We start from the raw sequence: 57,671 nt of genomic DNA, 5'->3' as shown, positions 1-57,671 counted from the left end.
TGGTAGCAAAGTAGGCCAGTTCATCCCAGGGAAGCAGGTATCCGCTGAATCCCATTCCCATGGAAAGTCCGAGCAGTGCAAACCCGGTTATATACGTCAGTTCACGTGGTCTGCGGTAGGCCTTCATGAACAGGACCGAGAACATGTGAACAAACACGAAAAAGATCATCAGGTTCGCCGCATAACTGTGGATGGACCGTATCAGCCATCCGAAAGCAACCTGCTCATTGATGAATTTTACAGACTCATAAGCTTCCTTCCCCGGTGTGTAGTAGAACAGGAGAAGAATACCGGTGATAATCTGTACAGTAAAGAACATGAGCGAAAGACCGCCCATGTAGTACCAGAAGGAATGCCTGTAGGAAGGAACTTCCTTCTTTGCCAGGTAATCGATCAGTCCCTGGATCTGATACCGGTCGGCAAGCCAGCCCAGAATTCCGCCGGGGGTCTGCGTATTGGATGAAGAATTCGATTGATCTGCCATGGAATGATTCCGGAAAATTATGCTTTGGTTACAGTGATTTCACCATTATCAGCAACGGTGACCTTGAATTCCTGGATCGGTTTGGGAGGAGGCCCGGCAATGTTTTTTCCGGTGGCGTCATAGACACCCAGATGGCAGTTACAGAAAAACCCTTCTCCGGAATGACCGGGGGCCACTGTTGCCAGATCTTTCTGATAGACCACATTACAACCCAGATGGGTACAAACCGCTGTAAAACTTTTCAATTCCCCATTCAGGTTCTTAACCAGCAGGGCCGGTTTGGTTCCGAATACGAAGGATTCACTCGAACCTGGTTCAAGGGTTTTAACACCCAGATTAATTTCGCTCACATCCTTCACAACCTCTTTCTGATGAGGTCCCAGATACCGGAGGATCGGGTAAAAGATGGCAGCTGCCCAGATAGCAGCCAAAGTCCGCAGGGAATAAGTGACAAATTTCCTGCGGGCGGGTTGTGGTGTGGTTTCCTGAGACATGAGAGATACCGCTTTAGTTTGATTTCTTGAATTTGACGTATTGACCAGCCAGATGGGTTGCATACCAGATGCCCACCACGAGCAGGAAAACAAACAGGAACAGATTTCCATAGTCGGGTTGGACGGTTATCTGATCATGGTTAATCAGGCCAGGGATGAGAGCATCATCGGTGGCAATCATGGCCATCCATTGCTGCATGACAATGATAAAAAAGGCCGGGACCAGACCGGCCACAAATATGCCTTTTTCATGGATTTTATTTGCCAGAACAATAATGGGAACGGCAAACACAACCGAAGTGATGTAAATAAGGAAAATATGACCATCAATAATACGGTCATAGGATGTCTGTGGAAGCATCAGTAACCACCAGAACATTAAAAGAATGGCAAGAACGGCCGAAACGGTAAAACCGTAAAATCCATGTTCCATGACGGCATCCCGGTCTTCCGTCTGTTCATTAAACATGGCCACAGTGTTAATCAGCAGAAAACCGCCCATCAGTGAGTGACTGATGAACCAGAACCATGATGGAAGAAAGATAGACAGTCCGTGCGAATAGGGACCTGCGGCTTCACCCAGTAAAACGGATTGAACGGCTGACGGACTCAGCATCAGAGAACTGGTGTTGGTCACCAGCCAGGAGAACCATCCGGCAATAACCGTGGTGAGGGCAAGTGCAATCCAGATCGGTTGACCACTGGTATCCGAGCGGCCAGAGCAGATTCGCAGATACACATACAAGGCAAGAGCCAATACACCGGCAACCAGCCACTGAGTTCCATGAGCGATCACTGCAGGGTAGAGCGCCTGTCCGTAAACCACCTGGGTCAGAAACAGCGGCAACAAGGCGGTAACCACCGTGAAGGTGAAAAGCGCCGGGATCAGCCGGGTGGTGGAAACCACGATTTGTCGGCTGACTCCCCCACTGTTCTGGCGGAAGAAGTGAAACAGGCCGATCAGAGCAGCTCCGAACAGGAAATAAAAAAAGACAAGATGAGCTGAAGCAGTCACCATCATGAGAAATTTGAACAATCCCATGTCTGCGGGGACCGGGTAACCGGCCGGTCCGGCAAAAAAACGATCCAAGGAAACCTCCTGTTTTACCAGTTTGGTAACCGGGCCAGCAATGCTCAGGCCCGGATAAGTATCAATTTCAGTTTTTCTTTTCGGTTTTCTTTGTTTTATCCGAGGCAGTACCGGGTTTGGCAGCCTTTTTCACATCGTCCTGGATAAATGCAAGCAATTGTTTTGCTTCATCTTTGGTAACTTTCACCGGGGGCATGGCTGCAGGGTACTTTCCGCTTTTTACAGGTGCAGCCAGCATTTTCATCAGGGCATCGGCATCCTTGTATTTTCCGATCACATCCTTCATGGCCGGGGCAATGGCGGCTGCACTGTGGCAGGTCTGACAGTTGAGTTTGGCATAAAGAGCTTTGCCTTTTTCAACATCACCTGTGGCAGCTTTTGCAGCAGGTTTGGTCTGAGCCATCAGACCACTGACGGTCAGAAGGGAAAGGGAAAGTATCAGGAGCATTGGTTTCATGTGGACACCTTTTATAAAGAACGGCGAATTTAACGGTTAAACCGGTTAAAATACACTTTTGTTTTTCAGATAAACTGATCCATGATCAGGGAAACCATCACCAGCACAGCAAACAGATTGATTTTCAGGAAATAGGTTCCCGGATTCAAAGTCGTTCCGGCCGGCTTCAGAAGACCGACAAAGGCAAAAAACAACCAGAGACAGCCAAGCAGCAACAGGACCAGGGGGACCCATGAAGTGATCAGACCGAACAGAGGAATCATCAGTGCAGTTGCAATGGTTCCTGATGTCCAGATAAAGGTCATCCGCCTGATCTGAGAATCGGAGTAAAACCGGGTTACCGAAGGCAATCCGGCATTTTCATACTCACTTCCATATTTCAGCAAAAGAAGCCAGAAATGCGGAACCTGCCAGATAAAGAAGAAGAAGGCCACCAGAATAATTCTTGGATCAGAAACGGCGCCACCGCCTGCTACCCAGCCGACAGCCGGTGGAATAGCACCGATTAACGAACCGGGAATGACCGCAAAGGCAGTCCGTTTCTTAAGCGGTGTGTAAACCCCATTGTACCAAAGCAGGGCCAGCAAGCCCAACTGAAGCGCAACAAATCCGGCACACAGATATAAAATGACCGATCCGGTCAGTACCCAGATCATTCCGACAATCAGGGCACCACTCAGGCTGATCCTTCCGGAAGGGATGGGGCGATTCCTGGTCCGTTCCATGATGGCATCGGTAGCAGCTTCCTGATAGTGATTCAGGGCGGAAGATCCGCAGGCAAGTATAAATAAACCCAGTGTCGGAAGAACCACCGTCAGACTTAATCCGCCGGTTGCCAGAATAAAGCCGGTGATCGTGGTGAACGACACGGCAATGGTAATTCTGAATTTCCCGAGTTCGGGAAGGGTTTCTAACCAGAATGACCGGCTGGCAGGTTTCATTACTTAAGAGTTTTCAGGTAATCCACAATGTTCTGCAGATCCTGATCAGACAGTCTGCCTTCATAGGTTTGCATGATCCCTTTCGGATATCCCGACACGACTTCAGAATCGGGTTTCAGAATGGATCGGATCAGGTATTCTTCATCTGCCACCAGAGTCTGTTCCTTCCCATCGACCAGGACACGGGTCTCGCGACCCAGAATTCCCTTGAATGAGGGACCGACGCCCGGTGCACCATCCAGAGAATGGCAGGCAATACAGGCATTGTTCTGAAGGACCGTCAGTCCTGCATTTTGTTCTCCCGAGAGTTCAGTTCCTTCATACCAGGCCGTGAACTCCTCCTCGGTCAGCACTTCCACCTTCGTGATCATGGCTGAATGAAGGGTTCCGCAATATTCGGCACAGAACAGATCATAGGAACCGGTTTTGTTCGCCGTGAACCAGACCCATTGGTCATTGTTTCCGGGAACCATGTCGTTTTTAACCCGGAAGGCCGGGATGTAAAAGGCGTGAAGAACGTCAACCGCTTCCAGCTGTACCCGGACCGGTTTATTTACCGGTACCACCAGTTTGGGTGAAGACTTTCCATTCTCATAGTTAAAGGTAAAACCCCACATTCTGGCCACAGAGGTGACTTTCATTGCATCGGCCGGAACTTCCCTCATGGGAACATAACTTTTCCAGCCGAACCAGAACATTAGAATGACCAGAATACCCGGGATAACCGTCCAGACGATTTCCAGCGTGGTGCTTCCTTCAATCTGAGCAGCTTCAGGGTGCTTATCCTTCCGGTACCGTACGATGAAATAAATCATCAGGAAGGTCAGCGAGATCAGTAGGATGAGTGAAATAACGATGATAAACAGAAACGTGTTATCGACGCCTTCCACAAAGGGAGATGTACCGTTAAACATAGTTGATTACCTGAATAAGTAGTCAAAAAAGGTGATGACCATGACCACTGTGTACACTGCAAAGACAATGGCGACAAGGGTCATGAAAAATTTGTCGTCATATTTCAGGTGCATGAAATACAACAAAACGATGGCTGCTTTTATGGTGGCAACAATCAGGGCCACTGCCACAGACAGCACTCCGAGATCGACCAGAATAACCGCAACGGTAACGGCCGTGAGGGCCAGCAGAATGGCAAGCACAATAATGTAGGTGCTGTAGGGCGTAATGTGCTGATGAGAATCGTGTGAATGGTTACTCATGATTGTACGTCCTTAGTGAATAAGATAGAACAACGGGAAGAGGTAAATCCAGATCAGATCCACCAGGTGCCAGTACAAACCGGCATTTTCGAGGCGGGCAAAATTATCATGGGTCAGTTCATCCCTCATTACCTGTCTCATAACAAAAATGATGAAGCCCATCCCAATGATAACGTGGGCGCCATGGAGTCCGGTCATGAAGTAATACAGAAAGAAAAAGAGGTTCTTCCCCTGACCAAGCGGATCGTTGGCAACCAGAGCCGCCATCTCATCGGATCCCGGATAAATGCCATGATGGAACTTGGCCGACCATTCAAAATACTTGTTCACCAGAAAGGACGAAGCAAGCACCAGCGTGATCACCATCAGCCAGATGGCCAGCTTTTTATGTTTCTGCTGAAGTGCCGAGATCGACATGGCAATGGTCATCGAACTGACCAGCAGAATAACCGTGTTTATCGTCCCGAATACCGTGCTCAGTTGCTGGCCTGCAGCAAAGAAGGCATCGGGATTTTTGAACCGGTAAATGGCATATACAATGAATAAGGCCCCGAAAAGCAGGATTTCGGTGAATATGAAAAACCACATTCCCAATTTTGAGCCGTAATCGTCCCGGTGCACATGTGCATGTGCGGCTGGAGCATGATCACTCATGTTGACTTCCTGTATCTCTGTTTATTTGAATTTATACGGACCGTCAGTAAAGACCGGATCCTTGTCGAAGTTTTCGTAAGTTGGGGGTGATTGGATTTTCCACTCCATGGTTACTCCACCCCAAGGATTGTCAGGCGCAGGTGCCCCATTTTTCAATCCCCTCCAGAGATTAACCAGCATGAGAATGATTCCGGCATACAGGAACCAGGATCCCATGGTTGAAATCAGGTTGGGAATATAGAAATCCGGAACATAATCATAGTACCGGCGGGGCATCCCCATGTAACCGGCGATAAACATCGGGAAGTACAGGAAGTTAAATCCGAAGAAAAACAATCCCCATGCAATATTGGCAAGTTTTATATTGTACATCCGACCCGACATTTTGGGGTACCAGTAATGCAGGGCGCCGAAGAAGGCGAATCCGGTACCGCCGAAAACAATGTAATGGAAGTGCCCGACCACGAAGGTGGTATCATGCAGGTGGATGTCCTGCGCCACCGACCCCAAAACCAGTCCTGTGAAACCGCCGACCATAAAGGTAAAAATGAAGGCCACAGCATACAGAAGCGGTGGTTGAACATCAATTGAACCCTTATACAGCGTGGCAATCCAGTTAAAAACCTTGATTGCAGAGGGAATGGCCACCAGAAAGGTCAGGAACGAGAATATCCATTTGGCGGTATCACTCATTCCGGAAGTATACATGTGGTGCCCCCAGACGAAATAACCAACGAAGGCAATGAGCATGGTAGAGGCAACAATGGCTTTATAACCAAAGATGGTCCGGCGTGCGAAAGTCGGAATGATATCCGAAATAGCACCCATGGCCGGAAGGATCATGATGTAAACAGCCGGGTGTGAGTAAATCCAGAACAGGTGCTGGAATAAAATAGGATCCCCGCCAAACTGCGGATCAAAAAATCCAAGGTTGAAAGCTCTTTCAAACACAATCAGGACCAGCGTGATACCCACAACCGGAGTGGCGAGAATCTGAATCCAGCCAGTGGCATAAAGAGCCCATACAAACAGGGGAAGGCGACCCCAGGTCATCCCCTCTGCCCGAAGACGATGGATGGTCACCAGGAAGTTCAGACCAGTCAGGATTGACGAAAAACCGAGTAAAAAGGCACCCATCGCTGCAAAGCCAATGTTATAAACTGACTTTACGCTGTAGGGGGCATAGAATGTCCAGCCTCCGTCGGGAGGACCTGAACCAATGAACTGAGAAATAAGAACGGTGAACGCACCCAGCAGATACAGGTACCAGCTAAGCAGATTTACCCGGGGGAAGGCCACGTCCTTGGCTCCGATCATGATCGGCATGACGAAGTTACCGAAGACAGCGGGCAAACCAGGAATCACAAACATGAAAATCATGATGATTCCATGAAGGGTGAAAAGCCCGTTGTAGGTTTGTGCTTCTATCAGGGTTTTTCCCGGAGCCATCAGTTCCAGACGGATGATTACCCCGAGCAAAGCGCCCAGAACAAACATGACCATCATGGAATAGAAGTACAACAGGGCAATCCGTTTGTGATCGGTCGCCAGTAACCAGGCCCAGATTCCCTTATGCCGGGTTTCCATCTCCAGATAGTTGGGAGGACGGTGTCCAGCCGAGAGAACGGTTTCACTCATACGCTTAATCCTTGTTCGCTTTTTTCTTGTTTCGCTTTGGCAAAAATATCAATGCAATAAAAAGGGTGGCCACACCCAGAAAAATCAGGGTACCGGTTACCCGGGTCACGTTCAGAACATACCGGCGGCCTTCCGGGTCATAATTAAAACAGTACTTGAGTACTTTGGCAATGGTCGGACTGGTTTTACCCTCATTGGCCTCGATCACAGCCATTTTCAGATCAAAGGGGAGAAAATAGGTACCAAACAGATATCGGGTAATCTTGGCCTGGGGACTTACCACAATGATGGCCGCCGAGTGAACAAAATCCCGGCCTTCCCGCCTGAATCCGAATCCGGTGGCCCGGGTGATTTCCTGAATCTCTGCTTCAGTCCCGGTAAGAAAGTGCCAACCGTCACTGACGTTGCCCTTGGTGATCCGGTCAGCAAAATTGTGCTTTTTCTGCAGGGCCTTTTCTGGTGTATCTGAAGAATCGATGCTGATGGTGATCACCTGATAGTCCTTGCCAACCAGAAGATCCGACTTTGAAACCACTGTCGATACCCCATCCAGCAACGGACTGCAGATTCCCGGGCAGTCAAAGTATACAAAGGCCAGAACCGTTGGCTTGTTCACCAGTGATTTCAGATTAACCACCTTCCCGTTCTCATCGGTCAGGTAAACCGAATCAGGGAGGAATTTCCCCAACTGTTCGGTAATCCCGATGGGAATAGCAGTCGTATCTGAACCAGCCGGATTGTTGGACAGAACTGGTGTTGCCAGCAATCCGAGAAGACATGAAAGGATAATGAAATGCTTCATAAATCATTAAAGTTAGATTATAAAAAAGCGGTAAGCAATACAGTCCGGAATAAAGAGAAAGTCGTCTTTTCGTCGATTTCAGGCCGGATATGCAGGTTTTTATCCTGAAAGCGTTTTTCGTTCTTTCCGGATTCCCTCAGGCAGTTCTTCTAATGAATTTCTAATTCCAACAAACGGTTGGTCAGTAGTCCGCCATCTGATAAATCTGAACCTCGGTGCCGGTATTGAGATTGGTTGGATTCAGACCATAAGGATGTTCCAGTTCCATGATGACCCGGTCCGTCAGGTAAATTCCCATCCGGTCCAGCATCCGCATAATCAGGTTAGCCTGTGTGCTGGCTGTCCCGAAGCAGGCAAAATCCTTCCGGTTTTCGCTTCCGATCTGGGCAGTGACCACATCACCGCAGTGGAGCAGAATTTTTAACTCGATATCCGCAGTCGGAAAGTCATCATACAGAGTCAGCAGTGAACGAAAACGATGGGTCATGGCAATGGCCGCCTGAACCGCACGCTCGGCATCATCCTTTTGTTTAAAGGGGATACCAAATACCACCTTCAGGCCGTGATCCCGGTATTTTTCAACAACCCCGACATGGTTAAACGCTTCAAGGGTCATGGATTCCTGAAAATCATTGACGAACTGAACAATCCGTCTCGGTTCAATCGAAGCATACAATTCATCCAGTCCCGTCAGATCGAGAAAAAGCAGCGTGGAGTGGCGCACCGAGCCACCCAGATCGATCAGATCGGGATTAAGTAAAAGGGTCGTGGCCATTTCATCCGACATGAACCGCTTATAAATGTTGTTCTGAATGCTTTCTCCTCCGGTGAAATCATTTTCAAGGACCGATTTCAGACTGAGGGCCACCATTCCCGATATAAACTTCAGAATTTCCAGATCCTGCTGACTGAACTGATTGGTTTCCTGCCGGTCAAACAGGCTGATCAATCCGATTTTATCATCCCCTACAAAAACCGGAACGGTCAGAATATTATGACACAGATTCTTATCCAGGTTATGATCCCTGAAAAACTTGATCTTGCTCAGGTCATTGATAATACTCTGATTGGTGATTTTGTTCAGTTGCTCAGTGATCAGCCACTCAACAAGAATGTCAAAAATGAGGGTGGATGACTCATCTCCCCATTTGCCAAAACTCTCCATCCGGAATTCGTTTCCGACCTTGCGCTTGATAATCAGACTGATTTTGGAGGACCGGATGATTTTCGGAATCTGACGGATCACCGTCTGGGTCATTTCCTCGAGATTGGAAACTTTACTGAGGCTGGCTGCAAACGCCTGCAGATCATGCAGGATTTCAACATTCAGTTCCAGCAAACGGACATTCAGGGTCTGACTGACATCATTGTACCGTTTCCAGATCAGCCAGTTATCGAGCAGTGTTGCAATGTGATTGGTCAGGATCGACAACGTTTCCACGATATCGGAATGCAGGGGTTCATCGCTGAAGTTTCCAACAGCCAGAATTCCCACCGGTTCCTGACGGCTTCTGAGCAGGTTATCCTGAAATTTAAGATTGTCCTTTTTTCCGTCAGACGCTTTTTTATCAGGCACCTGAAATTCACCCCGTTCGGTACGGGGGATCAGCTTCGTGGTCACCTTCGAAGCGTCCATGATCACTTCGGCATGGATGGCCGACTGAATGATCCGTGCCTGGAACTTATCAACCAGGTCCTGAGGAACCCCGCGTTGGGTTTGTATAAAAAGCTGAGCTCCGCCCAGTTCCCTGACCAGAATGGCCGAAAAGTCAAACTCCTCCATCTTTTCGATCAGCCCGAAAATCGAGTTGACCACCAGTTCAAAGCGGTCAAGATTGGCTGCCAGCCGGCCAACCTGATTGATAATGGTCGACTCAATCAGCTTCTTATCCAGAATGGAATTGATCGTTTCCATCACCGATACTTCGGTGACCTGTGCATTCCGGCCATCTTTCAGCATCGAACCGGTATTCTTTCTCCGGTTGATGTAATATTCAATGCGGTTCAGCAGCTGTTCATGATCATCATCCTTGATCATGTACTCGTCTGCACCGGTATAGACTCCCAGAAACCGCATTTTTTTCTGGGCATGAGAAGTCAGAATAATGACCGGAATTTGTTTCATATACCGGTCTTCTTTCAGGTAACGGCAAACCTGATAGCCGTTCATTTTCGGCATTTCCACATCAAGCAGGACCAGATCGGGGTCCTCCCGGAAGGCGGTTATAATCGCCTCGAGTCCGTTTGTAGCCGTTACAACCTCATAACCGGATGCTTCCAGCATGAATTTCATGATATCGACAATGGTCGGACTATCATCGGCTATCAGAATTTTTGGATTTTCTCTCGACATTCCTTCTCCTCGATCAGATCCACGGAGAGATCTGATTCATCTTCCCGCGCATCAGTTTTTCGGTCTCACGGGCATTTTTCATCACTTCTGAAAAGACACGGGTGGCATGACTGAGCAAGTCACCCCGCAATTTTGAATATTCCTGGAACAGAATGGCCTCATCCACCAGAATGGCCATCTGATCGGCAGACCGGCTGAGCAGATGCGATACCACATCGGGGAACATGCCATTCGAATAATGCGAATAACTGACCAATCCCTGTGTAACCCCTCTGATCTTCAGCGGAAAACTGACAGAGGACTGAATGTGATTATACTGTCCTCCGCGGTCCGTTCCGGTCTCCCATTGATTGATCATGACCTTCTGTGTATCAAAACGCATGTCGAAGTTCTGAGATTCCAGCATCACGAGCTCAACATGATTGAAAATGTAGGTCTCACTGGCCATTCCCGGATTTTCCAGAAACAACCGGCCCTGCCCCGCCTCAGTAATAAAAATACTGGCAACGGTAAAATCGCAGACGCGGTTCATCAGCGTCAGGACCTTGCTGATCTTCTCATCGAGTGTACCCGCACTGAGCGCCACCTGTGCAATCTCAAAGATAATGGTGGTTTCGAATAGTTTCTGATCCAATGCCTCGTTCACGTTCTCAATGATCTGCTCTTCGTTGATCTCCTTGGGAACGGGATGCTTGATTTCGGTGAGTTTTCCCCGGTTGCCGTAATGAAACCGGACACGCCCCACCAGCTGATCAATTTCAAAATCCTTGGTCAGATAATCATCTGCACCCGAGTATAAACCCCAGAACTTATTCTGCTTGTAGGACTTGCTGGTCAGGATTATGATGGGAATAAACGAAGTGGTCGGATCACTTTTCAGCAGGCGACACACCTGATACCCACTCATCTTTGGCATTTCCAGGTCCAGAATTACCAGATCGGGAAGATCGCGGTAGACCATCTGGACTGCCTCCACTCCGTTAATGGCCAGCCGTGTGTCCATGCCGTTTGTTTCCAGAATAAACTTAAGAATATCCAGAACGGTCGGACTGTCATCTGCAATCAGAATCAACGGTTTTTCACGCTGAACCGGGCCCTTTTTTGCCCGCGGTCCTGCAGCAGGTCTCGATAAATGAGAAGAAGATGGTTGAGATGCCACTAGGCTCTTTACTTCCTCGTAATGGATTGAAGTGTTCCGGCCAGTTGTTTCAATTCCTCAGACGTCTCACGGGTTGAGTTGATGGCGGTCGAAAAGCGTCGGACCCCATCCGAAATATCATGAAGAACCACGGCAACCTGCTCACTGGCAGTCAGCTGCTGCTGGGTAGCCAGTGATATTTGCTTGACCCAATCAAGGGTCTTATCCGCTTTGTCGAGAATCTCGGTCAGTTCCTTTACCATGGTTTGTGCAGTTTCGACCCCGTTCTGAATTTTCTTGGTTTCTTCCTCAGAAACGATAACCAGTTCGTTGGTGGTCTTTTGAATTTCCTTGATTTTATCCCGGATTTCGGCGGTTGAATTCGAAACTGTGTTTGCCAGTTTTCTGATTTCGGTTGCAACGGTTCCAAATCGTTTGCCTTCCTCACCAGATGATGCCGCTTCAATTCCTGCGTTAAAGGCGATGATTTTGGTGTTCGAAGCAATGTCATTGATGATATCCATGACTTTCTCGATTTCCTGGGCCTTTTTACCCAGAATCACAATCTCATGAATCCGGCGCTGGTTTTCATTCTGGATTTCACTCATCCGTTCCAGCATGTTGGCTATGGCCTGCGTACCCTTCTGAGCCGATTCCTGAGTCGCTTCTGCCAGCGTTACCACCGTGGTGGTCTCTTCCACAATCTTCTGCGCCGATGCAGCCAGTTCCTTGATGGTGGCGGTGGTCTGTGCAATCGAAGAACTCTGGGTTGAAGAAGCTTCTGCATTGTCAACCAACTGACGGTTCAGCGATTCCATCAGGTTTCTTATTCGCTCGTTGGCGCTGTTAATCTCATTGCGCATCGAGGCATTCCGGTCCAGCAAGTCATTCACCATCGCCGCAATGGTCCCGAGTTCATTCGACCCTTGTATCTGAATGCGCGCAGTGGGATCTGCCTGAAATTCCCTGAAAATATCCTCAACAATCACTGCCAGTGTCTGAAAAATCAGGTTGCTGATCCAGGCACAAAACAGTGCAGCCAGAAAGGTGGCCAGTATGGTCATCCAGTTCACTCCAAAAACTGCGAACAGGACCGAAACCGCCAGGGCCACCATGGCAAAGAAGACCAGGAAATAGTAAAACGAGGACACATTAAATGTGCCATATCGTTGGGTATTGATAATAAACTCGCGGATTTTCAGCATGATGCTCCTCAGGCTAACAAACTTTCGATGGTATCAATCAGACTGGTCTGATCGAAACTTCCTTTGATGATATAGGCGTTGGCACCGACTTCAATTCCGCGGCGCTTGTCATTTTCATTTTCGCGGCTGGTCACAATGATGATCGGAATGGTGGAGTACTTCGACTCGTGCCGTAATTTCTCGATCATACCAAATCCGTTCAGACGCGGCATCTCCAGATCCGAAACAATGATGTCATAAGAGCCTTCCATGGCTTTTTCATAGCCATCGACCCCATCGCGGGCTGTTTCAACCTGATAGCCATAGGCCTCGAGTATGGTCTTTTCGATTTCCCGGGTATTCAGTGAGTCATCCACCACCAGCACTCTATGAATGTTTTCACGTGTCTTGCTGATCATGACCGGCTCTTTAAGGCCTTCCTGTACCAGTTTTGCCGAATTAAGCAACTCGGGCATGAACAGAATTGGTATGATTTCACCATTCAGCGAAACAGTGACCGAGCTGATGTTTTTAACCTTCTTGATCAGAATGGGTATCGGTTTAATGACAATTTCGGTTTCCTCTGCAATGTCATCGACCACAAAGGCAATCTGCTCCTTGCCAAAATAGCCAACAATCACCATCAGTTTTTCCGGAAAATCATTTTCATCCTTCAGCTCGAGAGTTTTAGATAACCGGACCAATGGAATAATCTGGTTATCCAACCGGATGGCATCCCGATCGACCACTTCAATAACTTCAGATTTTCTGATCACCAATGTTCGTTTAATGGCAGAAATCGGAATGGCCCACTTCTGACTGCCAGCGGTACAGATGATGGCGCGCAGGGTCGTCAGAGTCAGTGGAAGCTTGATGGTAAAGGTGGTTCCGCGGCCAAAAATGGAATCCACCGAGATAAAGCCTTTCAGATCCTCAATGTTCTTTTTAACAATATCGAGCCCCACACCCCTGCCAGAGAGATCCGTGATAATTTTTGCGGTTGAAAAATTGGGCATGAAAATCAATTTCATCACCTCAACTTCATTCAGGGCATCGACTTCTGCTTTTGTATCGAATAGCTTTTTAGACAGCGCTTTTTCCCTGATCCGGTCAATGTCGATCCCCCGGCCATCATCCTGAATGAGGATGACAATGTTGCTTCCTTCGGCCGATGCCCTGATTCTGACCAGCCCACGCTGGGGTTTACCCATGCGCTCGCGTTCCTCCGGTGATTCAATTCCGTGATCAATGGCATTCCTCAGCAGATGAATCATGGGATCGGTGAGTTTCTCAATCATTTTCCGGTCCAGTTCAGTCTCGTCACCCTGAATGACCAGCTCAACCTGTTTGTTCAGCGCCTTTGCCATGTCACGGACGGCTCTGGGGAACGCATTAAAAATCACATTCAGCGGTTCCATCCGCATTTTGATGGTGTTGTTCTGAAGCTCATTAATGATGAGATCCTGAAAGGCCATATCCTCCCGCTGACGGTGAGCCTGACCTTCAAGCATGGAAAGAAACCGTTCGGCCTGCCGTACAATTTCACGGCTGGATTCATCCTCACTGCCCTGAACCATGGTGCTCAGCTGATAAACAAAATTTTTCATCAGTTTCCGCAGATGCTGCAATTCGGTCAGACGAATCTGCGAACGTTGCCGGTTGATCAGCAATTCACCCACCAGTTTGATGGTTTCATCCAGTTTATTTGTATTAACCCGGATGGTATCTCCAAACTTTCTGATGGTGACATCTTTCGATGGCGGACCTCCGGGTTCACCTGGCTCGGGTTCGATTTTGTATATTTTTTCCTTTGGTTCCTCAACCGGTTGAGGAGTGGGATCCACCATCCTCCGTTCCTGAACCTTTTCCTGCTGGGAAGCAACCTGTCGGGCTGTTTCCTGCCTGGCAGCTTCTTGTCTGGCTGCGTCCTCTGGTAATTCTGACAGATTGCGGTTGGCCACCACAGGAATGGTAAAGGTCTGGCGGCCTACTGCTGCATCCAGTGCCTCAGTCAGGGCCACAAGGGGTTGTATCTCTGTCTGCTCCCGTTTGATCGTCTGCAGGTTTTCCTTCAAATGATCACAAGCCACCAGCAGAAGCTCAACATGCGGGTCGGTCATGACCAGTCCGTTGTTCACGAACTCATTCAGCAGGTCTTCCATTTTATGAAGAACGGACCCCTGATATTTAAATCCGATCATGCGGGCCGACCCTTTAAGAATGTGAGCCAGTCGCATACATTCCCTGGTCAGATCCTGATCACCCTTTGTTTGTTCCAATTTGAGAAGGGTATCTCCCAGCAGGTCGATATTCTCGATGGACTCATCCACAAACTTTGAAATGAAAATGGACCGGTCGAATTTTTTGGCAGGCTGAGCGGCCGGTTGCTTCACTTCCTTCTGTTCAGGTTCTTTCGGTGCCGGCTTGTCGGCTGCAGGGGCAGGAGCAGGAAGTGGCTTTTCTGCAGGGAGTTCGGTCGTGGGGGCAATAATTTTTTCAACCGTTTCAGCCAGGGTCAGCTTAATCTCAGTCTCTGAATCCTCGCCGGAAATCCGCTTTAAAGCAGCCTGAAGGGTGAGAATGACCTGTTGAAAATCAGTCCGGAAATGGGCAGGGAGGGTCCGCCCTGTCTTGATGTTATCAATAAAGTAATCTTCGAGTTTTTCCAGACTGGAGGACAAATCATCAAAACCAAGCAATCGGGAAGATCCCTTGAATGCATGGGCCACGTTTTTAAGGTCGGTCTGCTTGCCGGCAAGATCAGCAGCCGATTGAACCGACTGAAGAATTCCTTCCAGTTCCCGGATGTAACCCGATGCTTCTTCAAGAAACTTTTTCAGAAACCGCTCTTTACTGAACCGTTTATCTTCCTCGGGTTTGTCAGCTTCTCGCACCGGTTCAGCAGTAAAATCTGCTCCGGCCGCAATACTTTTTAATTGGTCAAGAAACGGGTGCACGTGTTGTTCTGCGCGTGCATCTGCTTCAATCCGTGCCAGTTCCTCATCCACAATCGTCGCAAAACGGTCCACAAGCTGATGAATCCAGGTACGGGTTTCACGTTTTCCATCCACCAGAGATTTAAGTATCCCTTCAAACTCGGCCGCCAATTGACCTATGGTCGAAAATTTAAGCATGTTGGCCACACCATTGAGGCCATGAACATACTTCCGGACTGCATCCAGCGAATCAGGATGATCGCTCAGTGGTCCGGAGCCCAGCTGCTCTCTGATCCCGGCGAGCTTTTCGCGGCTCTCGGTCACAAACCTGGCAGCAAATTTCGAACTGTCAAATCCCGGCATATCCAGTCCTTACAATTGTTTGACCTTGGCTGTCAGAGAATCCCAATTCAGCGAATTTCCGTTGCCTGCTTTAATGGTTTCTATCGACTCGTCCAGCGCAGCCACCACTTCCATTACCCGGTAAAGGTAATCTGGGTCGGCTCCCCGTCCGGCAGTCGCATACTTTTCACTGGCCTGTTCCATGGCAGACATCAGCTGCCCCACAGCAGTGAATTTTAACATCAGGCTGAGCCCCTTCAGTGAATGACTCGACCGTTTTATCACCATGATCTCGTCGTTATTCGCCGGATTTTCCTGAAGGTTTGCCAGCGAAGCTTCCAGTTTTTCCTTGACCTGTATGGCTTCCGAACAAAATTTATCGATAAACATGGCCTGATTAAGCTGCATCAGGAGACCCTCCCTGAATAATCTTGCTGTATGGTTTTAAGTAGTCGCTGAACGACGTACTGGATATAATCGAGCGACACATCGGGTTTATTGAAAATGACCAGTTGCTTTTTGTTCTTATCAATCAGTCGCAGTGTCAATTCAAATTCATTGATGGCCATCGGCAGTTTTCCGGTCTGCTGATAAATGGTGCCCAGATGAAAGTGTGGGGTGGCAAAGTTGAGGTCCAGATAAATGGATCGCCGGAAGGCTGCAATCGCCAGATCTGTTTTACTCTGAAGTTTATGAATTAACCCTTCCATCAGATACCCGACCGGTGAAAATTCATACTGCTTTTTCATCCGGTCTGTTAACTCCATGGCTTCATCAAAACGGCTGAGCGATAAATTGGCATACGCCATGATGCTCAGATCATTCAGCGTGGGGTCCTTCTTCGAACGCAGCAAAGCCAGCGTTTCTTCAAACAGATCCTCGTGTAAACGAAGAACGGCCAGGTCGGTTAATTGTTCCTGGTTCTGACGGATCGCAGCAGTGACCGTTTCTGCCAGCTCGGATTCTGCCGGTTTTCGGGTAGGAGCGGTCTGAACAGACGGAGTTGCCTGTCGCCGGTCCATGACTCCCCTGATATGCTTCAGAAGCGCTTCATAACTTTGAGGAACGGCTGCCGGACTTTCCACGCGGTCGGTTTTCGGTGGTATCACCGATGCGGGCTGATACTTCACCGTCTCGGGTTGATTAGAGGACAGGGCCTTTTTGAAGACAAAGGCACCATGATGATCGGTAAGCTTCAGCAAACCAATATCATGCAGCATGGTCTCACAACTGGCAACGAATAAATATCCGTTCATGACCAGTTTGGATTGAATACGGGTATGCACCTTTTTAAGTGTTTCTGCCGTGAAATAGATGGACACATTCCGGAAAAAGACCAGATCGACCGGTTCCTGCAGTTCGGGTATTTTATCCATGTCCTCACAGACATTGTACCTGAAAAACCGGACCTGACTTTTTATCTTTTCCTCCAACTGATATTTACCGGTCGGAAGGTTCTCAAAGTGACTGAGAATGTAATTGTGTTCCTTCACTCTGAATGAATTACGGCCGTACAGCGCCGACCGGGCTGATTGCAATATCTTCTGATCAAGATCACTGGCCAGGATTTCGAACTGATCCCTTAAAACCGCCTCACCGTACTTGTCTCTCACCAGCATGGCAAGTGAATACGGTTCTTCCCCCGATGAACACCCACAGGACCACAACCGCACTTTTCGCTTGCCATTGGCCTGTTTCAATAACTCATCCAGAATCTGAGTATCCAGTATTCTGAAATGGTTGGGCTCTCTGAAAAAGTAGGTTTCATTGTTGGTGATCAGACTGATGTACTGTTCCCATTCGGTCTCGCTTGCCTTTCCCGACAGCCACGTCAGATAATCTTCGAAATACTGATACCCGAAATAGGACATCCTGCCGGGAACATACCGGGCCAGAATATCCTGCTGATCGCGGGTTATCACGATTCCATACCGGTCGGTAATGGTCTGACAGAACTTCTGAAACGCTGGTGAAGCGGTCTGCAAATCAGGCCACCCTTTCTTTCCGGTTCAGGAACCGGAGAACAAACGGAGCAATTTCCGGTAGGGGAAGAACTTCCGTGGCCGACCCTTTTTGAATGGCTTCCCTCGGCATTCCAAAAACCACACAGGTTTTTTCATCCTGTGCAATGGTCAATCCGCCTGCCTTTTTTATCTGACCAAGTGAAGTGGAACCATCTCCCCCCATCCCGGTAAGGATAATTCCGATGGCCCGGGCACCAAAGGCTTTGGCAACCGAGGCAAATAATTTTTCACCCGACGGCCGGTGTCCCTCAATCAGCGGATCGTCGGTCAGCCGGACTGTTTCTGCCATGGATATCTCAAGATGTTTTCCTGTGGGAGCAATGTAGATCGTCCCGGGCTGCAGGGACTCACCCTGCTCTGCAATTTTGACTTTTAGTGGAGTGGTTGTCTGCAGCCATTCCACCAACCCGGCCACGAAACCTTCATACATGTGCTGGGTCACCACAACCGGATACGGAAAATCGGATGGAAACTGACCAAATAACACAGACAATGCTTTGGGGCCCCCGGTGCTTGAACAGATGGCTACAATCCGCCTTCCGCTATCAGCAGGTTTAACATCAGCACGGGTTGCCCGGTTTTTACCGGCCAGATGGGTGACCACCGGAACCCTGGAAAGTGTCTTCAGCTTCGAAATCAGACTGTTTCGTTTACTTTCATCCTGTATATATTTGAAATCGGGTTTTTCAATGACCTCGAGTGCCCCTTTGCTCAGACATTGAAAGGCAATGGTAGATTCCTTTGCGGTCGTCACCACCAGAATCGGCGTCGCCCGGGTGGCCATTACCTGCTGAATGGCCTCTGGTCCATTCATGACCGGCATAAAGACATCCATGGTGATGATGGATGGCTTCAGTTTTTCAACCAACCGGATCGCCTCCTCACCGTTCGCCGCCTCCCCGACCACCTCAACAGACGGATCCGATTCAAAAATAGCTCGGAAAATATCGCGGACGGTTGCAGAATCATCCACAATCAGAACACTGGTTTTTTTGTCTGTCATCGCCAATCCCTCAGGCATTGATAATGGCCATTTCTACGAGCTTGACCGATAAATCATTCAGTTCATCTGCGGTGGCTGAAAGTTCACCACTCATGGCAGCCAGCTGATCCATCGTCCGGGTGATCAGATGAAGGGTGGAAACAATTTCCTCGCCAGCCACTTTTTGCTGAGTGGTCGACTGCTGAATCTGTCCGGCAGATTGGCTGGTTTCCTCTGCAGATCCGGCGAAATCCCGCATGGTCACCGACAAATCCCTCACCATTCCCACTCCCTGATAAATCGTCTTTCCTGCCTCTTCAGAGTTTTTAATCAGGTTCTGAACCGATTCCTGCATCTCTCTGATCATGGCCTTCACTTCATCGGTCGATTCCTGAACCGTATCTGCCAGTCTTCTGATCTCACCAGCCACGACCTCGAATCGTTTGCCGGTCTCACCCGCATTCGAAGCCTCGAGCGCAGCATTAAAGGCAATAATCTTGGTCTGTTCATTAATTCCACTGATAATGGAGATGATTTCAGTGATGCGGGATGCCTTTTTGCTTAAAGCAATAATATCCTGACTTCGCTGTTCATTCTGCCGACGGATTCCCTCCATCTGCCTGACCAGTTCATTAAAACTATCCTCTCCGTTCCGGGCACTGACCGAGGTACGGGTGGCCAGCCGGTTCACCTCACCCGCACTCTGACTGATCTGATCTCCCGTCGCGGCCATTTCTTCCATGGAGGAGGTGGTCTGGGCCACCGATGATGACAGGTGGACGGTCGACTCTCTGAACGTTCCCATCATACCATTGATCCGGTCACTCACCATCGAAAGCTGGATTCCTGCATCCTTGATTCGTTCAATCACAGCCGCCTGTGCTTTCGAAACCGATAAAATCGCCGATTGTAATTCCTGCATTTCCCGATCGGGAAGTGATGACCCGGTAAATTTAAACCCTCCACCCGACGCCACCTGACTCATCATTTGTGTCATGGCCTTGATTGGCCGGATGATCTTTCCTGAAAAAATCCATAAAAGAACCACAAGACCGGCCAGGGCCACAAGGTTGAAAAGGATCAGCATGTAGACAATCCGGGTAAGACCGGACCGGATTTCGGCCTGATCCAGTGTACCAATCAGGTACCAACCGGGTTGGGCCAGCCGTATTCCAAGCAGGTATCGGCCTGCCAGATCAGTCACCGAAACAGAGTCGGGATTCAATCCCGATGTCCAGACTGTAAACATTGAATCGGTCAAACCATCCGGCCAGACTGTGTCCTTCAGGGTCGCACCCGAAAACAACGTGTCTTCAACCGAAAGGATTCGCCCCGATTCATCGGCTACCTGTAACGTAAGTAAATGATCCTGTCCCGTGTAACGAAGCGTTTTTAATATCTGCTGAACGCTGATGTCTGCACCATAGGCACCAAGATACTCTCCATTTGCAGATGAGATCACAGGAGTGGCAATGGTTACCGCTGCCTTTTCCCGGTTGAAATCACCGTAGGATGCAATGGTTGTTTTCAGCGACTGACGGGTGGCGATGTACCAGGGGCGTTGGCGGCAATCATACCCTTTTCCGGCCGTGGACTGATTCAGATTACTGTAAAGCTGACCGTGATTTTCCGAACCGGCATACACCACCCGGATGGTATTTCCGGATTGAGATTTGTTCCGCTTCATGGCAGGTAAGACCCGGTTCCAGACCGGATCGGTTTCACGCTGCAGGTACTCCGCTGTTGTGCGTCTGGACAGAAGCAGTTCAAGATCGGGATTGTAAGTGGCGTAGCTCTCTACCTGTAGAACATAATTATCAATCTGCGATGTCAGCAGCATCCGCATGGCAAGCAATTGCTCAGAATAACTTTTCACAGTAGTGGTTCTGAGTAAATGATCAGCTACACGAAAGGAAATAACCGAAAAAACGATCATGACCAGCAGACCTGCGGAAAGGAAAAATAAAAAGGTCCGCGTTCGAATGCTGGTTTCAGCCATTCAGATCCCCTTTTTTGAATACGGCGGCAATGGATTCCAGTTCCTTCACAATCTGCCCGACCTCTCCGGACATGGCCACCACGTGACCGATGGCCTGGGAAAGATCATGGAGGGTTGCCACTATCTGCTCATTGGCGATTTTTTGCTGATTGGTTGCCAATTCGATCTGCTGGGTCGATGAAACCACAGTCTGGGTCGCACTGAAAATCGTATTGAATTGGTTTTCAACATCGCGGCTCGACTGCACCCCGGTGGTGATATATTGCGTATTTTCCTCGGTTCCTTTAATCAATTGCTGAGTCTGTGCCTGAATTTCATCGGTCATCAGACGGATTTCCTCCATCGACTCCTGAATGGTATCGGCCAGTCGCCTGATCTCATTCGCCACCACTGCAAACCGTTTACCGGTTTCTCCGGCACCCGAGGCCTCCAGAGCCGCATTAAAGGCAATCAGTTTGGTCTGTTCATTAATGGACCGGATCAGAGACATGATTTCGTTAATCCGGTTGACCTTTTTCTTCATCTGGATGACATCATGGGTCCGGTGCTGATTGTTTTTCTCGATATCCTCTATGCGTCTGACCAGTGCACGCATCAGATCCACACCCTGTCTGGACAGATTCTGATTGACACCAGCATTACGGGACACCGTACCGGCCGTTTCTGCAATGTTTACACTCGACTGATACATTTCTTCCACCGTGCTGGTGGTTTCCACGACGGCTGAAGATTGTTCAACCGTTGCAGAATTCAACTGAGTGACCGAATGTGCCAGCTGGTCGGCCAGTTCTGCGATCTGCTGCCCACGCTGTTCCAGCTGATCAAAAAGCTTCTGGTATTTATCGGCAAATTCGTTGAACCAATAGGCCAGTTCTGCAAACTCATCATTGCCCGTTATTTCCATTTTCTGTCCACGAAGCGAATTGCCCTGGGCAATGGCTTTCATGCGTTCAACCACTTTCACAAGCACCCTGATCATCCGCCTGACGATAAATCCGGCAGACAATACGATTAATAACAACACCAGTCCATCGATCAGAAGAATCGATTTTAACAGGTCATTGGTGGGTTCAAGAATGGCATCTTCCTTCACATCCAGTACGGCCATCCAGCCCATCGAACCGATGGGATGTGCGTAGAGGTAGTGGTTGGCACCGGTCAGAGATTCGTAAATGGACTTTTCAGCTTTTGTCTTTAGCAGGCTCTGAACAGATGAAACAAATTCAGGCGCAAAACTGATGGTTGTATCCGAAATGTGCTTTAATAAAAACTGGTTGTTGGGATGGTACAGTATTCTTCCAACCGAATCGATGACCATGGGCGTGGTGACCGAATCCGTCATGGCCCTGGCCAGTGCATTGATCAAACGATCTGTGGCCAGGTCAACACCGGCCACACCCAAAAGCCGCCCGGACTCATAGATTGGAGCGGAAATGGTGACATCGATGTTTTTCCGTGAATGAGCAAGGTAGCTGGTATAAGCCAGTCCATCCGACCGGACAGCCGATTGATACCAGACTCTGGTGCGGGCATCGTAAGTGGTGTAAGCAGTGTCGTTGTGACGGTAATTTTCGCCATGTTTCTGGCTCCCGACATACATCAGACGCACAGTTCCACCATAATTCTTCACCATGGCCTGCATATAGGTCGTGCGGAAGGTCTGCCAGTCCATATCTGACTTCCGTTGACGGAAATCAGCATAATCATGGTCCGTAAGAATCCGGCGGATGGTCGGCTGACCTGTGAGATAGACCACCATGGCCTCATATTGATGCAGAGCACTTTCGAGCTCACCGGACAGACCAGATGCTTTCGCCCGGTACAATTCATCCGAACGTAATAGAATCAATTCCCGGGCCGATTGATGGGCCATCCAGGAAACCACAGCAACAAGAACCAACGACAGGGCCAGAACGACCCATGTGAATTTTTGTTGGATACTGGTTGTCTTGATCATGCGAACACCTGTTACCTGTTTAGGTTTTTGAGGAATAATCCTGCAGTCGTTCCGGATTCACGACCGGTATAATGGCCTTATCATGCATAAAAAACAACCGGACCCAGGATAAGGTCCGGCCCATTCTGAAAAAGGAGGGAACGAGGGCCAGGGATTTCAGTTCCGGATCGTTGATCACCCGTTCCAGTTCAGTAACGGGAATACCCCGTATTTTACTTGCCGACCGGTAAAGTATCAGCCTCGAAAAGGTGTCAAGTGACGAGGGAACCACCTGGCCGGTTGTCAGCCAGTCCAGACTGACCACATAGTCTCCGACCCGGTAAAAAAGCGGCGATTCCTGACCGTATTCAACTGCAGCCGGATCGAACCGCTCAATCCGGTAAATCTGTTCACCGTTGATTCCGAACCGGTTTTCATTTACGCGGAAAAGCAAAAAGGAAATCACAGTGATCCGGTTTTTGTAAGATCGGTGATTTTCTGAAACACCTTCTGTGCATTCAGAAAGGCAACCTGTTGTTCCCTGTACTCAAATTCACCCAACACAAATTCTGCCTTATGCTCATCCAGTGTCTGAAGAGGAGCGTGAAGATTGCTCTTCGGAACGGCAATCACATCCTGTACATAATCAGCCAGGGCCCCCAGAATGTGATCATCGTACCGTAAAAACAGGATCCTTGTTCCGTAAACCGGTGAATCAAATGGAATATTCAGAATTTTTTTCAGATTGATGACCGCCTCTACCGTTCCCCTTAAGGTAACCAGTCCCGAGAAAAATGATGGAAGACCGGGAATCCGGGTAATCTGATCAAGTGTCGCGATTTCAAACACCGACCGGCCCGGAAAAGCCAGCAGATAATCATCCAGCCGAAAAATCACCATCTGCTCGGTTTCTTCATCGGCATAGATGATGGAGGCTTCCTTCTCCTTTTCCTCCAGCCTCGAAATCAGGTCATCAAGATTTTGTGATTTTGACATCGGTCACCCCGGAAAAACCATTACCAATAAATAGAGATAGACAATCGGTGCCACCAGAATAAGGCTGTCAAAGCGATCAAACATACCACCATGACCCGGAATGATTTTTGATGAATCCTTCACACCAAAATCCCGTTTGATCAGACTTTCAACCAAATCGCCAAGCGTACCCAGCGCACCAATTACCGAACCAATCATGACCAGTTCAAAGGTGGTGATTTGAAGGTTTCCAATCGGGGTCAGCCAACCGAATAGTACCATGGTAATCACCGCCGCAACAAATCCGGAAAGGGTTCCTTCCCAGGTCTTTTTCGGACTGATTCTGGGCATCAGCGGGGTACGCCCGAAATTGACCCCTCCGAAAAATGCAAACGTGTCACACATCCAGACCGAAAAAATAACCGCCAGACCCAACCACCCCAATGCTGGGTCCAGCACCGGGCTGTCAATAATCTGACGAATCCCCAGAAAGGATCCGATTCCAATTCCAACGTAAGAAGACCCGAAAATGGTAATGGCAATATTGATGGTGGGGTTCGGTTTGTTCCTGAAAAGTTCAACCAGCGGAATGACAAACAGGCTTCCGACCAGTATGTGGTAGTAAGAAACGTTGGGAATAACATTCATAAAACATACCGGATAGAGTACCGATAAACCGATGGAAAACCACAGATTCGGATGGAAATCCCGGGTTCGTGTCATGAGCAAAAGTTCCCAGGTGGCAACCACACTGATCAGCAGAATAATCGGGAAGAGCCACCACCCGCCTAAATAAATGCCGGCCAGTACCACCGGCCCAACCACCAATGAGGTAAGAACGCGAATAACAGTATTGGACATAAGATTAATCGTTTGGGGACTGATCCTCTCTGATGTGAGTCAATAATTCTGAGGCATCGGCAAGACGGTCTTTGGGGACCATTATTTTCAGCAGCGACAAATCTCCCGATGAAGTAATGTACGAGCTGTCCTTCTGGTTCAGCAATTGTACCGGAATTCCTGCGGACTCCAACTGGGTCTGATACATACCCGCCTCAAACTCAGCATTCAGGGTCAGGAGGACCACCCAGTCTTCATAAACCTGGTAGTGGTCATCACGGTCACAAAACCATCGATAACCATCCTGCTCTCCGGTACCTTCATGGATCCAGACACCGCAAATCACACACGCACCGGTGATATCCCGTTCCTGGGTGCGCAACGTAAACTGAAGTTTTCTTGCATCATTGACAAAATTCCCGCAATGGTCACAGAAAATCTGGTGATCACGCGTGTTTTCTCCGCAATGAAGGCAGGTGGTGAGGTCCTCAGTAATGAGTTCTGTATGGCAATCCGGACAGTCATCGACTTCCGGTTCATATTCATAACCGCATGATGGACAGTAATGCATATTGCCTCCTATTGTGTATCCGATTTGGGTTGCCGCACCAGCATCCATACACACCCGGAAAACAGGATGACAGAAAAGACCACACTTTGCCATGGAAGCTGATAATCCGGGTCATCCAATGGGATGTCCAGAGAGCCGTTCCCGGCCAGAAATACCATAGTCACGGCCAGACCGTTATTGACGAAATGAGCAAGGATTCCCGCCCAGAGAGAGCGGGTCCACCATACAATAAATGAAAAATACACTCCTAAAAGAAACAAACCAGTCAGTTGAAACGGATTAAAATGAAATAATCCAAACAACACCCCGGTCAGAAGAACAGGGGTGAGGCCAGAATAGCCTCTTGAAAAATTGCGCAGCAGGTATCCCCTGAAATAGAATTCCTCAATAAAGGCCGGAATAACTGCCACCACAATCAGGACCAGTCCAAACTCGGGAAGACTATCCGCAGTTACCATGGTTTTTAAAAGAGATTCCATCTGATCTCTGAAATCTGTCATTGCTGAGGGCCATGGAATCTGACGCTCCATATAGGCAATCCATTGGATGCAGGGTTGAATGGTAATCACCGAAAAAGGGATCAGAATAACCTGTTTCAGACTTAGCGGGCCATTTAAAAATGTATAGTCTGCCAATCGACGGGTCTGTAAAAGAATCAGAAGAAGAACCGGTATTCCAAGAAAAAAGACCTGAGATGCTCCCTGAATCAGTCGTGTCAGGTTTACATGGTCGGCCGGAGACTGGATCCCCGCCATCAGCATCAGGATAGCACCCATTCCCTGATAGAAAAGAAAGATGAGAGGCAGACTCAGAAATCCCAGCAGTACAGGACTGACTTTCTTTTGATCTGCCAGCCCTCCCCATTCTTCAGCAGGCACCTGAGCCCGCGTAACCGTTTCGTTTTCCATTATTTAACCCTGGCAGGAATTATTCTGCTGACCCCTTCAGCCTTTACTAGTTCCACATTGATTGATCCGATCAGAACCTTGGTTTCGACTTTGACAGGTATTTTATACTCGTCGTTCGTCAGCCACACCATGAGGGTGCCTTCATTTTTAAACAAGCCGCCAGCCTTGACCAATGGTTCAAGAACCACGCAATTAAAAGTTCCTGCAGGGACCGTGATACGTTGCCAGCCTCTGATAATGACATCAAGGGGAAACACTTTCCCTTTGGAATAGTTACTCAGCTTGATAACATCGCCTGCCTTCGCCGATTTAAGGTCCAGGTTTCTGAAGTAAAAAAAGGCACTGATGATATCGTGTGTGTAGGGTGGAATGCTGTATTGTTTGCTTTTTTCAAACGCCAACCCTCTTACCTGATCAAATTCAACCTCTATATCCCGTTTGTAGGAACCTTCCCGGGTCTTCTGAATGTACTTCCATGGATAAATCCCATATTTATCCAGATAGGAGATGTATTGATTCTGGACCTTGTAAATCCATGAAAAGGATGGGGTCGATTTGGCCTCGAAAAAGACTCGCTGGACTTCCCTGTTTTTATAATCGAATTCCTTATCAACCGACATGGTTCCGATACCCGCCACTATCAATCCATAACGGATATCAAAAGTCAGCTTTTCTCCCGTTCTGTAAGCATTCTTATTCAGATTACGGTAATTAAATTCCGGTTCCTTGGGCTTGACAGGTTCTGCCTTTACCGAACCACGGGATCCTGTTGAAGCCACTGGTCTGGAAGGTTTAACAGGAATGTCAGGAACAGGTTTATCACCGGGAACTTCAGGCTGAACGACCGGTATGGGTTCCGATGGAACAGGAACTTCCGCCACCAGAACGGCAACGGTATCTGTTGTATCAGAAGAAGCTCCGATCACAGGATCCTCTTCCAGGTAAAGAGCCGAATCCAATACAATCGCCGCGGTTGTGTCAAAAGGGCGCAAGGCCAGTGTATCATTCACAACAGGGTTATCGAACGCCAGGGTATCAGGGGTAACCGGATCAGGGGGACGTTCAAGGGTGATAGAGGGTGTCTGGGAACAACCCCAGAGGATGTTAATGAAAAGAATGAATGCCAGTTGTGGTAAAAAGCGAGACAAACGACCAGACTCCAGAAACTTTGGGGTAAGTTACAAAATTATATCAACTTACCCTAAATATTCAGAAATCCTTACGCTCCGGATGGTATTTTGGCATAAAATCAGATGCCAGATGGGTGTGTTTCCAGCGTTTATGGATCCAGTAATACTGATCCGGAAAGAGTCCGATGTACTTTTCTACCATCGCCAGGTACCGTCTGGTCAGTTGGTACCGGTTTTGGGGTGAAGGCTTGTCAAACAAGTCTTCAGACTGGATAAATTCATGGTAAATGGTAAATGTGCCGTCCTCATTTCTGATTGGGGCCAGAAAAATAATAGGAATCCGGTACCTGATTGAAAAAGTGGCCGGTCCCAGAAACACAGGAACTGGTTTGCCAAGAAAGAAATCCCAGTAACTGTCTGTCGGCGCAGATTGGTCGGCGGCCAATCCCAGACTCTCACCCCTCTCCAATTCCGGATACAGGATTTCACGGGCTTGTTCGGGCATGATCATCCGGTTCCCCGACTGTTGCCTGAGCTGATGCATAAACCGGTTAACCGAACGACTTTTGATTTTTTTACTGATGAAATAAACCGGATGTCCGGTCAGATGCCGGATGGTGCTCACAATAAATTCCCAATTCCCGATGTGTCCAAGTGCAAGAATGGCCGGTTGGCGCGATTGAAGGTATTTCCATGATTCACCATCGGGGTTGTCGATTGTAACCGAGCCGGTCAGTTGATCAGGCCGGACGCCCTTCATCCAGAAGTTCTCAACAAAGAGACAACCCATGTGTTCATAATTTTTCCTGATGATCTCCTCACTTACAGAAGAATCCAGATCGAAAAACCGGAAATAGTTTTCCAGATTTTTCCGTATAACCTTCCGACGGTAGGGAAACAGGTGATAAATAAACTGCCCGATCCTCTGGCCGGTGGCCAGCCGTTCCACGGCACTCATTCCGGAAAAGGCTGGGGAAATCAGATCAAAAAGCATGGTTCAGAATAGAACAGACTTATTGTTCGCGGTAATTGGAGGGATTAATACCAAGTCTGATCAGGTATTGAAGGTTATAGACTTCATCTCTGGCAGTGGAATGGATCAACTGATAATTTCCATATCCCGATAAATCCACGAAATAGAAATAAACACTCGACTGTCCCTTTACTTCAGGGTAGTACCATACCTCGAATGGTTTTACATTGACTTCAGAGGTCGAAACATAGATGTCATCACAGGAACCGTATTTCAGGTATACCTTTCCCCGGTCGGTCAGGTACCCTTCTTTTCCACCACCCCGGTACACTTTGTTCGCATAGGTAACCTTTTCGGTGTAACTGATCAGATTATTCGATGGATCGGTGGCACGGTTACTCCAGAAAGTCTCCATAAAGGCTTGTTTCTGACTCAGACTGGTAAGTCGTCTGTAAAGGGTAATTTCATCCGGCAGAGCAATATATTGTGCCTGGTCAAACAGCAAATCCAACTCATTTTCACTGTAGGAAGAAAACAAACTGCTCTGAGTGTTTACCCCGGGGTTTCGCCGGGCATAAGTAGTACTGTCCGAAGGCGACAAAAGAACAAAAAACGGCAGTGATGAAACCGCAGTAAATCCCACATTATTCCGGTACAATTGGGTCTGGATAACATGGCGCCCTGAACCAAACCTTAGCGCTGGTACCTGTCCGGAAATGGTCAAAAATCCACCCTCCTGCAAATGTTTAAATGTATGAACAATGGTATCTGCAAGTGAAGACTGAATCAGTAACTGATAGCCGTACCTGTCATTTTTTAAAGAATCGGGTAACCGGATAACATACTCAAATAAGACGGTATCCTCCTTGCTGAAATGATTGGACGGCAGTTTGCTGACGCGTAAGTCTGCTCTGAGCATTCTCATAGAAATGGGGACGGCCACATCACCGTATGGGTTTCTGCTGATGGGAACTTTGTAATAAAATAGTCTGATATTCCGGCCACTGGCAGAAGACACATGCAGACTATCTGTGTTTTTTAAAGTAATCAGACTTTTATAAGATGAAAATACTTTATCGGATTGAAGCGGAATCCTGTAAATAACCTGCGCAGCTATCCGGTCACTGCTTCCTGAAATAAATAAAGTATCAATCTGCTGGTAGGATTGGACGGTGACAATTAATTGATCAGTACGTGTTGAATCGGTCCAGGACTGTGGGATTCTGATCAGTTGTACATCATAGCTGGTAGCAGGTTGACTGAAGCACGGCAACGCGAAGGTAAAAAGTCCACTAAGTGTTAAAAGGATTAACCGTGAAGACCTAATTAACTCTTTGTTTTTCCCTTTTAAAATCTTCATCATAGTCGGGATTATAAACTTCCCCGTTTTTGGTACTGTGTACAAGTCTGAACTCTTTATTTCGGTTAATGTCAATAAAAATGAACTCAACACCATTTTCAATGGAATGGTATTGCCATAGTTCAATATCAACAGTTTTATATTCAAAGGGGACCTTTTCAATTTGATCAGGTATTCCATAAATCAACAGAATCCGGCCTCTGTCCGTTTGGTAAAAGGGGGTTCCGAGGTACTCAAACTTAGAGGTTCTGGCAATGCTGATCCGATCTCTCAGCTCATGAAAAGTAGGAAGCCATTGATCTTCTTTCTGTTCTCTGATGGTCCAGAATCTGTTCAAAAAGGCAAGCTGATCGGTTCTGTTGATCAGTCCTTTTCTGATTCTCCTCTCATCAGCGGTTTCGAACAAGGAGGAAACCTCCAGTAATTCCGATAGTTCTGTAGTCGAATAAGTGGTCAGGTAGAATGGATCTTCTGTATTCCGGAGAGTGGGTTCAGCGGAGACAGTTCCTTTAATAAAAATATCAGAGGATACACCACTGAACAGGACTTCCCGTTTTTCGTTATAAATATCAAAACTGATGGTGGCCCGGCCGCCATTCTTAAATGTTCCGGGCAATCGACCAATCGGCACATCAAAACCTGGTGACGTTGAAGATGGGGTAAACTGACTTCTCTTGCTTAGTGTTGCTTCCTCTGATAAATCCAGGCTCCAGCCAAGAGTCAGTTTGGTACCAATAAATTTTTTGGGCAGAAAGAGTTGTATAGTAAGAAGAATAGAATCTGAGGCCGTTTCGAAAAGAGGTTTATGGACTCTTATTATTCCACCCCGTGTATCTTTTATTGCGGCTACAGTGCTGTAGATTACGGTTCCAAGGTCCGATTGAACAGCTTTAAAAGACTGACCAGACTGAATTGTCTGGTCATTATAGGTAAGTAAGCGTTTGAATTCACCAGATGTGGATTGGTTTCCCTGATTAAAAACCTTGATGGTTTTTTTATTTGACACTTCAATCCAATCTTCGCCAGGGTTAAACTGAAGCGCCGTGGAAACCAACGGTTCCTCTGGACCTCCTCCGAGTACCACTCCCCATTGGTATTGAAGATTCACGATCTGTTTTACTGGAAAATAAATCAGATCAGTTGAAACAACATCGGCCGAATCACCCCTCAGTTCTACAAACTGATGAGAAGGAATTATCAGAGGATCCTGGGCATGTATGGTAAATGAGGAAAGGAGAAGGAAGGAGAGGATAAGTGTTTTCATAATAAAAAAGTTTCCTGCTCCCGCTGACCTTTCTTTCAGGTGTCTGATGAAAGGAAACTACGGAAACAGGAAACCAGATTTGAAGTTAAAATCAGATTCCGATCTTGACGGATACTAACTGATTGGCGTCACCGAAATACTCAACTGCCCGGTAACCATAATCAAAAGTGATATCAAAGCCTAGATTATAGTTGAGGCCAACTCCGAATGTCGCTCCAAAAGGAGTATCAGTTGCATCTACTGCATAACTGTATCCCCCGCGGATGTACACCAGGTTGTTGTAGCTGAGCTCACCACCAAAATTGTACAGATCATAGGAAATGTTTCTGTTCACATAATTGGATCCCATATTCAGACTCATCAGATCCGACATATCCAGTTTGTAGGATACACCGAACTCGAATGACGACGGAATGTCGAAGGGCTCGGAAGGCGTCACATACTTTTTCTTCCCTGCCGAGGGAGGAGCACCGTTTGCCCGCGAATCTGCGTTGGTAAGACCCTGGCCTTCAAATACCATCTTGGTCAGACCGATATCCTTTACAACGATTCCAAAATTCAATCCGGGTATAACCCCCGAACCTGAGTATTGAAACCCGACATCCACGCCAACACCGGTTGCAGATGCATTTGAAATGCTCTCATGAATAACCTTAACAGTGGTTCCGAACTGTATGTATTCAGTCAGTTCCTTTGCATAGGTTAGACCCAATGTGACAAATGTGGGCGAAAAGGTTTCACCGGTCCCATATGGGTTGGTGGTTGTGGTTTTTGTAATTTCACCGAAATCGAGACTTTTAATGGTGAAACCAAAATTTCCCACATCGCCGGCATTGATACCTGCACCGAAATAGTAGACGTTGATATCTGCAAGGTACTTCATATTACTGAAATACACCTCGTTTTTCGGCATCAGACCAACCGATGCAGGATTAAGGGTTACCCCATCAATTCCACTCAGATTAGCAGTGAATGAATTACTCAGAGCAAGATTCCGTGCACTGACGGGTATCATTATCTCTGTTGCTCCGGCTGTACCGACACGGTCTTTATTCCCTGCCTGAACCGGGAGGGAGGTTGCCATCCCAAGGACAGCAACCATTCCAACGATATAGATTGTCTTTTTCATGCGTTATTGTCTCCCGTCAATTAGAAGATTTCAATCCGCTCCTGGCGTTGAACCAGAGCAAACTTTAGTGTCTTGTTACCTACACCCGGTGCATCAATGTTAATCAGATAAACACCCGATGCAACGTTCAGACCAGTGGTATTCTTCAGATCCCAGCGGAGCATGGCAAACGGATCGTCCTTCTCAATTTTCCTGACCAGTTCCCCGGCAAGATTGTAGATACGGACGGTGGCCACTTTTGGCATCCCCAGCAAGGTAACAAATCGTGAATTGGCACTGATTTCCTGCGGATTATCGCCCATATAGGGATTCGGATAAATAGTCAGTTTGTCAAACGCATTTCCGCGATTCTCTGCATAGTACTTATCTGCAGAAGTAAATCCGGAAATTTCAAATTCATCTCCGGAAGTCCATGCAGATGTCTTCAGAGTGATTTTTTGACCATCCACCATTTGGAGGGTATCTCCGACCGGTTCCCAGGCAAGAATCCAGGGATTCTTGAATTCACCCTTTTGAACCAAGGTGAACATGTAAGGATCAAGCAACGTTGAATCCTTCACGTCAATCAGATTCGGATCATAATCCTCTCCCGATATCAGAATCGTCTCACGTGCAGAAGCGGTTCCGTTCCATCTGCCATTTACATGGAGATTAGAAGTAGCCGGATTTCCCGGGACTGGAATAAACGATTCCACAAGTGCAACCTTCAGCCGTCGATTCTGACCATATGACTTGTCCCATGCAATGATAGGCAAATCAATTACACCGACACCAGGTTTTCTGGTGGCCCGTATTCTTCCTGCTGAAGGCAGATCTGTGGTGTTCTGTGCCAGATAGCCGCCCCAGACAATGGAATCAGTGGTCGTGGAAAAATTGGAGGCCACATGTTTTGGCATATATGGTCTGGCAAAACTTCCTACAGGAGGTCTAACACCAGAGATATACCGATAGGCTTTTGAAGGGGCCGCTTTATTGAATTCAATTTCAATTTCACGAACCATGGAGGATTTGGCAGGAGAAAGAACCTGCTTATCCAACCCGGCCGTCAGAGGATCATCCTTGATAAATCCACCGGATACATTCTTTGAAGACAATGTGGTATGATCGGCACCATTCTTGGTTCTGATAGCCGACTTTCCAACCCAGGTTGCCCCTGAATTATCTACCTGTGTAACACTTGCTGTTGCTTCACCCACCCGGATTGACAATCCGTCTATAACAGGATTGATCAAATTGGTAGAGTACTGCAGCAAGGTATCAAGGTTTGCAGGTGCAACAGTGTCCGCTTTTCTCTTGATACGATAAGCCAGATCCGTTTTGTTTGGATAGAAGAATTCAACTTCGTAAGCTGCTCCATCGACAACAGCATTTTGATTAACCACATCAACCACAACTGGTCCATCACCCGATCCCTGGGTCTTCTTTACATATTTTCCGCCATAACTGGCAGCGCTCTGACTGGCACCAATGATATATGGTTCCCGGACAGTAGACCGGTAGGTTATTGGGATGAAACTGGCAATCGACTCGCTGATCGGATCTGGTCCGCTGTATCCAATCACAAGGCCATCCTTATTCAGCAAGGTGTCCATGTAATTTACTTCAATGTTGAAAGAGGAAACGCCAAAGAAATAATCTTCCCCATCAATAAACGGGAAGTTTGTAAACGCATCAACAGGAACGTTGTAGGTAAAATAAGATTCATCATTGCTGTAATCTGAATCATTATCAAATGTGGTCTTGGTTTCATAAACCAGGTTTTGGGTCAACCCATCAGCTGATTTTTTGTAAACCATGTTATATCCATCAGCACGGGAAATGCTGGCCAACAATTTTTTATTGGCCACACCGTCAATTTCGTCCGCTGTTGAATTGGTCAGATATTGATAAATGTTATATCCCTTAAACAATTTCTTGTTGTTCAGGTCATCCTTCTGTACATCGGTAAAGGATTCTTTGGACTTAAATGTAATATTAAGTCCGCCTTTATCATCCGTGCGGATCAAGCCTTCCTTTGGTGCAGGAGGAGGACCGGCAACCTTGAAATTGGCGTTAAATACCTTTTGAGCGAAATCATCAACCACACGGAGTTTGGCAACAGAATTGAAATTGTCTGATCCCTGACCAACCATGTAACCAACCACCACAATCTGCGTGTCACCAGGTGCAATGGTAAATTGTTTGGTATTGATCATCATCCGTTTGTCACCACCGTTAACATCGCGCCAGCCGGTTCCCAATTCTGGATACCCCGGGTGCACAATCCTCGGATTATCTGTAGCGGTTCCGCCAGCCCCTTCCGACAAAGGATTAAAGGGAGCACCATTGAATTTATATCCCTCCTGGTAGTAACGGGCTTCATCAATGGTACCTGGATCAGGCAGGGTGGGGTCACCCCGTACATATTTCACAAAGGAATCCATAACCAGTTCCTTGAACCCGACTTTAGGCCTTCCGAGAACAAAGGCAGTATCAGTCGAAACCCCGGTTTCAATCTGTGGACCAAGGAAAAAGTCATAGCCAGAGGCAGGAGGGGCCGCTCCGTAGGTTGCATCATTGTTCGACGCATTGTAACAGTAAGCAAGTGAACGTGGAATTCCGGTCAGGTTATTTGGTAGCCCCTTACGGTCTATACGGGTAGTATCTACACCAACCAGGTCATCCTCTGAGTCACCAAGATCCGGGTCTGACCAAACAGAGAAAATGGCACGCTCAATAGGAAAAGATCCCTTGTTGATAAATTTATAAATGACATAAGCCACATTACCCAATTCGTTCTGAACAGCAAAGGAAAAGGCATTTACCTGTGCTTCCAGGCCGAATTGCTTTGAACCCCGCAGACGATTGGCCGGAATGATCCCATCATTAATCACGTACCACAACATCTGATCACCCCGTAACAGAGGTAAATCTCCGTTGGCAGGATCATATGTTTTCGTTGGAGTGTTGCCATTCGGGTATTCGACACCATCCTTTGTTACAAAGGGGGCTCCCATATCAGCCGGCCAATTGATAATATCAGTATTGGCACTAGGGCTGTCACCTCGGGTGTATTTATACACTTTAAACCGTGGATTATTTGGGTCTGCAGGAACTCCGTTCACGATATTGCCGGGCTGCCATTCTTCAATCCGTGAAGCAGAAGCCATCCAGGCGGTGCTCAGATCTCCGTCAATGTACCCACTGAAGGTAAATCCGGCAGCGAAGATCGGGTGTTTTCCCGATCCCTTCGGATATTCAATGGACCAGTTTCCGGATGGATCCTGAATGTTTCCTGTATTCTCGAAATAGATAAGGATATTATTGATATCCAGATAGTTAAAATCAACAAAGGCAGATTGTTTTTTAATCCCCTTGGTTGTTTTTGTGTCGGGTTTAACCCCCGCAACCGAAGAACTGATTGCAAGAGCCAGTAACAACAGCCCTGCAGTCAGTTTTTTCATTGTCTGAAACGTTATCATCTAAAAACTCCTGTTTCTTCAAATTTGGATTAAAGATCGAAGCGCATACCGAGGCGGATCTGACGGGCTGCTCCATAATTTTCAGGATCCCGCTCCCAACGCCGGTAATCGGTTTCGTAATTCGGATTGTTTGCAACAGCAAGTCGACCTTCTGGTGTCTGGAGGAATCCTGTGTCCTCAGCCGATCCCGTTGCACGGTAAATGGTAACCGCATTTGCATTGTCCAACAGGTTGATTACCCAAACATAGAAGTTCAGATTTAACTTGTTGGTACCAATATCAAGACCGATTGTTTTATCGAATTTTGCATCGACCCTGAAGGTAGACGGACCCACTGCTGAGTTAACCGTTCCAAGTGTCCGGGTAATAGGTGCTCCTCCGCCATTGTAGACATCATAAGGCACAATGGGGGTGTAAGGACGTCCGGAACTGAAGGTGATCACCAGATTGGCTCCCAGTCTGGAGAGAGGATACATACCAGCAACTTCAGGACCATCGTTGTTCTTGGTACGGGCATCTACCGAAGCCGTAAAAGTATGACGCTGATCGAAATCAAGAAGGTTTACCTGCCTTGGAATGATATTGGAGCGGAACGCCGCAACGAAGTTCGAATTCGATGTGGAACCAGTTCCTTCTGCAATCTGATACAGGTAGTTTGCTGATAACTGGAAGTAGTCAGCGATCCGACGGGTATTGGTAGCAAGTGATATCCCACGAACAGTTGCAAAGTCAATGTTTGATGTCGAATAGTATTGACCCTTTGGAGAATTGAAAATGGTCTCATTCACCAGATCACGAACTTCCTTATAGAAGACCGTCATATCAATTGAAGCAAGTGTCCCGAAAGCATAGTTGATACCAGCTTCGTACTGAATGGTATTCTCAGGCTTGACATTTCCATTGTTTGCTTCAAGTGCCGCATCGTTTTCCAATAAGCGCAAACGGGATTCAAATGCATACACATCGAAGAATGGAGGTGAAGCAATGAACCGACCATATTGTGCGTGGAATTTCATAGACTCGGTCACAGGGAAGGCGATACCCAAACGCGGCGAGAAAAAGATGAAAACTTCCTGATCTTCAAGATCTCCTGCATCGAGCTTATTATCCGCTCCTAAAGGCAGATTGACATTTTTAACCTGCTTTCCGTTCGGATTAAAGTAATCCATCCGTAGTCCGGCATTAAAAATAAGATCCTTCAACTCAATCTTATCCTGAATATAGGCCGAGGCCATAATCGGATATAAGGGGTTGAAAGTGGTAACACCATCACCCTTATCGGAACGTGAACCCGCGATGTCATAACCCACGGCACGTCCAAACTGTTCGTAAAAACGTAATTCAGGGGATTTGGTATCCTTTTCAATGGCCAGTCCGGCAGGACCAACACCAAAGGTTCTGAAGGTATGCATCTGCCAGTCAAAACCAGCTTCCACAAGGTGATTGCTTAGCTGGGAAGTAATAGAAAAGGCAGTTCCCATGTAGTCATCAGAACTGAGTACATACCCGTTATTAATCCGACCACGCTCATTGAACACCAGGTTTTCATCCAGTCCATAATTTCCACCTTGTGCCGGATGGACACCAGTGGTCAGACGAGGATTGAGAAGGGCCATGGTGGTGTCACCGTAGGCATCCAGTTTATCAAACCAGACTCCATCTCCGCGGGCAGCTTCCTGAAAACGGTAGTGGAAATCCAGATTCATAAAGGTGTACTCATTCAGAGTGTAGGAAATCCGTTGATTGGCCAGCCACTGGTTCTCAACCACTCTGGGATTGTGTGAGGAATTATTCTTTGAATAAAGATGAACATAGTTGCGGTCCTGACGGTACGAACCGTGCATGGAGGTTGTAAAACGCCACGTGTTGCTCAAATTCCAATTCAGCTTTCCTGAATATTTATGTACCCCGCCTTCCATATCCTTGCGGGCCTCATCCGTGGAATACCGGGGGTTGGTGTCCTTCAGCCAGGTTCTTTCATAGGAAGTGAAAAACGACAGATTCGGGATCAATGGAATCGGACCGCTTGCATTCACAGCATAGAGATTATAGCCAAAGTTATCAGTGAATTCAGAGGTAATCACTTCACCGCCAAAATTGTACCGGTCTGTTCCGGTTTTTGTAACAGTGTTTACAATACCAGACATGGCTTTACCGTACTTGGCTTCGAATCCACCAACCTGTAGTGAAATCTGATCGATTGCACTCTGAGCCAATTGTCCGGAGGCACCACCACCTGCATTATCATTTACCATGACACCATCGATAATGTAGGCTGTTTCATTTCCACGACCACCACGGATGTTCAGTGTGGCGTTTCGGGTTTCCCCCCCAGAGTTATCGGTTTTAACAACACCTGCTGTTAAAGAAGCAATGTTTTGAACCCCCCGTGTGGGAAGATTGGCAATTTGCTCCTTTTCAATCACCCGAACAGAGTTGGTGGCACCTTTTTCAAACAAAGGTCTGGTTGCCTGAACCACGATTTCGTCGACTTCGAGATCAAGTTCCTGAAGCTGCATGTCAACCGTAACGGTGTTATCAGGAACAACCCGAACACCCTTGACTACAACCGGCTTGTAACCCAGATAGGCAAATTTGATGTCATATACACCAACAGGCACATTCAGGATATTGAATCGTCCCTGACGGTTTGTGGATGCACCAAACTGAGTCGAAACCAATACAACGTTGGCCAACTCAAGTGGTTCTCCTGTCTTTTTATCAGTCACCGTACCAGAAACTTTTCCGGTGACATCCGCGTATGAGGTTGCTGGCAGCAACATGGCCGCACTCACAACCATCAGCATAAGTCTTTTTAACATTGTGTAGTCCTCCACCTATTTTTTCAAATCAGGGATAAAAGCGTTTGTACTTCAGTTCAACATGCGCCTGCTTTTTATCAGCAGACCACCCGCGGATCTTCACAAAGACGTACAGATTATCCGAGGTCTTAACGATAAACGACTCTCCGGTGGTTGACGTATTCAGGGTCACAGAAGAAGTGGTTGAACTTGCGGACGTAAACAGTGAACGAAGGGAGGTACTTGTCGTCAGTTTTTCATACTCAGCTGCAGTGGTATCACTCACCACACCGATCGATGCAGTCAGGGCAGAGGTTATACTATCACCAGCAACAGAACTGGAGCGGGCAACCTCAGGTGAAAGCATCTGAACATCGGTTCCTGTTTTTGCAAACACCAGATGAACTGCAGAAGCCCGTTCCGCCTTGCGAAGATCAGAGGATCCGTAGACTTTCAGATTGCGGATGGCCAGGTAATGAGTCCCATTCTTAAAACCAGAGGACCAGATTCCTACTTTCGGGTAGGCTGCAGTGGTTGTATTGGATGCATTACCTGAAACCGTTACTGTCCTCTTTTGTTCAGCCTTCAAACCATGAACATCTGAGGAAATTACAACGAGGTCGTAGTTGCCGTTGACAATTTTTGCAGTTCCGACCCTGAAAATCAGATCGTAATTATATACCGGTTTGGCCAGACCGCTCCGTGGGGACCGGGGAACCCCATTGAGAGTATCTCTGGTGGTAAATGAATAACCGTACTCAAGACTGTTTTCCTCGTCCTTGTTGTACAGATAAACCCCAAGCCTGTTGATATACTTATCGTCGGTGGTTACGCCAGAGACCTGAATGGTATCGGCAAAATCATCACCATTATTGACGGTCGTCAGTGTGAGTGTGGGACCTGAGTTTGATATCTCAGGTGCACTGTATTCCTCACAACCTACCGCCATTATTCCTGCAAGCGCAAGAACAGGCAATAGCTTTTTCATGAACATGTTCCTCCTAAGTGTAGCAGTTAAACCTCAATCAACACTGATTTTTAATCAAATGTTAATGACAGTCAAATTATGGCGAAAACTCATTTTTATCAAGTAGGACCGGTAAAAATAATTGTTTTGACTCAATTATTACAAAGCTTTAACAACAAGGCGTATAAATTATTTTGCCTTAAAATATTACGAAAACCGATCAAATACCATTTATTTTTAAACCAAATTACGGAATCTCTCTCTCTGGCAATATGAGTACAGAGTTTAATTTATTATGACAAATCCATCGTAGGGTTGACAGTTTTACGGAAGGGAACCGCTTTCACTTTCTGGCGGCCACAATGCAGCCAGGCAACCCGCAATCCGGCAGAGGGCTGGCTTGCGGGTTGAATTGAAGGAAATTTTAAGAAATGAAACACGGAATCATCATACTCTGATCCCGGCCTGATTTAGTCATTTAACCGGATATAGGTAGCAGAAATTACCCCGTTAACCTGAATGATCCTGCTAAGAATGTCCTGACTGAGGGGAGAATCGACGGTAAGCACCGTCAGAGCCCTTTTGGTCTCTTTTTTCCGCCCAAGAACCAGGGAACCAATATTGACCTGATTTTCGGCCAGAATACCACCTACCTGGGCCAGCATTCCCGGGCGATCCTCGTTTTCGTAAAGAAGGAAATCTCCATCGAATTTGATTTCCATATCATAAGTATCCAGACGAATCAACCGGCCTTCCCTGTCATTGAAAACGGTTCCCACCACAGACCGCTGGTGTCCGTTCTGGTAATTCACCACCAGGGTAATTGTGTTCTGATACCCTCCTTCATCGGTCTGTAATTTTCTTTCGGTAATCTGTACACCCTGCTCGTCTGCAAAAAAGCGTGCATTGATGTAGTTAACTGGTTCCGATGTCTTTTGATGGAAAAATCCCTTAAGGGCGGCATTCAGAAGGATATCAGCATACTTTCCAACCGTTTTTCCTGCGGTTGTGAATTCAACCGAACGCAGGGGAATTGAATCCAGCTGACTGAGAAACAGGCCAAGCCTCTCAGCCAGAAGAATGTATGGCCGGCTATCCGGATCAAAGGCATATTGCAGGGCCGTCGAGTTGACAGCGCCCTTGATATCCTTTTCATTAAACGCATCGATCATTTGTTCGGCAATCTGAATAGCCACCTTTTCCTGTGCTTCTTCTGTGGATGCCCCCAGATGAGGTGTGACAATGACACGGTCATGGGCCAGTATAGGTTCGTTAAACGAAGGAGGCTCGTTCTCCAGAACATCAGCAGCATAGCCCCCGATTATTCCATTTTCGAGTCCCTTTAGAATTGCCGATTCTTCAACAATTCCACCCCGGGCACAATTGACCACCTTTACACCCTTTTTAATGAGGGCAAGAGAGGACTCATTGAATAAATAACGGGTTTCTGCGCTGAGGGGGGTATGGAAGGTAATGAAATCGGCCTGACGATAAATCGCCTCCACTGTCATTAACTCGATATTAAGATCCACTGCAGATTCTTTACTCAGGAACGGGTCGTAGCCGATGGTCTTCATCCCAAAAGCCTGCATCCGCCTGGCCACTTCCTTTCCAATTTTCCCAAGCCCGATCACACCCAGTGTCTTTCCATCCAGCTCGGTACCCACCCACTTCTTTCTTTCCCACTTTTTACTTTTGATATCAGCAAAACTGGAGGGTGTCCACCTGGCTACACTTAATATCAATGCACAGGTATGTTCCGCGGTAGAAATGGTATTTCCTCCCGGAGTGTTCATTACCAGAATTCCCTTGCGTGTGGAGGCAGGTACATCAATATTATCAACCCCTGCGCCCGCACGGCCAATGATTTTCAGGTTTTTGGCTGGCTCAAGTACATCTGCTGTCACTTTTGTGGCACTTCTGACAACCAACCCATGGTAATCACCAATGATGGTCTTTAATTCAGTTGCAGAAATACCGGCTTTGTAATCACAGTCGAAGCCGGCGTTTATAAAGAGGTCTTTGACCCGCGGATCAACCGAATCCGCTATTAATACTTTCATATTTTACCCCAAGGTTTCCATTAAATATTGATGGGTGGCAGCAACACCAGCACCTGTTGTAAACGGGTACTTGCAACTTTTCAGGGATCTTTCGATTCCTGCCATCACGGTAATCATATCAAAATCATCGTAATAGCCAAGATGAGAAATCCTGAAAATCTTACCAGTATAGGGTCCCTGACCACCAGCGATGGTAATCCCATCTTTCTTTTTCAGATTTCCATTAAATGACTTCCAGTCAACACCTTCAGGCAGATAAACCGGGGTCACCGCATTTGAAGGGGAGGTGGAGAAAAGCCGAAGACCAAGTGCGGTTACACCCCTTCTGACGCTTTCACCTAAACGGGAGTGTCTTTTCCAAACCGCTTCCATCCCTTCCTTTTCGATCAGTTCGAGTGCGTATTTCAAACCGATGATCAGACTGACGGCCGGGGTCCATGGGGTATCGTTGGCTTCCTGACTCTTCAAGGCATCCTGCAGGCTCAGATAAAACGACTTTGATTTCAGCGTTTTGATTTTTTCAATCATGGACTGCTGAACAGCTACAAGGGCCAGGCCAGGAGGAATCATTAGCCCCTTCTGAGATCCTGTCACCACTGCATCGATACCCCATTCATCCATCCGCAACTCATGAGATCCGACAGAAGTGATCCCATCGACAATCACTTTAATGTGAGGAAAGGCCGATTTAACCCCTGCTGTCACCGACTTAATATCGGTAAAGGTTCCGGTTGAGGTTTCCGAATGAGTAAGAAATACGGTCGTGATTTTTGGATTTGTTTTAATCACGGCAATGATTTCATCGGCGGTTACCGGCACACCCCAGGTTTTAGTAATTTCCACATGGGGAACCTGATAGTGCGCGAGTAACTCTCCCCATCTTTCACCAAACTTTCCGCCATTTACAAAGACAGCCTCTTCACCATCGGGCATTACTGAACTGACCAGTGATTCCATTCCGCTGGTTCCGCTCCCGCTCAGGATTACAACCGGAGAACTGGTTTGAAAAAGCAGTTTTAATTTATCGTGGCAAACCGTCAGATAGGCCTGAAAATCCTCGTTCCTGTGGTGAATCATCGGCTGCGCCATGGCCAGTTGAATGGATTCTGGAACTGGAGTAGGTCCGGGAGTAAATAAACGCGGTCTCATTATTAAATCCTTTCTCTGGTATTCTGTACAATGGTTATAATATGAGTAATCAACTCTTTTCTGCCTGTTCCCTTTTCGGAACTGGTCTGAAAAACCGGCCATTCAACATGCTTATCCTTCATCCAGTCCCGGACAGATTGCTTGCATTTGGCTATATCACTCTGACGGGAAGCATCGGTTTTGGTAAGGATAACACTTTTTGCTGCCGGAACGCCCGTTACCTGATTCCAGAATTCTTCGTCGGTTGGTTGCAATGGGTGCCGGCCATCGACCAGAAGAAACAAATGCAGGCGATCAGCGAATTGATTCAGGTAGGACAGAGTCATGGTACGCCATTTTTCCCTGCTGGATCTGGAAACCTTTGCAAATCCATACCCTGGCATATCCACAATGTAAAAGTCTTCGCCGGATGAATAAAAATTCAGGGTCTGTGTTTTACCTGGAGAGGCAGAAGTACGTGCGATGGTCTGACGGGTGGTAAGCAGGTTGATCAGGGAAGATTTCCCAACATTCGACCGACCGATAAACGCAACATGTGGCCAGGATGCGAGACTCAGGGAGGACGGATCTACCGTCATAAATTCCAACTTTAAGGTAAAACCTGTCATCAGTACCTTGAAAATACGGATTTATTCGGGGTAAAAAAAAGAACAGACCATCCGTTTTACTCATCGGAGGGTAAAAAAAAACCCCGGAGATCCGGGGTTTTCTTATCAGGCACCAGCGACTGCAGGTACCGCTTTTTCTGTTTTCTTTGGCTTGGGGGAGGCCGATTCGGTCATATTAAAATCAACCAGCTCAAGAACGGCCATTTCTGCCCCATCTCCTCTGCGCTGTCCGAGTTTAACTACACGGGTGTAACCACCCGGACGTTGACCGATTTTAGGAACCACCTCGGTAAAGAGAGCTTTAATAGCATCCTTATGACGGATAGATTTAAAGACTTCCCGATAGGCATTATGATCATTTCCACGAGCAGTGGTGATCAATTTTTCTGCGGCACGACGTGATTCCTTGGCTTTGGTCACCGTGGTGGTCACTCGTTTATGAAGAAACAATGCCGTACAAAGGCTTCCGATTGTGGATCGGCGGTGACTGGCCGACCGGCCTAGATTTTTACCTGCTACACGATGTCTCATGTTAATTAACCTGCCTTGTTTTCTTCATCTTCTTCTAGGTAACGGTCAACATCCATACCGAATGAAAGACCCTTGCTGTGAACCAGTTCGGTCAGTTCTGCCAATGATTTTCTTCCGAAGTTGCGGAATTTCAACATTTCGCTCTCGTCCTTGCGAACCAGATCGGCCAGTATCTTTACATTGGCCGCCTTCAGGCAATTATGGGAACGAACAGAAAGTTCAAGATCATCCACAGATGTTTTCAGAATCCGGCGGATATTGAGAAATTCTTCATCATACACCTTTTTCTCTTTCGTGGTCTCTTCGGTAGCCGATTCAAATCCGTGGAAAAGCTGGAGGTGATCTTTCATGATCTTGGCCGCCTGTGCAATGGCATCTTCCGGACGGATGGAGCCATCGGTTTCCACATCAAGGATCAGTTTCTCGTAATCGGTCCTTTGACCGACACGGGTATTTTCAACCGTGTAAGTAACCGTTTTAACAGGAGAAAAAAGAGCATCAACCGAAATCAGTCCGATGACAGGATCAGCTGGCTTGTTATCATCAGCCGGCACATAACCCTTACCGCGTGACAACCGGATCTCGATATCAATGGTCTTTTCAGTGTTCAGGTGAAAAAGAACAAATTCAGGATTCAGAACTTCGATTTCTTCGCTTGCTTTCTGAATGTCGCCGGCTTTAACAACGGACGGCCCCTTCACTTTCAGCAATATTTTGTTGAATTTCTGATGTTCGCTTCTGAACCGTACCTGTTTCAGGTTCAGAACAATATCAGTCACGTCTTCGGTCACACCAGGAATGGTTGTGAATTCATGTGGGGTCCCTTCGAACCGGACACCCGTAATGGCAACACCCTGCAGGGATGAAACCAGAATTCTTCTGAGACTGTTACCCAGGGTAACGCCATATCCACGCTCAAGCGGAGCAACCACCACCCGTGAGAAGCTTTGACTTCTGGTGGATTCCTCAATCTGAACGCCTTCAGGCATCTGTAAATAATTTTGACTCATACTAAGTTCTCCAGACAGCCGTTAAGATTATTTCGAGTACAATTCAACGACCATTTGCTCGTTGACTTCAACAGGAACCTCAGAGCGTGTTGGCAGACTGAGAACCTTCCCTGACAGTGAAGCCTTATCCAATTCGAGCCAGGCTGGTAATTGGCTGTCACGGGTTTTTGACATAGATTCGTGAATCTGAGTCATCTTCTTTGATTGTTCCTTAACGCGGATTGTATCACCGGCCTTAAGTTGGAAACTTGGAATATCCACCAGGTGGTCATTGACTTCAATATGTCTGTGACGAACAATCTGGCGGGCAGCTGACCGGGAAGAGGCCAGACCTAAACGATAAATCACGCTGTCCAGGCGGCACTCAAGATTGATAATCAGATTTTCACCGGTAATACCCTTTTGACGGTTTGCCTTTTCATAGTAGTTTCTGAACTGGGTTTCGAGCAAACCATAAATTCTTTTAAGCTTTTGTTTTTCGCGAAGCTGACGCGAATACTCCGAAGTTTTTCCACGGCGACTCTGGCCATGTTGTCCGGGAGCATAGTTCCGTTTTTCAATTGCACATTTAGCAGTAAAACAACGCGCACCCTTCAGAAAGAGTTTTTGCTTTTCGCGTCTGCAAAGTTTACATACCGCATCGGTATATCTTGCCATTCTTTTCTCCGTTAATTAATTCTTCATCCCTGTCATGGCTACAGACAGGTTTACGAATAGGTGATTTATACCCGACGTTTCTTCGGTGGCCGGCAGCCGTTGTGAGGAATCGGGGTGATGTCCTTAATCATGGTCACTTCCAGACCGGCTGTCTGCAGGCTGCGTACAGCTGCTTCACGTCCGGAACCTGGACCGTTGATCAGAACCTCTACTTTTCTGAGACCCAGTGAAAATGCTTCTTTCGCTGCATTTTCAGCTGAAACCTGGGCTGCAAACGGGGTGTTCTTCCGTGAACCACGAAATCCGTTCTTACCCGCGGATGACCAGGAAATGGTATTACCGTAACTGTCTGTCAGGGTAACGATGACATTGTTGAAGGTGGCCTGAATATGAGCCTGGCCGTTTGCCTCAACATTTTGTTTTTTCTTGACTTTTTTAACTTGCTTAGCCAATGGTTTTCTCCAGGTAACTCAACCGTTATTTCGTAGCTTTTTTCTTATTGGCAACCGTCTTCCGTTTGCCCTTACGGGTACGGGAATTGGTACGGGTTCTTTGCCCGCGAACCGGCAGGCCACGGCGATGACGCAGGCCACGGTAAGAGCCAATATCCATCAACCGTTTGATGCTGAGCTGCACTTCACTGCGGAGGGGCCCTTCAACCTTGTAATCACTGTTGATGATTTCTTTAATCTTATTAACATCATCGTCGTTCAGTTCGGAGACCCGTTTGTTCTCGTTGATACCAGCCTTTGCCAGAATTTCAGTTGAACGGGCTTTACCAATACCAAAAATGTAGGTCAGACCGATGATTACGCGTTTGTTTTTCGGGAGATCAACTCCTGCAATACGAGCCAAAGCACTACTCCTGTGTTTAATTATCCCTGACGCTGTTTATGTTTGGAGTTTTCGCAGATAACGAGAATGACCCCATGACGGCGGATCACTTTACACTTATCGCATCTTTTTTTAACCGAAGCACGGATTTTCATGTCAGTTCCTGTTATTTATATCGGTAAACAATTCGGCCTTTGGTAAGGTCATAAGGAGACAGTTCAACAGACACTTTATCGCCTGCAAGAATTTTTATAAAATGCATCCGCATTTTTCCGGATACATGTGCAAGAATCTCATGACCATTATCCAATTTCACCCGAAAGTTGGCATTGGGTAACGCTTCCTGAATCGTGCCGTCAACCTTGATGTGACCTTCTTTTGCCATTTGCTTATATCATCGTTAAAATTTCTGCTGATTGTTCACCCACAAGAACCGTATGTTCAAAATGGGCAGACATTGATTTGTCGGCAGTGACAATCGTCCAGCCGTCTCGCTGAACTTTGACCCGCCATCCTCCACGGTTGATCATTGGCTCGATTGCAAGAACCATTCCTGCTTTAAGCAGAGGTCCTGTGCCGGCCTTACCAAAATTGGGTACGGCCGGTTCCTCATGAAGCTGTTTTCCTACACCATGCCCGACAAGGTCTCTGACAACTGAATATCCCTTGTCTTCGATATAGGTCTGAACTGCATGGCCAATGTCATTCACACGATTACCAGCGACCGCTTTCGATAAACCAAGGTCAAGTGAGGCCTTGGTATGGAGGATTAGTTCCTGGTTTTCCGGACTGACCTCTCCGACTGCAAAGGTTTTGGCGTGATCACCATAAAACCCGTTTAACACATTTCCGCAGTCGATACCGACAATGTCTCCGTCTTTTAATACCCTGTCTCCGGGAATGCCGTGTACCACCTCTTCATTGATCGAAACACAGAGCGTGGCCGGATATGGATTTCTAGATCCGCCATACCCCTTAAAAGCTGGTATGGCCCCATGAGACCGGATAAAATCTTCAGCAATCTTATCAAGGAACAGGGTGTTAACACCCGGTTTTACATACGATTCCAACATGATCAGTGTTTTTGCAACCAACCGGCAGGATTCCCTGATAAGGGAAATATCTGCGGCGTTGTAAATATTGATCATGTCAACTTATCTGCGTCCTTTTATGCGACCGGATTTCATAAACCCATCATAATGACGCATCAGCAGATGGCTTTCCATTTGTTTGAGTGTATCCAGTGCCACTCCAACCATGATTAAAAGACTGGTTCCTCCGAAGAATTGTGCAAAGCCCGGCGTAATTCCAAACTGAAGCACAATGGAAGGTAGAACTGCAATGATTGCCAGCATCACCGACCCTGGAATGGTGATTCTTGTCAGAATATGGTCGATATATTCGCTGGTATGTTCTCCCGGGCGAATTCCCGGAATAAAGCCACCCTGCTTTTTCATATTGTCGGCAACATCCTTCGGATTGAAGGCAATGGCAGTATAGAAAAAGGTGAAAAAGATAATCAGCAGAGCAAACATGACTTCATAGGTCACGCTTCCGTATGAAAAATAAATTTGCCAGGACTGCAGCGACTCGTTAGCCGGGAAGAGTGACAGAATGGTCGCGGGAATGAACATGATGGACTGCGCAAAAATAATTGGCATCACCCCGGCGGTATTGATTTTCAGCGGGATATACTGAGTAACCCCGCCAACGGTTCTCTGACCGACCACCCGTTTCGCGTATTGAACCGGAATTTTCCTGGTACCCTGAGTAACGGCAATTGTACCAGCAGTGATAAACACCAGAAGAACGAGAACGATAATTTCGATCAGCAGGTTTTGGCCGCCGCTCTGAATTATGGAGAACTCATTAAAGAGGTCAACCGGAAGCCGGACCACGATCCCGACAAAAATCAGCAGTGAGATACCATTACCAATACCGCGGTCTGTGATTCGTTCACCGATCCACATTGCAAAAATGGTTCCGGCTGTCAGCATAACGATGGTGGAAAGAGTAAACAACGCACCCGGATCAACCACAATCGATTCTCCGCCGATTCCCTGACGGGAGGCAAGATTAACTGACATACCCCAAGCCTGGAGCGCGGCAATCAGTACAGTCAGATAACGTGTCCACTGATTGATTTTTTTACGGCCTTCCTCTCCCTCTTTCTGCATCTTCTGAATGGTGGGAACGACAGCTCCCATGAGTTGCAGAATGATGGATGCGGAAATGTAGGGCATGATTCCCAGTGCGAGCACTGAAGCCCGGGAGAAGGCGCCTCCCACAAACATATCAAACAGACCAAACAGGTCAGAAGCTGCCCGACTGGTCTGACTGGCGATGGCAGAAGCATCGATTCCCGGAAGTGTAATGTGCGACCCGATCCGGAAAACCAGAACCATGGCAAGCGTATAGAGAATGCGCGTGCGGAGTTCCGGTATTTTAAACGAGTTTACAAAACCGTCGGTGAACTTACTCATAATACGGTAACCTTACCGCCAGCTGATTCAATTTTAGATTTGGCTGTCTCGCTGAAAGCGTGTGCTGTTACCGAAATGGCAACGGTCACTTCTCCAAAACCAAGTACTTTAACCAGTGAGGATTTTTTACTGATGATTCCCATCTGATAGAGTACTTCAGGAGTAAATTCCTTAACCGTTTCAGCATGCTGAGCCAGTTTCTTCAGGTTAACCGGCTGATATTCAACCCGATCACGATTGGTAAATCCGAATTTCGGTAAACGGCGCTGAATAGGCATCTGCCCACCCTCGAACCAGGCGCGTTGAATATCACCGCTTCTGGACCGGGCACCTTTTACACCCTTAGATGCCGTTTCGCCATGTCCGGACCCTTGTCCGCGTCCAACCCGTTTCCGTTTCTTACGGGATCCTTCAGCATATTTTAGCGAGTGCAGTTTCATGAGTAAATCCGTTTAATAAGGTTAGTCTGCGTTTTCGACTTTAAGCAGATGGCTGACTTTTCTGATCATACCGCGAACGGCGGGATTGTCTTCCACCACGACAAAGTAATTGGTTCTGCCAAGGCCAAGTGCCTCAATCGTTCGTTTTTGATCCACTGGCTTATCAATGGCAGATTTTGTCTGAGTGATTTTAATTTTTGCCATGAGCATCAACCTTCGAAAACTTCTTTAAGTGTTTTACCACGTTTCCGAGCAAAAACAGAAGGATCGGAAAGTGACATCAGACCAGTCAGAGTAGCTTTAGTGACATTGTGCGGGTTGGAAGAGCCGAGGCATTTGGTCAGAATATCCTGAACCCCTACGCTTTCAAGCACGGCGCGGACCGCACCACCTGCAATAAGTCCTGTACCGGGAGTGGCCGGTTTAAGCAGTACTTTTGCAGCTCCGAATTTTGCAAACACTTCATGAGGAATGGTTCCCTTGTAGAGGGAAACATACACCAGGTTTTTCTTTGCGTCCTCGGTACCCTTAGCGACTGCATCGGTAACTTCATTCGCCTTTCCGAGGCCAATGCCAACGTGTCCGTTTCCATCACCGACCACAATGATGGCTGTAAAACTGAACCGACGTCCACCTTTGACAACCTTGGCTACCCGGTTAATGTAAACGAGTTTATCTTTCAGATTTAACTCGTTTGCTTTAATCTTTTTCAAAATCACTCTCCCTGAAAAACGTGATTAGAATTGAAGTCCGCCTTCACGGGCACCATCGGCAACAGCCTTGATGCGCCCATGATAGAGAAATCCGTTACGGTCAAAAACAACTGATTTGACGTTGGCTTCCAATGCCTTTTTGGCAATGGCCAGACCAACCAGTTTACTGACTTCAATTGGCTTTTTACCGGCGACCTGAGGAACCATATCCTTGGTCAGACTTGATGCTGAAACCAATGTCTTTCCGGATTGATCATCAATAATCTGAACATACATGTTCGAATTGCTCCGGAATACGCACAACCGGGGTCTTTCGGATGTTCCGCGAATTTTCTTGCGAACGGTTATTTTAACGCGTTCACGACGTTCTCTTCTGGTTAACTTAGACATGAACTGAGCTTCCTTACCTTGCCTGAATGGTACTTGTCATTCAGAATTTATTACCTTGAAGCTGTTTTACCGGCCTTGCGGCGGATTACTTCATTTTCATACTTGATTCCCTTACCCTTATACGGCTCGGGCTGACGGATCTGACGGATTTTTGCAGCAACCTGTCCTACCAATTGTTTGTCGATACCCGACACGATAATCTGCGTAGGAGTTGGGCACTCAACCTTTACCAGGTCCGGAGATTTGATGTAAACAGGATGTGAGTAGCCGACTGCAAGAAAAAGGTACTTTCCTTTTAATTCGGCACGGTAACCGACACCAACGATGTCCAGTTTCCGCGAATATCCGTCCGTTACACCCACCACTGCATTTTGCAGCAGGGCGCGATAAAGACCATGTTTGGCTTTAATGGACTTTTCCTCGGTGGAGCGGGAAAAAACGACCTCACTGCCTTCAATGGAAATTCCGATCTGAGGGTCGACAGGGATGGTCAGGGTTCCTTTGCTGCCCTTGACTTCAAGAACATGGTCCTTGGTGGTTACCGTCACACCCTTTGGAAGGGAAACTGGTTTTTTACCTATACGAGACATGAATCAACTCCTACCAGACATAACAGAGAACTTCGCCGCCGACATTCTGCAATTTTGCTTCCTTGTCGGTCAGAATTCCCTTCGATGTGGTTAATATGGCGATACCAAGACCGTTCATGACACGAGGAAGCGAATCGACTCCTGTGTACCGACGGATTCCAGGACGGCTGACCCGGTTAATTCCGGTAATGATACCTGCTTTCCGTCCTTCATACTTGAGGAAAAGACGGAGGGTTTTCCGGTTACCATCCTGAATGGTGATATACTTCGAAATGTATCCTTTTTCATAAAGGATCCGGGAGATTTCCTGCTTCATTTTTGAAGCTGGAATATCTACCGACCGGTGACGAGCCTTTTGGGCATTCCGGATTCGTGTAAGAAAATCTGAAATCGGATCAGACATTGACATGATTTGTGTCCTCTACTTTCGCGCTTACCAGCTGGCCTTTTTTACACCAGGAATTTTTCCATCCAGTGCCATATTCCGGAAACAGATACGGCAGATACCGAAATCTCTTAGGAAAGCCCTGGGACGACCACAGTTTCTGCAACGGTTGTATTCCCGGGTCGAGAATTTTTGCTTCCGGGCCGCTTTTACAATCATCGAACGTTTTGCCACTTGATACCTCTTCCAGAACCTTAGTTTTCTGAGCGTTTTCTGAACGGAAATCCGAATGCCTTTAACAGATCATAGGCTTCAGCATCTGTCTTAGCGGTGGTAACGATGGTGATATCCATACCTGTTACCCGATCAATCTGATCCACGTTGATTTCCGGGAAAATGATTTGCTCTTTTACTCCGAAAGTGTAGTTACCGAAACCATCGAAGCTTTTGTCAGAAACACCACGGAAGTCGCGGATCCGGGGCATGGCGAGATTGATGAGACGATCAAGAAACTCATACATGATTCTGCCGCGGAGGGTGACTCTTGCACCTACCGGCATGTTTTCACGCAGTTTAAAATTCGAGATGGATTTCTTGGCCTTAGTTGACACTGGTTTCTGACCAGTGATGATGCCAAGTTCCTTCAGTGCCCCTTCCATGATTTTCGCATCCTGTGTGGCAGCACCTAGTCCCATGTTGACCGAAATTTTTTCAATTTTCGGTACTTCCATTACATTCTTGTACCCGTTTTTCTTAACCAGTTCAGGTACAATCTTTTTCTTGTAAGTCTCTTCGAGACGTGGTTTACTCTGGGTACTCATCAGTCGATCACTTCCCCGCATTTTTTGCAAGCCCTGTGGCTTTTCAGTTTTCCGGTATTCTCTTCTTTAACCATTTTATGACCGATACGGGTTGAAGCACCGCATTTCGGACAAACCACCATCAGTTTTGAAACATGAACCGGGGCTTCTTTGGTAATCCGCCCACCCTGAGGGTAAGTTGCATTTGGTTTGGTATGCCGTGTCTGCAGGTTAATTCCCTCCACAATCGCAGTGGATTTTTCGGGAAACACCTTCAAAACTTTTCCGATCGATTTTTTATCTCTCCGGTCTTTATTATCCCCGGATAGAATTTTAACGATATCGTTCTTTTTTACATGGAGCTTTGCAATCATACTCTGCTTTTCCTTCAGATTACTTCCGGAGCAAGCGAAACAATTTTCATGAATTGCTTCTCTCGGAGTTCACGGGCCACCGGACCAAAAATCCGGGTTCCGCGGGGTTCGTTTTGATTATTGATCAAAACTGCAGCGTTCTCGTCGAACCGGATGTAAGATCCATCCTTACGCCGGAACTCCTTTTTTGTGCGAACGATTACAGCTTTACTTACATCGCCCTTTTTTACCGTACCACCGGGGATAGCCGATTTGACGGAAACAACAATCAGATCACCGACAGCCGCATAACGACGGTCACTTCCACCCAATACACGAATGCACTGGACTTTCTTGGCGCCGCTGTTATCCGCCACGGCCAGATTGGTTTCTTCCTGGATCATGACACCCTCAAAACGTAGTTATTTTGCTTTTTCAATTATTTCGACCAACCGCCACCGCTTATTCTTGCTCAGCGGGCGTGTTTCTACAATCCGAACCACATCACCAATGGTAGCCTCATTGTTCTCATCATGGGCCATCAACTTGGTGGTCTTGTAATAATATTTGCCATAGATCGGGTGTTTTACCCTGCGTTCGATAGCAACTGTCACCGATTTTTGCATTTTATTGCTGATGACTTTACCTGTCCGCTCTTTACGGTTATTTCTTTCGATCATAATAGTGTTCCGTTACCTGGCTTGACGTTCATTCAGCAGCGTTTTGATGCGTGCAATTTCCCGACGGAGATTCCTCATTCGAAGAGGATTCTCGAGAGGGGTAATGGTTTTATGGAATTTCAATTCCCGCAATTGTCCCTCAGCATCCGAGAGCTGGGCTTTCAGATCGGTATCGGTCAGTTTTTTTAATTCGTGAAGTTTCATTATTACTTAGTCTCCACTGCTTCAACGTAGTCTGGACGGACAACAAACTTGGTCTTGAGGGGCAACTTGGCCATTGCAAGAGCAAGGGCTTCCCGGGCCAGCTCTTCGCTGACGCCATCGATTTCGAACAGAATACGACCAGGACGGATGGTGGCAACCCAGAATTCTGGTGCACCTTTACCGGAACCCATCCGTACTTCGGCTGGTTTTTTGGTGACGGGTTTTTCGGGGAAGATTTTTATCCAGACTTTTCCATCCCGCTTCATCTTACGCGTCATGGCAACCCGTGCAGCTTCAATCTGACGAGCTGTGATCCAACCGGTTTCCACGGCCTTCACACCAAAGGAACCAAAGGCAATTTCTGTTCCGCGGGTTTCAACTCCTTTGAGTTTTCCCCGCATTGTTTTTCTGTATTTAACCCGTTTTGGTAATAACATGGGAGTAATCCTCTATACTATCAGCGGTCCTGCCGCGATCCAATGACTTCGCCCTTACAAATCCACACCTTCACTCCGATCGCTCCGTAAATGGTGAAGGCAGTCGAGCGTGCATAATCAATATCAGCCCGGAGTGTGTGAAGCGGAATGCGACCTTCTTTGTACTGTTCGGTACGGGCCATTTCAGCACCACCTAACCGCCCGGAGCAGATAATCCGGATTCCTTCAGCTCCCATTCGCATGGTCGAGCTGATCGACATCTTCATGGCGCGACGGAAAGCAACGCGGTTTTCGAGCTGAGCAGCAATGTTGTCAGCAACCAGAGTGGCATCCAGTTCGGGGCGCTTAATCTCGTTGATGGAAATATTAACTTCCTTGCCAGTCAGTTTTTTAACTTCTTCTTTCAGCTTATCAACTTCAGCACCCTGCTTGCCAATCACGACACCCGGCTTGGATGTATTGATTGTGAGCGCAATCCGTTTCGCTGTCCGCTCGATCTGGATACGGGCGATCCCTGCTTTTTTAAGGCGGGTTCTCACATATTTCCGGATCCGCTCATCTTCCTGAAGCTTATCAGCAAATTCTTTTTCATCATACCATTGGGATTCCCAGTTGCTGGTGATTCCCAATCTGATTCCGACGGTATTCGTTTTCTGACCCAAAGCCGGTTTTCCTTATTTTAAATCAGAGACAATGATAGTGACATGGTTTGAGCGTTTCCGCTTACGATAGGCGCGACCCTGAGGGGCCGGCTGAACACGTTTTACCATGGAGCCTGCATCCACAACAGCGGTGGTAACAATCAGGCCCTCGGTTTCCACACGTCCTCCCTCTGCCTTATTCACAAAATTTGAAATGGCCGAGCGAAGGGTTTTTTCAACAACAGTAGCACCATGCTTTGGATTAAAGTGAAGCAGGTTCAGTGCTTCATCGACCCGTTTTCCACGGATCTGATCAATCACCAACCGCATTTTACGTGGCGAACTGCCGATATTTCTGGTTATTGCTTTAGCTTCCATAGTCTGCTGATCCCGGATTAGCGATTACCAGCATGGCTTCTGAAGGTACGGGTGGGGGCAAATTCGCCCAGCTTATGCCCAACCATGTTTTCAGAAACATATACCGGAATAAATTTATTTCCATTATGGACTGCGAAGGTATGACCGACAAAATCGGGAGCAATCACACTTGCACGGCTCCAGGTTTTGATCACCTTTTTCTGGCCGGAAGCATTCATGTCGGCGACCTTTTTCATCAATTTAGCCTCGATGAACGGGCCTTTTTTAATTGAACGTGACATAGACTCAACCCGCCTTATTTACGTCTTCTGACAATGTACTGATTGGATTGATTTTTCCGCTTGCGGGTCTTGAGGCCCTTCGCCTTTTGTCCCCATGGAGAAACAGGATGTCCACCACCCGATGTTTTTCCTTCACCACCACCCATTGGGTGATCAACAGGGTTCATGGCGACACCGCGAACATGCGGACGCTTACCCAGCCAGCGGGAACGACCAGCCTTACCAAGGGAAATGTTGAAATGATCGGGATTACTGACCACACCGATGGTAGCCATGCATTCGATTCTTACCATCCGCATCTCACCGGAAGGAAGCTTCAGGGTGGCATAATCGCCTTCCTTAGCTGCCAGCTGGGCAGATGTCCCGGCACTGCGTGCCATCTGGCCACCTTTACCAGGACGCAACTCGATGTTGTGAACCATGGTACCGAGAGGGATGTTTTTAAGAGGAAGTGCGTTTCCGTTCTTGATTTCAGCCGATTCGCCGCTCAGCAGCTTTTCACCGACTTTAAGACCATCCGGAGCAAGAATATACCGCTTTTCGCCATCAGCATAATTCAGAAGCGCGATACGGGCCGACCGATTAGGGTCATACTCAATTGTTGCAACAGTGGCAACAATTCCGGTCTTGTTCCGTTTAAAATCAATAACACGATAATGTTGTTTATGGCCGCCCCCCATGAACCGGGAAGTGGTATGACCGGTATTATTCCGTCCGCCAGTTCTCTTTTTGGGAACCAGCAACGATTTTTCCGGCTTGTCTGTTGTGACTTCATCGAACGTAGCAACGTTTTTAAAACGAAGCGACGGAGTCACCGGCCTGAAACTTTTAATAGCCATTCAGAACTCCAGCAAATACTTTCTGCTATTGTGTGCAGTCCAGATAGGTTGCGCAGGGGTTGCTGCTTTGTCCTGGAACTGCGATTGAATTTTCAGCGAACAAGCTCTTTTTTTTGAAGAGCTACAAAGGTATGTTAGACCTAACTTTTTGTCAAGCGTTTTTAAGGAAATCGATCACTTCGCCCGACTTTAACGTAACGACTGCCTTTTTGACATCATCACGTTTTCCAACCATTAAGCCTCTTTTGGTATACTGTACTTTACGTTTTCCTTCTTTGAGAGAAGTATTCACAGCAATCACATTCACACCATAGCGGGCTTCAACAGCCTTTTTGATTTCAATTTTGTTTGCCGACCGGGTCACCTGGAAAGCATACTTGTTTTCCTTTTCCTGAAGGGCGGTGAGCTTTTCAGTCAGCAGCGGTTTTACCAATACATCTGCGGTCATGTTACTTTGCCAACCTTTCCAATCCACTTAAGGCCTTTTCCTGAAGAACGAGCACATCTGCATTCACAATATCATAGGTTGAAAAATCTTCAACCGACTTTACTGTGACTTTCTGCAGGTTCCGTCCAGAGAGGTACACATTTTTATCGGTGGAGCCGGTCAGCAAGAGCACTTTCTTGTCACCGCCAGACAGCTTGTTCATCACTGATACCATGCTGCGGGTTTTCGGTTTCTCGAATGTGAAATCCTCAACCACCACCACAGCATTTCCGGCTGCTTTGGCAGTCAGGGCTGATTTCTGGGCCAGCCGTTTCACCTTTTTGTTGATCCCCGTGTAATAATCATGAGGCACGGGTCCAAAAATGGAACCTCCGCCTACCCACACACCGGACCTGATGGTACCGGCACGGGCACCACCCCGTCCTTTTTGACGCCATGGCTTCTTACCGCCACCACGTACTTCGCTGCGTGCTTTTACTTTGTGCAGTCCAAGATGACTGTTGTCTCTGATGGAGCGTACGTCCATATAAACAGCATGCTCACTTGGAACGATACCGAAGATTGAATCGGGCAGGGTTACTGTCCGAGCAGTCTTGCTTCCGTCTGTTTTTAAAACTGTCAATTCCATTGATCGGACCAATTAGGTTATTTGGATTGTTTAATAATCTGTACGATGCCGTTGTTTGCACCGGGAACAGCACCACGAACCAGAATCAGGTTTGATTCAGGCATCACTTTAATGACCTGCAGGTTTTTGCTGGTCACCCGGGCATCACCGGTCTGACCGGCCATTTTCAAACCCTTGAACACGCGAGAGGGATACGATGAGGATCCGACGGAACCAGGTGCGCGTTCGCGGTCATGCTGACCATGGGAACGGGAACCGACACCGCCAAAGCCATGCCGTTTAACCACACCCTGAAAACCACGACCCTTGGATGTTCCGATGACATCGACCAATTCACCGGTCTGAAAAATATCAACATTCAGAACGGTACCAACCGGTGAAGGATCATCCACACGGAACTCACCGAGAACCGCATTGGAGGGAACACCGGCCTTTTTAAAATGTCCGAGAACCGGCTTGGTCATGTTCTTTTCTTTTCTCTTACCGAAACCAAGTTGCATGGCACTGTAGCCATCCTTCTCGGCGGTTTTCACCTGAACGACCGTACATGGACCCACTTCGAGGACGGTGCAGTTTTGCTGACGACCCTTGTCATCGAAAATGCTGGTCATCCCGACCTTTTTACCAATTAAACCTAACATGATGGCTTACCTGTTTCTTTTAAGATTTGATCTCAACATCCACACCAGCGGGCAACTCGATTTTCAAAAGCTGATCAATCGTCTTGCTGGTTGGGTTCAGAATGTCAATGATTCGCTTATGGCTACGCGTTTCGAACTGCTCCCGGGACTTTTTGTCGACGTGCGGAGACCGGAGTACGGTATAGAGAGCCCGTTTGGTCGGCAGCGGAACAGGCCCGGAAATGACGGCACCAGTCGACTTGGCTGTTTGAATAATCCGTTTTGCGGACTTATCAATCAGATTGTGATCGTAAGATTTTAATTTAATACGGATTTTCTGGGTTGACATCTTACAGCCTCTTATTCAATAATCTTACCAACGACACCAGCACCCACGGTACGTCCGCCTTCGCGGATAGCGAAGCGAAGACCTTCTTCCATGGCCACGGTGGTGATCAG

General features: G+C 47.4%; 66 protein-coding genes (1 of these 66 running past the window's edge). All 66 read right to left on the bottom strand.

What is annotated here, in order from left to right; genetic code table 11:
- Positions 1-484, bottom strand: partial view of a cytochrome b N-terminal domain-containing protein gene (locus HUU10_08965; protein ID NUQ81726.1) — the 5' portion only. Its footprint begins 614 nt before the window's first position; only the first 484 of its 1,098 coding nucleotides appear in the window; the start codon lies at positions 482-484; the stop codon falls past the left edge of the window.
- 17 nt (positions 485-501) lie between these two features.
- Positions 502-978: a Rieske (2Fe-2S) protein gene (locus HUU10_08960; GenBank protein ID NUQ81725.1), complete on the bottom strand. Its 477-nt coding sequence runs from the start codon at positions 976-978 to the stop codon at positions 502-504.
- A 13-nt stretch (positions 979-991) separates the two neighbouring features.
- Entirely contained in the window at positions 992-2,068 is a 1,077-nt protein-coding gene (locus HUU10_08955; GenBank protein NUQ81724.1) for a hypothetical protein, read from the bottom strand.
- Between the two features lie 67 nt (positions 2,069-2,135).
- Entirely contained in the window at positions 2,136-2,525 is a 390-nt protein-coding gene (locus HUU10_08950; protein NUQ81723.1) for a cytochrome c, read from the bottom strand.
- Between the two features lie 65 nt (positions 2,526-2,590).
- Positions 2,591-3,466 carry a protoheme IX farnesyltransferase gene (locus HUU10_08945; protein ID NUQ81722.1) on the bottom strand — a complete coding sequence of 292 codons (876 nt, stop codon included), beginning with the start codon at positions 3,464-3,466 and terminating at the stop codon, positions 2,591-2,593.
- Positions 3,466-4,380, bottom strand: coding sequence for a cytochrome c oxidase subunit II (gene coxB, locus HUU10_08940; GenBank protein ID NUQ81721.1), 915 nt, complete (start codon positions 4,378-4,380; stop codon positions 3,466-3,468). Before coxB ends, HUU10_08945 begins: the two co-directional genes overlap by 1 nt.
- A gap of 6 nt (positions 4,381-4,386) precedes the next feature.
- Complete coding sequence (locus HUU10_08935) at positions 4,387-4,683, bottom strand: cytochrome C oxidase subunit IV family protein (GenBank protein ID NUQ81720.1); 297 nt, start codon at positions 4,681-4,683, stop codon at positions 4,387-4,389.
- 12 nt (positions 4,684-4,695) lie between these two features.
- On the bottom strand, positions 4,696-5,337 hold the full coding sequence (locus tag HUU10_08930) for a cytochrome c oxidase subunit 3 family protein (GenBank protein ID NUQ81719.1): 642 nt from the start codon (positions 5,335-5,337) through the stop codon (positions 4,696-4,698).
- 21 nt (positions 5,338-5,358) lie between these two features.
- Positions 5,359-6,975, bottom strand: a complete 1,617-nt coding sequence (locus tag HUU10_08925) for a cbb3-type cytochrome c oxidase subunit I (GenBank protein ID NUQ81718.1) — start codon at positions 6,973-6,975, stop codon at positions 5,359-5,361.
- Positions 6,976-6,979: 4 nt separating this feature from the next.
- Positions 6,980-7,777 (bottom strand): SCO family protein, encoded by a 798-nt coding sequence (locus HUU10_08920; GenBank protein NUQ81717.1) that lies wholly within the window; start codon positions 7,775-7,777, stop codon positions 6,980-6,982.
- Positions 7,778-7,958: 181 nt separating this feature from the next.
- A complete protein-coding gene (locus tag HUU10_08915; protein ID NUQ81716.1) occupies positions 7,959-10,130 on the bottom strand; it encodes a response regulator in 2,172 nt (723 codons plus the stop codon).
- Positions 10,131-10,143: 13 nt separating this feature from the next.
- Complete coding sequence (locus HUU10_08910; protein ID NUQ81715.1) at positions 10,144-11,289, bottom strand: response regulator; 1,146 nt, start codon at positions 11,287-11,289, stop codon at positions 10,144-10,146.
- Between the two features lie 8 nt (positions 11,290-11,297).
- Positions 11,298-12,473 (bottom strand): methyl-accepting chemotaxis protein, encoded by a 1,176-nt coding sequence (locus tag HUU10_08905; protein NUQ81714.1) that lies wholly within the window; start codon positions 12,471-12,473, stop codon positions 11,298-11,300.
- Between the two features lie 8 nt (positions 12,474-12,481).
- Complete coding sequence (locus HUU10_08900; GenBank protein ID NUQ81713.1) at positions 12,482-15,751, bottom strand: Hpt domain-containing protein; 3,270 nt, start codon at positions 15,749-15,751, stop codon at positions 12,482-12,484.
- A gap of 9 nt (positions 15,752-15,760) precedes the next feature.
- Positions 15,761-16,138: an Hpt domain-containing protein gene (locus tag HUU10_08895; protein ID NUQ81712.1), complete on the bottom strand. Its 378-nt coding sequence runs from the start codon at positions 16,136-16,138 to the stop codon at positions 15,761-15,763.
- Positions 16,138-17,715 carry a hypothetical protein gene (locus HUU10_08890; GenBank protein ID NUQ81711.1) on the bottom strand — a complete coding sequence of 526 codons (1,578 nt, stop codon included), beginning with the start codon at positions 17,713-17,715 and terminating at the stop codon, positions 16,138-16,140. The genes HUU10_08895 and HUU10_08890 overlap by 1 nt, the downstream gene beginning before the upstream one ends.
- Before the next feature lies 1 nt (position 17,716).
- A complete protein-coding gene (cheB, locus tag HUU10_08885; GenBank protein ID NUQ81710.1) occupies positions 17,717-18,757 on the bottom strand; it encodes a chemotaxis-specific protein-glutamate methyltransferase CheB in 1,041 nt (346 codons plus the stop codon).
- Positions 18,758-18,767: 10 nt separating this feature from the next.
- On the bottom strand, positions 18,768-20,735 hold the full coding sequence (locus tag HUU10_08880) for a methyl-accepting chemotaxis protein (protein NUQ81709.1): 1,968 nt from the start codon (positions 20,733-20,735) through the stop codon (positions 18,768-18,770).
- On the bottom strand, positions 20,728-22,692 hold the full coding sequence (locus tag HUU10_08875) for a methyl-accepting chemotaxis protein (protein NUQ81708.1): 1,965 nt from the start codon (positions 22,690-22,692) through the stop codon (positions 20,728-20,730). The genes HUU10_08880 and HUU10_08875 overlap by 8 nt, the downstream gene beginning before the upstream one ends.
- Before the next feature lie 19 nt (positions 22,693-22,711).
- On the bottom strand, positions 22,712-23,137 hold the full coding sequence (locus HUU10_08870) for a hypothetical protein (GenBank protein NUQ81707.1): 426 nt from the start codon (positions 23,135-23,137) through the stop codon (positions 22,712-22,714).
- Positions 23,134-23,667 carry a chemotaxis protein CheW gene (locus HUU10_08865; GenBank protein NUQ81706.1) on the bottom strand — a complete coding sequence of 178 codons (534 nt, stop codon included), beginning with the start codon at positions 23,665-23,667 and terminating at the stop codon, positions 23,134-23,136. The genes HUU10_08870 and HUU10_08865 overlap by 4 nt, the downstream gene beginning before the upstream one ends.
- Positions 23,668-23,670: 3 nt before the next feature.
- Positions 23,671-24,507, bottom strand: a complete 837-nt coding sequence (locus HUU10_08860; protein ID NUQ81705.1) for a phosphatidate cytidylyltransferase — start codon at positions 24,505-24,507, stop codon at positions 23,671-23,673.
- 4 nt (positions 24,508-24,511) lie between these two features.
- A complete protein-coding gene (locus HUU10_08855) occupies positions 24,512-25,057 on the bottom strand; it encodes a DUF2007 domain-containing protein (protein NUQ81704.1) in 546 nt (181 codons plus the stop codon).
- A gap of 8 nt (positions 25,058-25,065) precedes the next feature.
- Positions 25,066-25,965, bottom strand: coding sequence for a CPBP family intramembrane metalloprotease (locus HUU10_08850; GenBank protein ID NUQ81703.1), 900 nt, complete (start codon positions 25,963-25,965; stop codon positions 25,066-25,068).
- On the bottom strand, positions 25,965-27,113 hold the full coding sequence (locus HUU10_08845) for a DUF3108 domain-containing protein (GenBank protein ID NUQ81702.1): 1,149 nt from the start codon (positions 27,111-27,113) through the stop codon (positions 25,965-25,967). Before HUU10_08845 ends, HUU10_08850 begins: the two co-directional genes overlap by 1 nt.
- A gap of 61 nt (positions 27,114-27,174) precedes the next feature.
- Positions 27,175-28,089 carry a lysophospholipid acyltransferase family protein gene (locus HUU10_08840; GenBank protein ID NUQ81701.1) on the bottom strand — a complete coding sequence of 305 codons (915 nt, stop codon included), beginning with the start codon at positions 28,087-28,089 and terminating at the stop codon, positions 27,175-27,177.
- Positions 28,090-28,108: 19 nt separating this feature from the next.
- Entirely contained in the window at positions 28,109-29,341 is a 1,233-nt protein-coding gene (locus HUU10_08835; protein NUQ81700.1) for a GWxTD domain-containing protein, read from the bottom strand.
- Between the two features lie 49 nt (positions 29,342-29,390).
- Positions 29,391-30,692: a GWxTD domain-containing protein gene (locus HUU10_08830; GenBank protein NUQ81699.1), complete on the bottom strand. Its 1,302-nt coding sequence runs from the start codon at positions 30,690-30,692 to the stop codon at positions 29,391-29,393.
- 91 nt (positions 30,693-30,783) lie between these two features.
- Positions 30,784-31,821 carry a PorV/PorQ family protein gene (locus tag HUU10_08825; protein ID NUQ81698.1) on the bottom strand — a complete coding sequence of 346 codons (1,038 nt, stop codon included), beginning with the start codon at positions 31,819-31,821 and terminating at the stop codon, positions 30,784-30,786.
- Positions 31,822-31,841: 20 nt separating this feature from the next.
- Positions 31,842-35,264 (bottom strand): T9SS type A sorting domain-containing protein, encoded by a 3,423-nt coding sequence (locus tag HUU10_08820; GenBank protein ID NUQ81697.1) that lies wholly within the window; start codon positions 35,262-35,264, stop codon positions 31,842-31,844.
- Between the two features lie 47 nt (positions 35,265-35,311).
- The gene (locus HUU10_08815; GenBank protein ID NUQ81696.1) at positions 35,312-38,104 is read right to left on the bottom strand and encodes a TonB-dependent receptor; all 2,793 of its coding nucleotides are present in this window, start codon (positions 38,102-38,104) and stop codon (positions 35,312-35,314) included.
- A gap of 28 nt (positions 38,105-38,132) precedes the next feature.
- A complete protein-coding gene (locus HUU10_08810) occupies positions 38,133-39,071 on the bottom strand; it encodes a hypothetical protein (protein ID NUQ81695.1) in 939 nt (312 codons plus the stop codon).
- A 449-nt stretch (positions 39,072-39,520) separates the two neighbouring features.
- Positions 39,521-41,113: a phosphoglycerate dehydrogenase gene (locus tag HUU10_08805; protein NUQ81694.1), complete on the bottom strand. Its 1,593-nt coding sequence runs from the start codon at positions 41,111-41,113 to the stop codon at positions 39,521-39,523.
- Positions 41,114-41,116: 3 nt separating this feature from the next.
- A complete protein-coding gene (locus tag HUU10_08800) occupies positions 41,117-42,262 on the bottom strand; it encodes an alanine--glyoxylate aminotransferase family protein (protein ID NUQ81693.1) in 1,146 nt (381 codons plus the stop codon).
- A gap of 2 nt (positions 42,263-42,264) precedes the next feature.
- Positions 42,265-42,840 carry a ribosome biogenesis GTP-binding protein YsxC gene (gene ysxC, locus HUU10_08795; protein NUQ81692.1) on the bottom strand — a complete coding sequence of 192 codons (576 nt, stop codon included), beginning with the start codon at positions 42,838-42,840 and terminating at the stop codon, positions 42,265-42,267.
- Positions 42,841-42,975: 135 nt separating this feature from the next.
- Positions 42,976-43,401 (bottom strand): 50S ribosomal protein L17, encoded by a 426-nt coding sequence (rplQ, locus tag HUU10_08790; GenBank protein ID NUQ81691.1) that lies wholly within the window; start codon positions 43,399-43,401, stop codon positions 42,976-42,978.
- Positions 43,402-43,406: 5 nt separating this feature from the next.
- The gene (locus tag HUU10_08785; protein ID NUQ81690.1) at positions 43,407-44,411 is read right to left on the bottom strand and encodes a DNA-directed RNA polymerase subunit alpha; all 1,005 of its coding nucleotides are present in this window, start codon (positions 44,409-44,411) and stop codon (positions 43,407-43,409) included.
- A 27-nt stretch (positions 44,412-44,438) separates the two neighbouring features.
- Positions 44,439-45,068 (bottom strand): 30S ribosomal protein S4, encoded by a 630-nt coding sequence (gene rpsD / locus HUU10_08780; protein ID NUQ81689.1) that lies wholly within the window; start codon positions 45,066-45,068, stop codon positions 44,439-44,441.
- Between the two features lie 65 nt (positions 45,069-45,133).
- Positions 45,134-45,520, bottom strand: a complete 387-nt coding sequence (gene rpsK / locus HUU10_08775) for a 30S ribosomal protein S11 (GenBank protein ID NUQ81688.1) — start codon at positions 45,518-45,520, stop codon at positions 45,134-45,136.
- 25 nt (positions 45,521-45,545) lie between these two features.
- Complete coding sequence (gene rpsM, locus HUU10_08770) at positions 45,546-45,923, bottom strand: 30S ribosomal protein S13 (protein NUQ81687.1); 378 nt, start codon at positions 45,921-45,923, stop codon at positions 45,546-45,548.
- Between the two features lie 20 nt (positions 45,924-45,943).
- Positions 45,944-46,057, bottom strand: a complete 114-nt coding sequence (gene rpmJ, locus HUU10_08765; GenBank protein NUQ81686.1) for a 50S ribosomal protein L36 — start codon at positions 46,055-46,057, stop codon at positions 45,944-45,946.
- Positions 46,058-46,068: 11 nt separating this feature from the next.
- Positions 46,069-46,287 (bottom strand): translation initiation factor IF-1, encoded by a 219-nt coding sequence (gene infA / locus HUU10_08760; protein NUQ81685.1) that lies wholly within the window; start codon positions 46,285-46,287, stop codon positions 46,069-46,071.
- Between the two features lie 4 nt (positions 46,288-46,291).
- Positions 46,292-47,050: a type I methionyl aminopeptidase gene (gene map / locus HUU10_08755; GenBank protein NUQ81684.1), complete on the bottom strand. Its 759-nt coding sequence runs from the start codon at positions 47,048-47,050 to the stop codon at positions 46,292-46,294.
- A 6-nt stretch (positions 47,051-47,056) separates the two neighbouring features.
- Positions 47,057-48,385 carry a preprotein translocase subunit SecY gene (gene secY / locus HUU10_08750; protein ID NUQ81683.1) on the bottom strand — a complete coding sequence of 443 codons (1,329 nt, stop codon included), beginning with the start codon at positions 48,383-48,385 and terminating at the stop codon, positions 47,057-47,059.
- Positions 48,382-48,825, bottom strand: a complete 444-nt coding sequence (gene rplO / locus HUU10_08745) for a 50S ribosomal protein L15 (GenBank protein ID NUQ81682.1) — start codon at positions 48,823-48,825, stop codon at positions 48,382-48,384. The genes secY and rplO overlap by 4 nt, the downstream gene beginning before the upstream one ends.
- 21 nt (positions 48,826-48,846) lie before the next feature.
- Positions 48,847-49,029, bottom strand: a complete 183-nt coding sequence (gene rpmD, locus HUU10_08740; protein ID NUQ81681.1) for a 50S ribosomal protein L30 — start codon at positions 49,027-49,029, stop codon at positions 48,847-48,849.
- A 5-nt stretch (positions 49,030-49,034) separates the two neighbouring features.
- A complete protein-coding gene (rpsE, locus tag HUU10_08735; protein ID NUQ81680.1) occupies positions 49,035-49,541 on the bottom strand; it encodes a 30S ribosomal protein S5 in 507 nt (168 codons plus the stop codon).
- Between the two features lie 21 nt (positions 49,542-49,562).
- A complete protein-coding gene (locus HUU10_08730; GenBank protein NUQ81679.1) occupies positions 49,563-49,928 on the bottom strand; it encodes a 50S ribosomal protein L18 in 366 nt (121 codons plus the stop codon).
- A 50-nt stretch (positions 49,929-49,978) separates the two neighbouring features.
- The gene (rplF, locus tag HUU10_08725; protein ID NUQ81678.1) at positions 49,979-50,518 is read right to left on the bottom strand and encodes a 50S ribosomal protein L6; all 540 of its coding nucleotides are present in this window, start codon (positions 50,516-50,518) and stop codon (positions 49,979-49,981) included.
- A gap of 10 nt (positions 50,519-50,528) precedes the next feature.
- Positions 50,529-50,927, bottom strand: a complete 399-nt coding sequence (rpsH, locus tag HUU10_08720; GenBank protein NUQ81677.1) for a 30S ribosomal protein S8 — start codon at positions 50,925-50,927, stop codon at positions 50,529-50,531.
- 24 nt (positions 50,928-50,951) lie between these two features.
- Positions 50,952-51,137, bottom strand: coding sequence for a type Z 30S ribosomal protein S14 (locus HUU10_08715; GenBank protein NUQ81676.1), 186 nt, complete (start codon positions 51,135-51,137; stop codon positions 50,952-50,954).
- Positions 51,138-51,157: 20 nt separating this feature from the next.
- Positions 51,158-51,724, bottom strand: coding sequence for a 50S ribosomal protein L5 (gene rplE / locus HUU10_08710; protein NUQ81675.1), 567 nt, complete (start codon positions 51,722-51,724; stop codon positions 51,158-51,160).
- Positions 51,724-52,077, bottom strand: coding sequence for a 50S ribosomal protein L24 (locus HUU10_08705; protein NUQ81674.1), 354 nt, complete (start codon positions 52,075-52,077; stop codon positions 51,724-51,726). The genes rplE and HUU10_08705 overlap by 1 nt, the downstream gene beginning before the upstream one ends.
- Positions 52,078-52,091: 14 nt before the next feature.
- Positions 52,092-52,460, bottom strand: a complete 369-nt coding sequence (gene rplN / locus HUU10_08700) for a 50S ribosomal protein L14 (GenBank protein ID NUQ81673.1) — start codon at positions 52,458-52,460, stop codon at positions 52,092-52,094.
- A gap of 18 nt (positions 52,461-52,478) precedes the next feature.
- Positions 52,479-52,736, bottom strand: coding sequence for a 30S ribosomal protein S17 (gene rpsQ, locus HUU10_08695; GenBank protein NUQ81672.1), 258 nt, complete (start codon positions 52,734-52,736; stop codon positions 52,479-52,481).
- A 12-nt stretch (positions 52,737-52,748) separates the two neighbouring features.
- Entirely contained in the window at positions 52,749-52,940 is a 192-nt protein-coding gene (rpmC, locus tag HUU10_08690) for a 50S ribosomal protein L29 (GenBank protein NUQ81671.1), read from the bottom strand.
- Between the two features lie 2 nt (positions 52,941-52,942).
- Positions 52,943-53,377, bottom strand: a complete 435-nt coding sequence (gene rplP, locus HUU10_08685; GenBank protein NUQ81670.1) for a 50S ribosomal protein L16 — start codon at positions 53,375-53,377, stop codon at positions 52,943-52,945.
- A 20-nt stretch (positions 53,378-53,397) separates the two neighbouring features.
- Complete coding sequence (rpsC, locus tag HUU10_08680) at positions 53,398-54,039, bottom strand: 30S ribosomal protein S3 (protein NUQ81669.1); 642 nt, start codon at positions 54,037-54,039, stop codon at positions 53,398-53,400.
- Positions 54,040-54,051: 12 nt separating this feature from the next.
- Positions 54,052-54,396 (bottom strand): 50S ribosomal protein L22, encoded by a 345-nt coding sequence (gene rplV / locus HUU10_08675; GenBank protein ID NUQ81668.1) that lies wholly within the window; start codon positions 54,394-54,396, stop codon positions 54,052-54,054.
- A gap of 17 nt (positions 54,397-54,413) precedes the next feature.
- Complete coding sequence (gene rpsS, locus HUU10_08670) at positions 54,414-54,677, bottom strand: 30S ribosomal protein S19 (GenBank protein ID NUQ81667.1); 264 nt, start codon at positions 54,675-54,677, stop codon at positions 54,414-54,416.
- A gap of 14 nt (positions 54,678-54,691) precedes the next feature.
- Positions 54,692-55,516 (bottom strand): 50S ribosomal protein L2, encoded by an 825-nt coding sequence (rplB, locus tag HUU10_08665; GenBank protein ID NUQ81666.1) that lies wholly within the window; start codon positions 55,514-55,516, stop codon positions 54,692-54,694.
- A 151-nt stretch (positions 55,517-55,667) separates the two neighbouring features.
- Entirely contained in the window at positions 55,668-55,964 is a 297-nt protein-coding gene (rplW, locus tag HUU10_08660) for a 50S ribosomal protein L23 (protein ID NUQ81665.1), read from the bottom strand.
- 1 nt (position 55,965) lies between these two features.
- On the bottom strand, positions 55,966-56,592 hold the full coding sequence (gene rplD / locus HUU10_08655; protein NUQ81664.1) for a 50S ribosomal protein L4: 627 nt from the start codon (positions 56,590-56,592) through the stop codon (positions 55,966-55,968).
- A gap of 17 nt (positions 56,593-56,609) precedes the next feature.
- On the bottom strand, positions 56,610-57,233 hold the full coding sequence (gene rplC, locus HUU10_08650) for a 50S ribosomal protein L3 (protein NUQ81663.1): 624 nt from the start codon (positions 57,231-57,233) through the stop codon (positions 56,610-56,612).
- Positions 57,234-57,252: 19 nt separating this feature from the next.
- A complete protein-coding gene (gene rpsJ / locus HUU10_08645; GenBank protein NUQ81662.1) occupies positions 57,253-57,561 on the bottom strand; it encodes a 30S ribosomal protein S10 in 309 nt (102 codons plus the stop codon).
- Between the two features lie 11 nt (positions 57,562-57,572).
- Positions 57,573-57,671, bottom strand: a 99-nt coding sequence (locus tag HUU10_08640; protein ID NUQ81661.1) for an elongation factor Tu, incomplete at its 5' end; no start/stop codon positions are given.

The organism is Bacteroidota bacterium (assembly GCA_013360915.1).
Lineage (GTDB): Bacteria > Bacteroidota > JABWAT01 > JABWAT01 > JABWAT01 > JABWAT01.
Note: the sequence above shows the minus strand (reverse complement) of the source record. Positions and strands in the feature narration are given on the sequence as shown.

What these genes read in the sequence shown, in the direction of transcription:
- HUU10_08830 (NUQ81699.1), bottom strand. Translation starts at nt 30,692, where the DNA reads ATGAAAACACTTATCCTCTCCTTCCTTCTCCTTTCCTCATTTACCATA.
- HUU10_08850 (NUQ81703.1), bottom strand. Translation starts at nt 25,965, where the DNA reads ATGGAAAACGAAACGGTTACGCGGGCTCAGGTGCCTGCTGAAGAATGG.
- rpmC (NUQ81671.1), bottom strand. Translation starts at nt 52,940, where the DNA reads ATGAAACTTCACGAATTAAAAAAACTGACCGATACCGATCTGAAAGCC.
- HUU10_08905 (NUQ81714.1), bottom strand. Translation starts at nt 12,473, where the DNA reads ATGCTGAAAATCCGCGAGTTTATTATCAATACCCAACGATATGGCACA.
- HUU10_08840 (NUQ81701.1), bottom strand. Translation starts at nt 28,089, where the DNA reads ATGCTTTTTGATCTGATTTCCCCAGCCTTTTCCGGAATGAGTGCCGTG.
- rplP (NUQ81670.1), bottom strand. Translation starts at nt 53,377, where the DNA reads ATGTTATTACCAAAACGGGTTAAATACAGAAAAACAATGCGGGGAAAA.
- rplD (NUQ81664.1), bottom strand. Translation starts at nt 56,592, where the DNA reads ATGGAATTGACAGTTTTAAAAACAGACGGAAGCAAGACTGCTCGGACA.
- HUU10_08730 (NUQ81679.1), bottom strand. Translation starts at nt 49,928, where the DNA reads ATGTCTAAGTTAACCAGAAGAGAACGTCGTGAACGCGTTAAAATAACC.
- HUU10_08880 (NUQ81709.1), bottom strand. Translation starts at nt 20,735, where the DNA reads ATGGCTGAAACCAGCATTCGAACGCGGACCTTTTTATTTTTCCTTTCC.
- cheB (NUQ81710.1), bottom strand. Translation starts at nt 18,757, where the DNA reads ATGACAGACAAAAAAACCAGTGTTCTGATTGTGGATGATTCTGCAACC.
- rplV (NUQ81668.1), bottom strand. Translation starts at nt 54,396, where the DNA reads ATGGAAGCTAAAGCAATAACCAGAAATATCGGCAGTTCGCCACGTAAA.
- HUU10_08860 (NUQ81705.1), bottom strand. Translation starts at nt 24,507, where the DNA reads ATGTCCAATACTGTTATTCGCGTTCTTACCTCATTGGTGGTTGGGCCG.
- rplN (NUQ81673.1), bottom strand. Translation starts at nt 52,460, where the DNA reads ATGATCCAGGAAGAAACCAATCTGGCCGTGGCGGATAACAGCGGCGCC.
- rpsS (NUQ81667.1), bottom strand. Translation starts at nt 54,677, where the DNA reads ATGTCACGTTCAATTAAAAAAGGCCCGTTCATCGAGGCTAAATTGATG.
- HUU10_08915 (NUQ81716.1), bottom strand. Translation starts at nt 10,130, where the DNA reads ATGTCGAGAGAAAATCCAAAAATTCTGATAGCCGATGATAGTCCGACC.
- rplE (NUQ81675.1), bottom strand. Translation starts at nt 51,724, where the DNA reads ATGAGTACCCAGAGTAAACCACGTCTCGAAGAGACTTACAAGAAAAAG.
- rpsJ (NUQ81662.1), bottom strand. Translation starts at nt 57,561, where the DNA reads ATGTCAACCCAGAAAATCCGTATTAAATTAAAATCTTACGATCACAAT.
- rplB (NUQ81666.1), bottom strand. Translation starts at nt 55,516, where the DNA reads ATGGCTATTAAAAGTTTCAGGCCGGTGACTCCGTCGCTTCGTTTTAAA.
- secY (NUQ81683.1), bottom strand. Translation starts at nt 48,385, where the DNA reads ATGAGTAAGTTCACCGACGGTTTTGTAAACTCGTTTAAAATACCGGAA.
- rpsQ (NUQ81672.1), bottom strand. Translation starts at nt 52,736, where the DNA reads ATGATCGAAAGAAATAACCGTAAAGAGCGGACAGGTAAAGTCATCAGC.
- HUU10_08930 (NUQ81719.1), bottom strand. Translation starts at nt 5,337, where the DNA reads ATGAGTGATCATGCTCCAGCCGCACATGCACATGTGCACCGGGACGAT.
- rpsD (NUQ81689.1), bottom strand. Translation starts at nt 45,068, where the DNA reads ATGGCAAGATATACCGATGCGGTATGTAAACTTTGCAGACGCGAAAAG.
- HUU10_08705 (NUQ81674.1), bottom strand. Translation starts at nt 52,077, where the DNA reads ATGATTGCAAAGCTCCATGTAAAAAAGAACGATATCGTTAAAATTCTA.
- rplF (NUQ81678.1), bottom strand. Translation starts at nt 50,518, where the DNA reads ATGTCTCGTATAGGTAAAAAACCAGTTTCCCTTCCAAAGGGTGTGACG.
- HUU10_08945 (NUQ81722.1), bottom strand. Translation starts at nt 3,466, where the DNA reads ATGAAACCTGCCAGCCGGTCATTCTGGTTAGAAACCCTTCCCGAACTC.
- HUU10_08865 (NUQ81706.1), bottom strand. Translation starts at nt 23,667, where the DNA reads ATGTCAAAATCACAAAATCTTGATGACCTGATTTCGAGGCTGGAGGAA.
- HUU10_08935 (NUQ81720.1), bottom strand. Translation starts at nt 4,683, where the DNA reads ATGAGTAACCATTCACACGATTCTCATCAGCACATTACGCCCTACAGC.
- HUU10_08950 (NUQ81723.1), bottom strand. Translation starts at nt 2,525, where the DNA reads ATGAAACCAATGCTCCTGATACTTTCCCTTTCCCTTCTGACCGTCAGT.
- HUU10_08960 (NUQ81725.1), bottom strand. Translation starts at nt 978, where the DNA reads ATGTCTCAGGAAACCACACCACAACCCGCCCGCAGGAAATTTGTCACT.
- rplO (NUQ81682.1), bottom strand. Translation starts at nt 48,825, where the DNA reads ATGAAACTGCACTCGCTAAAATATGCTGAAGGATCCCGTAAGAAACGG.
- ysxC (NUQ81692.1), bottom strand. Translation starts at nt 42,840, where the DNA reads ATGACGGTAGATCCGTCCTCCCTGAGTCTCGCATCCTGGCCACATGTT.
- rpmD (NUQ81681.1), bottom strand. Translation starts at nt 49,029, where the DNA reads ATGGCAAAAATTAAAATCACTCAGACAAAATCTGCCATTGATAAGCCA.
- HUU10_08825 (NUQ81698.1), bottom strand. Translation starts at nt 31,821, where the DNA reads ATGAAAAAGACAATCTATATCGTTGGAATGGTTGCTGTCCTTGGGATG.
- infA (NUQ81685.1), bottom strand. Translation starts at nt 46,287, where the DNA reads ATGGCAAAAGAAGGTCACATCAAGGTTGACGGCACGATTCAGGAAGCG.
- map (NUQ81684.1), bottom strand. Translation starts at nt 47,050, where the DNA reads ATGATCAATATTTACAACGCCGCAGATATTTCCCTTATCAGGGAATCC.
- HUU10_08810 (NUQ81695.1), bottom strand. Translation starts at nt 39,071, where the DNA reads ATGAAAAAGCTATTGCCTGTTCTTGCGCTTGCAGGAATAATGGCGGTA.
- HUU10_08920 (NUQ81717.1), bottom strand. Translation starts at nt 7,777, where the DNA reads ATGAAGCATTTCATTATCCTTTCATGTCTTCTCGGATTGCTGGCAACA.
- HUU10_08815 (NUQ81696.1), bottom strand. Translation starts at nt 38,104, where the DNA reads ATGTTAAAAAGACTTATGCTGATGGTTGTGAGTGCGGCCATGTTGCTG.
- HUU10_08855 (NUQ81704.1), bottom strand. Translation starts at nt 25,057, where the DNA reads ATGCATTACTGTCCATCATGCGGTTATGAATATGAACCGGAAGTCGAT.
- HUU10_08805 (NUQ81694.1), bottom strand. Translation starts at nt 41,113, where the DNA reads ATGAAAGTATTAATAGCGGATTCGGTTGATCCGCGGGTCAAAGACCTC.
- HUU10_08875 (NUQ81708.1), bottom strand. Translation starts at nt 22,692, where the DNA reads ATGATCAAGACAACCAGTATCCAACAAAAATTCACATGGGTCGTTCTG.
- rpmJ (NUQ81686.1), bottom strand. Translation starts at nt 46,057, where the DNA reads ATGAAAATCCGTGCTTCGGTTAAAAAAAGATGCGATAAGTGTAAAGTG.
- HUU10_08820 (NUQ81697.1), bottom strand. Translation starts at nt 35,264, where the DNA reads ATGAAAAAACTGACTGCAGGGCTGTTGTTACTGGCTCTTGCAATCAGT.
- coxB (NUQ81721.1), bottom strand. Translation starts at nt 4,380, where the DNA reads ATGTTTAACGGTACATCTCCCTTTGTGGAAGGCGTCGATAACACGTTT.
- HUU10_08785 (NUQ81690.1), bottom strand. Translation starts at nt 44,411, where the DNA reads ATGAGTCAAAATTATTTACAGATGCCTGAAGGCGTTCAGATTGAGGAA.
- rplC (NUQ81663.1), bottom strand. Translation starts at nt 57,233, where the DNA reads ATGTTAGGTTTAATTGGTAAAAAGGTCGGGATGACCAGCATTTTCGAT.
- rpsH (NUQ81677.1), bottom strand. Translation starts at nt 50,927, where the DNA reads ATGTCAATGTCTGATCCGATTTCAGATTTTCTTACACGAATCCGGAAT.
- HUU10_08800 (NUQ81693.1), bottom strand. Translation starts at nt 42,262, where the DNA reads ATGAGACCGCGTTTATTTACTCCCGGACCTACTCCAGTTCCAGAATCC.
- HUU10_08900 (NUQ81713.1), bottom strand. Translation starts at nt 15,751, where the DNA reads ATGCCGGGATTTGACAGTTCGAAATTTGCTGCCAGGTTTGTGACCGAG.
- HUU10_08925 (NUQ81718.1), bottom strand. Translation starts at nt 6,975, where the DNA reads ATGAGTGAAACCGTTCTCTCGGCTGGACACCGTCCTCCCAACTATCTG.
- rplW (NUQ81665.1), bottom strand. Translation starts at nt 55,964, where the DNA reads ATGACCGCAGATGTATTGGTAAAACCGCTGCTGACTGAAAAGCTCACC.
- rplQ (NUQ81691.1), bottom strand. Translation starts at nt 43,401, where the DNA reads ATGAGACATCGTGTAGCAGGTAAAAATCTAGGCCGGTCGGCCAGTCAC.
- HUU10_08895 (NUQ81712.1), bottom strand. Translation starts at nt 16,138, where the DNA reads ATGCAGCTTAATCAGGCCATGTTTATCGATAAATTTTGTTCGGAAGCC.